This window comes from Streptomyces sp. NPDC060000, from assembly GCF_042737375.1.
Classification (GTDB): domain Bacteria; phylum Actinomycetota; class Actinomycetes; order Streptomycetales; family Streptomycetaceae; genus Streptomyces.
Genome location: NZ_JBHWUU010000040.1, coordinates 1 through 57671, shown reverse-complemented (window position 1 = coordinate 57671; position 57671 = coordinate 1). Strand labels below are relative to the sequence as shown.

The following is a 57671-nucleotide window of genomic DNA, read 5'->3' as shown; positions in this document are numbered from 1 at the left end:
CCGGACACTCCGACGGCCCGGGCGCCGAGCGCGAGGGCGCGGGCGACGTCGAGCGGATCGCGGACACCGCCGGAGGCGAGCACGGGCAGGCCGACGTCCTGCGCGTCCAGCAGACAGGCGGCGGTGGACTGCCCCCAGCCGTGCAGGAACGCGTAGTCGGCGAGTTCACGCCGGCCGTTCTCGATGCGGGCGAAGTCCGTGCCGCCGCGGCCGCTGAGATCGGCCACCCGCACCCCCAGCTCCCGCAGCGCCAGGACGGTCTGCCGGCTCAGCCCGTTGCCGACCTCCTTGACGATGACGGGGACGCAGACGGCCGCCGCGATCCGCTCGATCTGCGGGCCCCAGGAGCCGAACGAGCGGTCGCCCTCCGGCATGGGCGTCTCCTGCGCCGTGTTGAGGTGGATCTGCAGGGCGTCGGCCCGCAGCAGATCGATGGCGCGCCGGGCGTTGTCGACCGACGCCGTCGCGTTGACGTTCGCCATCACGAACCCGTCGGGGTTCTCCCGGCGCAGGACGGCGAACGTGCCCGCGCACGAGGGGTCCTTGAAGTAGGCGTGCATGGAGCCCGACGCGATGGCCACCCCGGTCTCGCGGGCCGCGACCGCCAGGTCCCGGTTGATGACACCGGTTTTGGCGCTGCCTCCGGTCATCGCGTTGATGTAGAGCGGCGCCCGCCAGGTGAGGCCGGCGAAGGACGTGGCCAGGGACACCTGCGGCCGGTCGATGCCGGCCAGGGCGTGGTGGACGAACGACACCTCGTCGAACTGGTTGTGTCCGCTGCGCGCCTGCTGCTGCTCCATGGCGAGCCGGACGTGGTCGTCCTTGCGCTGAGCGCTCATCGCCCGATCCCTTCCACGGCTTCCACGGCTTCCACGGCTTCCACGGAGGCACGGACCGGCAGGGGCAGCACCCCGGCCGCGGCCCACCGCCGCCGTACGTATGCGATGTCCTGCGGTGCCGCGGCGTCCAGCAGGGCGATGCCGCAGTCGCCGCCCCCCGCCCCCGACGGCTTGGCCGCGCCGCCGACGCACTCGGCGGCCTCGCACAGCGCCGTCAGCTCGGCGGTGAACACGCCGAGGCCGATCTCGTCGTCAAGACGGGCCAGCTCCTGGCGCGCCCGCCGGATCTGGTGCATCAGGTCCGGGCCGTGGCCGGCCTCGAGCGCGCCGGCCGCGGCGCGCACGATGTCGGTGGTGGTCTGAACGAACTTCTGGTGCGAGGCGGTGCCCCGCCAGTCACGCCGGTGCAGGCCGGAGACGAGGGAGCCGGTGGAGGCCGGCTTCCCGGTCCAGCCGACCTCCAGACTCAGGCCGTCGGGCGGCGGCAGCCGGCGGACCGCGAAGCCCGGCCAGGGGGCGCGCAGCGCCTCCCGGATCCCCCGGCGGCGGGCCAGACCGAGCACGAAGGCCCGGTCTGGCGCCTGGTAGGCGATCCAGCCGCCCCAGACGCCGGCCGCGAGATCACCCCCGGAAGCCAGGGGGTCGATCCGGGCGGTGGCCAGCAGCGCCAGCCGGAACCGCTCCCGGGCCGGCAGCTCCAGGCCGCACAGCGCCGCCACGGCCGCCACACCCGCCACGGTCACCGCGCCGCTGGAACCCAGGCCGAACTTCCGCCCGCCCTCGTGCAGCTCGCTGCGGATCGACACGTCCAGCCCCGGGACGGGCAGGCCGTGTTCGGCCAGCAGCTCCGCCACGGTCTCGATCGCCGACACCACGTGCACCGGCCGGCCGGACGGCTGCCCCGCGCCGTGCGTGCCGTCCCCGGTGAGCCGGCCCGCGCACCAGCGCAGGCGCACCGGCCGCGGGCCGAGGTCGGAGGAGATCACGACGCCGGGCGCGCCGGAAGCGGACACGGTGACGCTGACATGGCGGTCGACCGCCACCAGGATCGCCGGGTTGCCGGGCTCCACCACCGCGTACTCGCCCGCCACGAACAGCTTGCCCGGCGCGCGCCGGACCACGGCCGGCCCGGACGGCTGACGGCTCATCGCCCGTCCTCGCCCTCGCCCAGCAGACGGGCGCCCGGCCCCGGACGGGCGATGTGCACGGCGCCCTGCGCGGCGGCGGCCCGCACCGCATCGGCCACCCGGTGCGCGTCCGCGCGACGGCAGAGCACCTTCACGTTCGGCCCGGCGTCCATGGTCGCGTAGGCCGCCACCCCGTCCCGCCTGAGCTGCAGCACGCCGTCCAGGACGCTCAGCGTGGCCGGCGACAGATAGCGCACCGCGGGGCGCGCCGCCAGCATCGTGGCGTGCATACCCAGCGCGTTGCGCTCCGCGATCTCGCCCACCGCCTCCAGGTCGCCGCGCAGCAGCGCGGCCCGCATCTGCGCCAGGTCGTCCCCGCTGGAGTCGGCCCACGGCCGGTACAGCGGGGAGGTGGCGACGGTGCGGCGCATCGCCTCGCGGCTGGAGACGGCCTTGGGCCCCGCGTCGACCACCGCGATGACCAGCGCCGGGTCGAGCCCGCCCGCGGGCACCGGCTCGGCGAAGGAGGCCAGGTCCGCCTCCCGGTCCGGGCCCGCGGACGGGCCCGCGTACCAGGCGGCGAAGCCGCCGAAGACGGACCGCGACGCCGAACCCGATCCGCGCCGCGCCAGCCGGGACAGCCCGGTGGCGTCGAGACCGAGCCCGTACGCGGCGGCCGCGGCGACCGCGAGGGCGGCGAACCCGCTGGCGGAGGATGCCAGACCCGCCCCGGTGGGAACGGTGTTGACGCTGTCCACGACGGCCCGCCGCGACAGCCCGGCCCGCTCGCGCACCAGGTCGAGGAAGGCCACGACGCGCCGCCGCGCCTCGCCCCGCGCGGGCACACCGTCGAGCAGGACCTCGTCGCGCCCGGCCGAGGCCGCGAGCCGCACACGGGTGGTCGTGGGGAAGATGTCCAGGGTCATCGACAGGCTGTCGGTCCAGGGCAGCAGCAGCCGCTCGTCGCGCTTGCCCCAGTACTTGATCAGCGCGATGTTGGGGTGCGCCACGGCGCTCGCACCGCCCGCCGCGTCCCGCACGCGCGGCCGCGTCCCGGTGGCCGGGTGTTCACCGCTCATGGCTGCCGGCCCCCGTCAGCGGTACCACCCAGGTCTGCACGGCGCCCGCCTCGCGCAGCCGCCGGATGACCTGCCCGGCGCCCTCGGGCCGGGCCAGCGCCAGGACACAGCCGCCCAGGCCGCCACCGGTGATCTTGGCCCCCAGCGCGCCCGCCGCGAGCGCCGCCTCGACCAGCGCGTCGATCCGGGCGGTGCTCAGCCCCGCGGCCCGCAGCAGCTCGTGGTAGTCCGTCAGGTGCGAGCCGAGCTCCTCGGGCCTGCCGTCGGCGAGCGCCTGCCGGGCCTCCTCGACGAGCCGGGTCGCGCGGCGCACGAAACGCTCCTGCGCGCCGGCCTGCCGCTCGAAGCCCGCGCGCAGCAGCTCGACCGCTTCCTTGGTGCTGCCCGCGGTGCCGCTGTCGGCGACGATGAACAGCTCCTCGCAGCCGATGTCCAGGTGCCGGGCCCCGCCCGCACGGAACAGCAGCGGGGCCGACGCGCCGACGGTCATGGCGTCGACGCCGCTGGCCCGGCCGTGCGTCATGTTCTCGGCCGTCTGCACCAGCTCGAAGGCCGTGCTCTCGCTCAGTTCCCGCCCGAACAGGTCGGCCAGGGCCAGGACGGCGGCGCGCGAGTTCGCCGCGCTCGAGCCCAGTCCCCGGCCCGGCGGGATCGCACCGTCCAGGACCACGTCCAGGTGCCGGCCGCCGCTGATGCCCATGCGCGCCCGGAACGCAGCGGTGAGCCGGCGCAGACTGTGCGAGGCCTGGGCCACGACCGCCCTCGACGCGGAGCCCGGCATCGTCAAGGACAGGCCGCCCCCGCCGTCGGCGGCGGGCGAGGACCATCCGGCGCTCGCCGTCACCGTCAGCTGCGGCACCGGAAGAGCGAGCGCCGGAGCCCCGTAGACGACCGCGTGCTCGCCGAGCACGATGGCCTTGGCGTGGGCGCGACCGGTACCGACCGGGCCGGCCAGGTGTTCGTCCGGTACTCCCGGCACCCCCGGTACCTCCTCCACTGAGGCCGGCAGAGTCAAGGCACTCAGCTCCCCTTGTCGTTTATGCATCGAGATCGCAATCGTCATGACGGAGCACGGACTTTCGGACAGCACGCTCTTCGGCCGAGACCCGACGGCCAAGAACCCACGGCCAGGAACCCACGGGCCAAGACCCGACGGCCGGGACCCCTTCACCAAACGGCCCGGTACAGCCCAGAGCCGGCGCTGCTCAGAGCTGACGCTGCAGAGCGATTTCCGTGAGTTCCTCGATGTCGAACTCCGAGCGCCGTCCCGGCGCGCCGTAACGGGTTATCTTCCCGCGGCTCACCCATTTCCGGATGGTCGCCTCGGTCACTCCCACGGCGAGTGCCGCCACATTCGTGGGGACAAGCCTGTGGCGCGGTGGTCTGCTCATGCGCCGACACCCTTTCGCTGCCGCTCCATGAGCCGCCTCAGAGTGAGCAGCTCGTGCGATTCCCAGGAATGTCCGGCCGAGCAGCTGATGCCGCCGCCCACCGTGTTCTTCGCCGTCCGGTGCTGCGGGGCGGCACTGATCGTCCCGGTGCAGCCGTCCATGACGCACTTCCTGATGAGCGTCTGGAGCCGGCCCGGGTCGGGGTCGACTATGCGGCGCAGTTCAGCGGTGATGCTCTCGATCTCCTCCGCGAACTCGGCGGCCGGGGGCTGCGCGGTGAGCCACCTCAGATGCCGGACCAGGAACCGCGCCAAGTGCGCGGCGGTGCGGTCCGGCGCCGCGGTCCCGAGCTTCTCCAGGACGATCTCCGACCATGACTCCAGCACCGCGACAATGTGGTGCCTGCTGTCGAGCACGGATATGTCGAGGAAGTCATTGCGGCGACTCCCCGAAACCTTTGTCGGGTTCGTTCGCCTGGATGCCGGCGACACCTGGTTCAGGCATTCCTGGTAGAGATACGGAAGGGCGCGCAGATGACGCTCCACCTGCCGCAGACAGGCGGCACACAGGAGGGAATCGGCGGCGGTGCGGACACCCTCGGTGTGGCATCTGGGGCATGAGTGAACCTGCATCGAGTCTCCTTCATTTCAGATCCGTAGGGGAATTCCGCGGTCCGTTCCTGGTCTGCCGATGAGTTCCTCCCGAACAACGAGTCGGGGTGCGTTTGAGGAGAACGTACGGACGAGCGGTGGAGTCCCTCTCAAGCCCCGTTCGGGAATCACTCGGCGGCATTTCTCGAGCCGGCTTCCAGCTGGATCCGAGCTCGGGTTGAGCGCCTGCACCGACGGTTGCGGCGGAAGGAGGCGCTGTGGACACCACACACCGAGGCGAACGCTCAGCCGGCGTCGTACTCACCGCAGGGCCGCCCCTGGCGGCGGCCGTTCAGTTTCCCCCGGGCGACCCGGCCCCGCCGGGCCCGGACATCACGCACCCCGCCCCGCCCGCCGGAGGCGGCGCGGCGGCCAGCCTGGAGATGTGCCTCGTCGGCGCCGGACCCCGGGGCCTTTCCGTACTGGAACGGCTCTGCGCGCAGGAGCGCAAGTCGCCCCGCTGGGACGCCGTCACGGTGCACGTCGTCGACCCGGACCCGCCCGGCCCGGGACGGGTGTGGCGCCCCGCGCAGTCCAGGCACCTGCTGATGAACACCGTCGCCTCCCAGGTCACGCTCTACACCGACGCCAGCGTGCGCATCGAGGGCCCGCTGGCGGAGGGGCCGAGCCTGTACCAGTGGGCCAGGGCACTGGAGTCGGCCACTCTCGAGCCCGCCTCAACGGCCCACGACGCGCAGATCATCGCCGAGGCGCGCCGGCTGGGACCCGACAGCTACCCCACCCGCGCGCTCTACGGCTGCTATCTGACCTGGGTCTTCCAGCAGGTCGTCGCGGACGCACCCGCACATGTGAGGGTGCGCACGCACTCCGTACGGGCCGTCGCCCTGCACGACCACGGCGCCGGACACGCACGGTCGCAGACCGTCGTGCTCGAGGACGGTACCCGGCTGGCCGGCCTGTCCGCGGTCGTCCTCGCCCAGGGCCACGTACCGGCCCGAGCCACCGAGACGGAACGGGAACTGACCGCGTTCGCCGCCCGGCACGGGCTGACCTACCTGCCCCCCGCCAACCCGGCCGACGTGGACCTGTCGGGCATCGGCCCCGGCCGCAACGTGCTGGTGCGCGGACTCGGCCTCAACTTCTTCGACTACCTGGCACTGTTCACCCACGGCCGCGGCGGCCTCTTCACCCGCGTCGACGGCCGGCTGGTCTACCAACCCTCGGGCCGCGAACCGCGCCTGTACGCGGGATCCCGGCGCGGTGTGCCCTACCAGGCGCGCGGCGAGAACCAGAAGGGCCCCCACGGACGCCACACCCCCCGGCTGCTGACCGCCGGATACATCGCGGCGCTGCGCGCCCGGAACCCCCACCGCGGAGCCATCGACTTCGCCGCCGACCTGTGGCCGCTCGTCTCCAAGGAGGTGTGCGGCGTGTACTACGCCGCCCTGCTCACGGCACGCGGCGAAACCACCTCCACCGTCGAGGAGTTCATCGAGGACTACCTGCACGCCGAACCGGGACGGGCCGAGGACCGCCTCCTGGACGACACCGGGATCCAGCAGGCCGAACGCTGGGACTGGGAGCGCATCGCCCGCCCCTACGGCCCCCGCGTCCTGCGCGACCTGGCCGCCTTCCGCCGCTGGCTGCGCGGCCACCTCGACGACGATGTCCGCCTGGCCCGCCAGGGCAACGTCGACGGCCCCGTCAAGGCCGCCCTCGACGTCCTGCGCGACCTGCGCAACGAACTGCGGCTCGCCGTCGACCACGCCGGCCTGACGGCCGCCTCCCACCGCGACGACCTCGAGCGCTGGTACACCCCGCTCAACGCCTACCTGTCCATCGGACCCCCGGCGTCCCGCATCGAGGAGATGGCCGCACTCATCGAGGCGGGCGTCCTCGACGTGACCGGCCCCGGCCTGCACGTCCGTGCCGACGCCCACGACCCCCTCGGACCCTGCTTCACCGCCACGTCCAGCGAGATACCCGACGCACGGGTGCGGGCCACGGCACTCATCGAGGCCCGCCTGCCCGAAACCGACCTGCGGCGCACCGCGGACCCCCTGATGAACCAGCTGCTGCGCACCGGACAGTGCCGTACGTACCGCATCCCCGGCGAGGACGGCACGTCCTACGAGACCGGCGGCCTCGCCGTGACCGAGCGGCCCTTCCACCTCATCGACGCCCAGGGCGTACCCCACCCGCGGCGCTTCGCCTACGGGGTGCCCACCGAATCCGTGCACTGGGTGACCGCCGCCGGCATCAGACCCGGCGTCGGCTCGGTCACCCTCGAGGACTCCGACGCCATCGCCGCGGCCGTCCTGGCCCTGCCCCCGCCCGGGCCGGCCCGGCCGGACACCGGCCCCACCGGCCGCACGGCGCCCGCCGCGCTCCCGCCCCCGAACACGAAGGCCGGCGCATGAGCAACCCGCCCGAAGAAGCACCGGCCGGGGCGCTGCCCGCCCACCTGGACACCGGACTGCTCTCACCGGTCAGGGCGGGCACCCCCGCCGAGGCGGCCGTGGGCGACCGCGCATGGCTGCAGGCGATGCTCGATGCCGAGGCGGGCCTGGCCCGCGCCCAGGCCCGCTGCGGCACGGTGCCCGCCGACGCGGCCGCGGCCATCACGGCCGCCGCCCGCGCCGACCTGCTGGACGTACGCGAACTGGCGCTGGCCGCGCGCGAGACCGCCAACCCGGTCGTCGGCCTGGTCAACGCGCTGACCGCGCTGGTCGCCGAACGCGACCCGCAGGCCGCCGAGTACGTCCACCGCGGCTCGACCAGCCAGGACGTCTTCGACACCGGCGCCATGCTGGTGGCCGCGCGGACGCTGCGCCTGATCATCGCCGACCTGCGCGACGTGGCCGCCGCGCTGGGCGGCCTCGCCGCCGAACACCGCGACACGGTGATGGCGGGCCGCACCCTCACCCTGCACGCCGTGCCCACGACGTTCGGGCTCAAGGCCGCCGGATGGCGCGCGCTGGTCCTCGACGCCGCCGAACGCCTGGAGCGGACCGCCCGCGACGGGCTTCCGGTGGCGCTCGGCGGCGCCGCCGGAACACTGGCCGGCTATCTGCAGTACGCGGGCGAGGGCACCGATCCCGCCGCCCTGCTCGACGAGCTCGGCGCCGCCTTCGCCGCCGAGACGGGCCTGGCCGTACCGGTACTGCCCTGGCACGCCCTGCGCACCCCCGTCGCCGACCTGGCGGCCGGCCTCGCCCACACGGCCGGGGCCCTCGGCAAGATCGCCGCGGACGTGCTCGTGCTCACCCGCACCGAGGTGGCCGAGGCCGCCGAACCCGCGCTCGCCGGCCGGGGCGCCTCGTCGGCCATGCCGCACAAGCGCAACCCCGTCCTCGCGACCCTGATCCGCTCGGCCGCCCTCCAGGTGCCCGCCCTGACCGCCGTACTGCACCAGTGCATGATCGCCGAGGACGAACGCCCGGCCGGGGTGTGGCACGCCGAATGGCAGCCGCTGCGCGAATGCCTGCGGCTCACCGGCGGCGCCGCCCACACGGCCGTCGAACTCACCCGGGGGCTCGTCGTCCACGCCGACCGGATGCGCGCCAACCTCGAGGCGACCGGGGGAGCGCTCGTCTCCGAGCGGGTCTCGGCGGTCCTGGCACCACGCCTGGGCAAGACCGCCGCCAGAGAACTGCTCACCCGGGCGGCACAGCTCGCGGCCGCCTCCGGCCGGCCACTGGCCGACATCCTGGCCGAACTCCCCGCGCTCGCAGGCGTGCTGGACCGGAAGGAGGCGGCCGCGCTGCTCGACCCGGCCGGGTACACCGGCGCCGCCGGCCCACTGGTCGACCGGGCGCTCGCCGCACCGGCCCCCGCCCGGCCCCCGCAGCCGTGACCCACCTGTGCCGGACAGGCTTGCGCCGGGCCCGGGTTGACCGGGCCTGTGCCGTGCGGGCTTGCGCCGGGTCTGCGTCGAAGGGGCCTGTGCCGTGCGGGCTTGTGCCGGGCCTGGGTTGATGGGGTCTGCGTCGAACGAGTCTGTGCTGTGCCCTGGTTGGCTGATCCCGCGCCGGACAGGTCTGCGCCGGGACCGGGTTGACTGGGTCCGCGCCCGCCGGGTCCGCGCCGGGCCCGGGTTGACCGGGCCTGTGCCGTGCGGGCTTGCGCCGGGTCTGCGTCGAAGGGCTGCGCCGGGCGGGCTTGTGCCGGGCCCGGGTTGACCGGGCCTGTGCCGGGCGGGCCCGCGCCGGGCCCGGGTTGATGGGGCCTGCGCCGAACGAGTCTGTGCCGTGCCCTGGTTGGCTGATCCCGCGCCGGACAGGTCTGCGCCGGGCCCAGGTTGACTGGGTCCGCGCCCGCCGGGCCCGCGTCGGCCGGGCGCGTGGGTGTCGGTTGCCGTCGTCCTGTCGGGCGGCGGGAGCCGGACCGCGGACTGCCCGGCCCGGTGACACGAGGCGCCGGGGCCGGGCGGCACGGGGGAGCCGGGGCGGCCACCCGTGCCGCCGTCGTCGCCGCGTCGCCGCGTCAGCGCTCCGCGTTCTGCCCCGGCCGGTTTCGCCAGGGGCGGCACACGCCCGCGAAGCAGACGAGCGCGGTCAGCGCGCTGCCCAGCTGGACCGCGGCCATGGGCACCGCCGTGTCCTTCCCGGCGATCCCGACGAGCGACGAGGCGATCGCCCCCATGACGAAGCACGAGGTGCCCACCAGCGCGGAGGCCGAACCGGCGGCGTGCGGGGCGCGCATCAGGGCGAGCGCGTTGGTGTTGGGCAGGACCAGGCCCAGCGCGGAGATCATCACGAAGAGGCAGGCGGCGACCGGAACCGGGCCCGCGTCGCCGAAGACGCCGCCTGTCACCGCCAGCAGCACCACCCCGGCCAGGGCGATCACGGCGAGCCCCCAGCCGAGCGCCCGGTCCAGGCGGACCCGGCCCACGAGGATCTTGCCGTTGATCTGGCCGACGACCATCAGACCGAACGAGTTGAGGCCGAAGAGCAGGGAGAACATCTGCGGGGACGCCCCGTAGATGTCCTGGATGACGAACGGTGAGGCGGCGATGTACGAGAACAGCGCACCGTAGGCGAAGCCGTTCACCAGCGTGTACCCGGTGAAGACCCGGTCGGCCAGGAGCCCGCGCATGATCCACAGCGCCCCGCGCACCCCGCCGCTCTGCCGCCGCCGGGGGTCGAGGGTCTCGGGCAGCCGGCGCCAGACGAGCACGGTGAGCGCGATGCCGATCGCGGCGAGCAGGAGGAAGATGCCCCGCCAGTCGGTGAAGTGCAGCACCTGGCCGCCCAGGACGGGCGCGATGATCGGGGCGACGCTGGATATCAGCAGCAGCGTGGAGAAGAACCGGGCCATCTGCAGCCCGTCGTACAGGTCGCGTACGACAGCGCGTGCGATGACGATCCCCGCCGAGCCCGACAGGCCCTGCAGCAGCCGCAGCGCGATCAGCAGTCCGGCGCTGGGCGCGAAGGCGCACAGCGTGGCGGCGGCGACGTAGACGACCAGCCCGATCAGCAGCGGCCTGCGCCGGCCCCACCGGTCGCTCATCGGGCCGACCACGAGCTGTCCGAGCGCCATACCGGTCAGGCAGGCGCTGAGCGTCAACTGCACCGTCGAGGCGGACGAGTTCAGCGAGTGGGTCACCTCCGGCAGGGCCGGGAGGTACATGTCCATCGACAGCGGGGGCACCGCGGCGAGCCCGCCGAGGACGAGGGTGACCAGGAGCCCCGTGCGGCGCAGCCCCTTCGCCCGGTCGACCGCATCGTGTCCGGCCCGCGCCGGCGGCCGCGGCCCTGGTGACCGCTCGCTACTGGCGCCGGATTCCTCGATGCGCTGAGACATGCCGCCTCCGTGTCCAGTCGTACAGGTCCGCTGGGTCTGCCGACCGATGGTGGCAGCAGGGCCCTACAGAAACAGTGGGGAACCACTGGGCCGGACTTGCGCCCCCGCATCGCGACCCCAACGTGACCCACGTCACTTCGGGCCGCCCTTGGCGGGGCGGCGGCACCCGTGTCACTATCTCAACACGCCACCCCTGCCCGAAAGTTGATGCACGGCAGGCGTTCGGGCGCTTCATCGGAGTCAGCTGACGCTCCGTCGGATCAGACCCCTTCCGTGCCCGACGCGGCACGCGTCCCCCTCTTCGCGTTCCCTCCCCCGCATGGCGGGGTGCTTCCCGCTGCGGTGACGCTCCCGCACGGGTGGGTGACCGCCACCTGCGTCCGCCGTGCCGGCCAGGTCGGCTTCTGCAGTTGTGCGCGGATTCCTCACGTACGTACAGAAAGCAGACTCTAGAGAAAGTGGACCCCAGGTATGCCAAGGCTATGCAAGCCCGCGGTGAGTGTGCCGGAACACGTCATCACAATGGAAGAGACTCTGGAGTTCGCCAAGTCGGCCCACGCGGGAAAGCCGCAGCTTCCGCTGGCACTCCGGCTGATCCGGAACACGGGTGTCCTGAAGCGGCATATCGTCCAGCCCATCGAGAAGACGCTCCGCCACCCGGGCCTGACGGAACGCAACCGCATCTACGAGCTCGAATCCAGGAAGCGGTGCCCCGAGGTCGTCGAACAGGCCCTGAGGAACGCCGAAGTGGCGGTACGTGACATCGACGCGGTCATCTACGTGTCCTGCACGGGTTTCTCGATGCCGTCGCTGACCGCATGGCTCATCAACAAGCTCGGACTCAGGTCCGACACCCGGCAGATACCCATCGCGCAGCTGGGCTGCGCGGCGGGCGGTGCGGCCATCAACCGCGCCCAGGACTTCTGCGCCGCCCACCCGGGCAGCAACGTCCTGATCGTCTCCTGCGAGCTGTGCTCGCTGTGCTACCAGCCCGACGCGGACGACATCGGCTCACTGCTGTCCGACGGCCTGTTCGGCGACGCGGTCGCGGCCGCCGTGGTGCGCGGCGTCGGCGGCGTCGGCATCGAGCTGGAGCGCAACTCCTCCTACCTCATCCCCAACACCGAGGACTGGATCTCCTACGCCGTGCGCGACACCGGCTTCCACTTCCAGCTCGACCGCCGGGTGCCGGGGACGATGGAGCCGCTGGCCCCGGTGCTGCGCGAGTTCGCCAAGGACCACAGCTGGGACGCCGGCAACCTCGACTTCTACATCGTGCACGCCGGCGGCCCGCGGATCCTGGACGACCTCGCCAAGTTCCTCGAGGTCGACCGCAAGGTGTTCCGCCACAGCTGGGCGACGCTGACCGAGTACGGCAACATCGCCAGCGCCGTCGTGCTCGACGCCGCGCGCAGGCTCTTCGAAGAGGACACCCCGGCCCCCGACGCCACCGGTCTGATCGCGGGATTCGGTCCCGGCATCACCGCGGAGATGGCACTGGGCCGCTGGAGCGTCGACGCCCCCCTCGACGTCACCTGAAACCGCGGGCAAGCCGTCACCGCCCTCCCTTGAACGAGATGTCGCGCGGACAAAGGAGCCGAACCGTATGACTGGCCTCATCCTCCCGCCCGGCCAGGGGCGAAAACTGATCACCAAGGCGCAGGAAGTGACCTTCAAGGCCACCGAGGCGCACGGCTCCGCCATCTCGATCTTCGAGGTGGTCGTGCCGCCCGGGTTCGATGTCGGAGCCCATGTGCACGCCGATTCGCAGGAGTTCTTCTACGTCCTGGAGGGCGAACTGCAGCTCCTGGCCTTCGAGCCGGACCGGCGCACCGGCGACTCCTGGCACGAATGGCAGTCCCCGCAAGGCGACCGGCCGGTCCGGGCGACGGCGGGCGCCAGCATGTTCGTTCCGCCCGGGACGCCGCACGCGTTCAGGAACGCCTCGGACAAGCCCGCCCGCATGCTCTTCCAGTGCTACCCCTCGCCCCTGCACGAGCGCTACTTCGAGGAGATCGCGCAGATCTGGTCGGCCGGCACCTCGGTGGATGCCGACGCCGTGCAGGAGATGCGCCGGCGCTACGACGTCAGCCAGCTCACACCGCTGCGCTACGAACCCCCCGCTTCCCCCGCGGACTCCGAACCCCCCGCTTCCCCCGCGGACTCCGCACCCCCCGCAGCCCCGGCTTCCTCCGCGGCCCCTGCTTCCCCCCGTCCCCCCACTGCCCCGACTCTCCTTTCCTCCCCGTCGGCAACAGAGCGCGGAGCGTGACACAGATGAGCACGAAGGACACGATTCCCCTGGTGCACGCGAGTCTGGGGGAGCGGGAACTGGCCGCCGTGGCGCAGGTGTTCGCCTCGGGCTGGCCCGCCGGCCAGGGGCCCAGGGGCAAGGAGCTGGAAGCCCGGCTGGCCCAGCGCTACGACGCCGGGGGAGCGGTCGCGCTGAGCAACTGCGGCGCCGCCCTCCACCTGGCCATGCTCGCGTTCGGCGTCAAGCCGGGCGACGAGGTGATCGTCGCCGACCACACCTTCCCGGCACCCGCCCACGCGGTGCGCTACGTCGGCGCGACCCCGGTCTTCGCCGACGTGCGCGCCGACACCGCCACCGTCGACCCGCAGGCGGTCGCGGACCTGGTCGGCCCGCACACCGTGGGAATCATCGCCGTCGACACCGTCGGCCTGCCCGCGGACTACACGCAGCTGCAGGCGATCGCGGACCGCCACGGCCTGTTCCTGGTCGAGGACGCCGCCTGCGCGGTCGGCGCGACGTACCAGGGTCGCGAGGCGGGCACGCTGGCCGAGGTGGCCTGTCTGTCCTTCCACGGACGCAAGGGAGCCACCAGCGGCGAGGGCGGCGCCCTGATCGCCACCGACCCGGCGATAGCGGCCGACGCCAGACTGCGCTCGTCCTTCGGCATCGGAAGCATCTTCGACCAGGCCCAGGTGGTCGGCCTGCCCATCCCGCAGTTCACCGAGATCGGCTACAACTTCAAACTGTCCGACATCGCCGCCGCGATCCTGCACGTCCAACTGGACCGGATCGGCGAACTGCTGGAGCGCCGGCGCACCGTGGCCGCCCACTACGCCGAACTGTTCGCAGGCGAGGAACTCCTCACCCTGCCGCACGTGCCCTCGGACCGCACCCACGCCTGGCAGTCCTACGTGGTGACACTGGACGCGGACGTGGACCGCGCGGGGGTCGCCACCGACCTGCGCGCCCAGGGCATCGGCTGCGGGCACGGCACCTGGGCCACCCACCTGCAGCCCGTGTTCGACACCCGGCAGACGTGCCCGGTCTCGGCGGATCTCTTCCGGCGCAACCTCGCCATCCCCATGCACGCCGAACTCACCGCGAACCAGGCCGAGCGGGTCGTGGACGCGGTGCGTACCGCGCTGCGGGCCAACGCGGCCTCCACCCGGGTCCCAGAAAGGGCAGTATGAGCGACAACCAGCCGACGCCGGACAGGATCCTCCAGCTGATCAACGGCTACTGGGCCACCGGCATCCTCGGCGCGGCCGCCGGCCACGCCCTGTTCACCCATCTCGAGGCCGGCGCCGGCACCCCCGCCCTGCTCGCCGCCCGCGCCGAGATCTCCGAGCGGGGCGCCCAGACGCTCCTCGACGGGCTCGTCAGCCTCGGCCTGGTCGAGCTGCACGAGGCCCGCTACCGCAACACCGCGGAGACCTCCGCCTACCTGGTCGAGGGCAAGCCCGCCTGCCTGAGCAGCTTCGCCCGGCTCAAGCTGACCCATATGGGCAGCCTGGCCGCCCTGCCCGAAGTGGTGCGCACCGGCGGGCCGGTGACGGACCCGACGACGGAGGTGGCCGACAACCCGCACTGGGCGCTGGTCGTCCCGGCCATCGCCGCGCAGTCGGTCCCCGCCGCGACCCTCGCCGCCCAGGTGCTGAACCTGCCCGAGGCAGGCGAGGTGTCGATCCTCGACGTGGGCGGCGGCTCGGGCATCTACTCGGCCGTCTGGCTGGAGGCCAACGCGCAGGCCCGCTCGACCCAGCTCGACTGGGAGCCCATCAACGACATCGCCCGCCGGCTCCTTGACGAGCGGGGCCTGGCCGACCGGTTCACCTGCGTCGACGGTGACTTCCACACCACCGACTTCGGCGAGGCCCTGTACGACATCGCGCTGTACTCCCACATCGCCCACCAGGAGGGGCCGCAGGAGAACACCGAGGTCTTCACCCGGCTGCGCGGCGCCCTCAAGCCCGGCGGCACCCTGGTGGTCTGCGACTACGTCGTCGACGACGACCGCGGCGGCCCGCCGTTCCCGCTGCTGTTCGCCTCGGAGATGCTGCTCAAGAGCAACCAGGGCGGGACCTGGCGGCGCTCCGACTACCGCGACTGGCTCCTCAAGGCCGGCTTCGAGGACGTCTCCTTCCACTCCGCGCCGCCCGCCACCCTGGTCGTCGCCCGGTAGGGACGGCCTTTCACCGCCGCAGGCCCGAACCGACAGGCACCTGGAGGACCCGTGTCCCAAGCCACCGAGATCGAGGACGTGTACTCGGCCATCGAGGAATCGTCCCGGCTGGCGGGAGCGCCCTGCGCACGCGACAAGGTCGTGCCGATCCTGACCGCGTACGGAGACGCCCTCACCGACGCCGGGATCGTGCTGAGCGTGTCCACCGGCGAACACCCCCCGCACGAGCTCGACTACACCATCACCGTGCCCGCCCAGGGCCCCGACCCCTACGCCGTCGCCGTCGAGCACGGCTTCGTCGAGCGGACCGACCACCCCAGCGCCGGCCTGCTCTCCGACATCCGCCGGCACGTCCCCGTCAGCGAGCACTTCATCGACGGCGGGGTCGTCACCGGCTTCAGCAAGATCTACGCGCACTTCCCCTTCGACCCGCTCGGAGTGCCCCGGCTCGCGGCCCTGCCCTCCATGCCCGGTGCCGTGGCCCAGAACGCGGACCTCTTTGCACGCCACCACCTGAGCGAGGTGGCGATGATCGGGATCGACTACCGGCGCCGGACGGTCAACCTGTACTTCGCACAACTCCCCGACGCATTCCGCGAAACACGCAACATCCTCTCCCTGCAGAATGAGATCGGCCTGCCCGAACCCGAGGGAAAACTGCTGGAGTTCGCCCGGAAGTCGTTCCGGGTATATGTCACCCTCGGCTGGGACTCGCCGCGGATCGAGCGGATCTGCTACGCCCCCGCGCCGGTCCGCGGCTTCGACCCGACGGCACTTCCCGTCCCCGTCGATCCGGACATCGAGAAGTTCGTGCGCGGTTCCCGGCGCACCTACGCCGGCGAGCCCCTCGTCATCGCCGCCTGCAAATGGACACCCGACGGCGCATACCTGAACCTGGGCCCCTACACCCGGCTTTCGCCCCTCATGCGGAAACTGCTGCAGAACCTCACCGGACAGGAGGTGTGAGCACCGCCCGCCGAAGAACTGGACACCGCGAGGACGCAGTCGAACTCGAGCGGGCCTTTAGAGCAGTCGGGCGACTATGGCCGTCCCGGGACCCGTCGTTCAGAGAAGAACCCCTGCCGACCCTTGGAGCGGAACATGCCCGAAGCCACTGAGACCGCGGACCGCCCGACCGCCCTGACCACGCTCGGGGACGCACTCGCCCGGGCCGGCGCGGAGTCGATCACCGGGCAGCGCGAGCAGCTGGCCGCGGGCCTGCTCCGGGCGTCCCTGAAGCAGTGGGAGAACGCCGAGGCGCGGCCGCAGCTGCTCGCCGACCTCACGGCCGCGATCACCGACGAGGCCGGCGCGGAGCGGATGCGTGCCTTCATGTCCGCCCAGTCCTCCCAGATCTTCAGCCAGTTGGGGAAAGCACTCGGACTGTCACAGACCCTCGACATCAACGAGGTGGCGGAAATCCTCAACGTGCCGCCGCTGCACATCAACGCGGCCCAGGCACAGGTATGGGGCATGGTCATCCTGCGCTACATCCTCCGGCTGGAACCGATCGCATCGGCGTCCTCCGACGAACTCGTCGACCTTCTCGGCCCCACGATCCAGCGCTATCTGGTCGGTTGAGGAAAAAGTGGCCCGCGTCACTTCGAAGGGGCCTTGGCGGCGGCCGGCACGCGTGTCACTATTCCCGTATCTCACCCCTGCCTGAAAATCCACCGGCCAGTGGGTGCAATGCAGTGCCGTAACCCGCCGATCCGATACCGGCGCGAACCGAGGCCACGCCCGGTGCGGCATCCGCAATTCCGCATTCCCCGGCATTTCTCCGGTGATCCTCGGTCATCCCTCCGCATGCGCACACCCACGCTCGACTGCCGCGGGAAAACGCGCACCCGGCGTGCACCGTGGCGCCCTCCCTTTCCGAGTTCACCGCGCGCCGGGCACCTCGCCTGACCTCCCGCCGACCGCACCGCCCACCGAAAGGCAGTACGCCCATGGCAGACCGAACCGCCGCACCGACCGCCGGCGGTGTGCCGCAGCGCCCGGCCGCGCTGCCTTCGCTCACCGGTCTCAGGTGGGTGGCCGCCACGCTGGTGTTCCTCTCCCATGCCTCACTGCTCTCCGGTCCCAACCGGCCGACCGCGCCGATCAGTTTCTTCGCCGACCAGGACCTCGCCAGGAACCTGGCCGACTTCTTCGGGCCCGGATACGTCGCGGTGTCCTTCTTCTTCGTGCTCAGCGGCTTCGTCCTGACCTGGTCCTCGACACCGGGGGAGCGGGCCACGTCGTTCTGGCGGCGGCGCGCACTGAAGATCTACCCCAACCACATCGTCGTCTTCGCGCTGGCGATGTGGCTGTTCGCCTCCTCCACCCCGGCGCACGCCTGGCTGCCGAACCTGTTCCTGGTGCACACCTGGAGCAACCAGCCCGAGATCATCTCCAGCGTCAACCTCCCCGCCTGGTCGCTGTGCGTGGAGGTGTTCGCCTACGCCCTCTTCCCCCTGCTCCTGGTCCTGATACGGCGCATCGGGGAGAACAGGCTGTGGCTGTGGGCCGGCGTGATGACCGCAGGCGTGGTCGGCGTCCCGGCGGTGACCCAGGCGTTCGTCTCCGGCGGCATCCGGATACCGACGTACGACCTGTGGATGAACCAGCTGTGGTTCAGCTACGGCTTCCCGCCCATGCGCCTGTTCGAGTTCGGGCTCGGCATGGTCCTGGCCCGCATCGTCGCCGCGGGCCTGTGGCCGCGCATCGGCCTGGTGGCCTCCGCGGCCGCCTTCGCCGCGGGCTACTGGCTCACCTTCGCCCTGCCTTACCCGTACAGGTTCTACGCCGGCACCATCATCCCGTTCGGCATGCTCATCTGCGCCGCGGCCGCCAGGGACCTGCGGGGCGAGGGCGGCTGGCTCGCCAGCCGGCCCATGGTCTGGCTGGGCAACGTCTCCTTCGCCTTCTACGTCATCCAGGGCGTGGTCATGTTCTACGGCCGCCCCGAGGTGCTGGGCGCCCGCACCTTCGCCGTCCTGCCCGCCCTGGGGCTGCTGCTCGTGCTGTTCACGGCCAACCTGCTGGCCGGCTGGCTGCTGTACCGCCTGGTGGAGGTGCCGGTGATGCGCCGCTGGGGCCGCAGCAGGAAGCGCCCCGCACCGGCCGCACCAGCCGCGCCTGCCGGCCCCCGGTCCGTGCCGGTCGGCGAAACCGTCTGAACCGCCCGCTCCACACCTGACACGACCGGGCGACGGCACACCCCCGGCACACCCCCGGGCACCACCGGCACACCGTCGAAGCCGGCCCCCCGCATCCCATCGCCACAACGTGACCACGCGTCGGCGCGCGTGAGGAAAGGACTGTCATGGCCCCGAAGTTGGACACCGACGTCATCGTCGTCGGGGGCGGCCCCACCGGCCTGATGCTGGCCGGGGAACTGCGCCTGGGCGGGGCGGAGGTCATCGTCGCAGAGGCGCTGGAACAGCCGACCGGCCAGTCACGCGCCCTCGGCTTCACCACACGCGCCCTGGAGTCGTTCGAACAGCGCGGCCTCGTCCCGCGCTTCGGCACCGTCGAGACCATGCCGATGGGACACTTCGGCGGGATCCCCTTCGACTACACCGTCCTGGAGGACGCGAACTTCGGAGCCCGCGGCATCCCGCAGTCCCAGTCGGAGGCGGTCCTCGAGCAGTGGGCCGGCGAACTGGGCGCCGACATCCGCCGCGGCCGCGAACTGAGCGCCCTGGAGCAGGACGAGGACGGCGTCACCGTCATCGTGACAACCCCCGACGGCACGCGGGAGCAGCTGCGCGCCCGGTACGTGGTCGGCGCCGACGGCGCGCACAGCGCGGTCCGCAAGGCCGCGGGCATCGACTTCCCCGGCACGTCCGGAACCCAGGTCATGCACCTCGCCGACGTGGCCGGCTCCGGTGTGCGGGCGCGCCCCTTCGGCGAACGGCTCCCGGGCGGCCTCGTGCAGGTCTTCCCCGGCGGCGCCCTGGACCGCATCATCATGACCGAGTACGACGCCCCGGTGGACAACCACGACGAGACGCCCGAGTACGCCGAGGTCGCCGCCGCCTGGCTGCGGGTGACCGGCGAGGACATCTCGGCCGGCAGGCCCCTGTGGGTCAGCTCCTTCACCGACGCCACCCGCCAGGCCGCCGAGTACCGCCGGGGCCGGGTCCTGCTCGCCGGCGACTCCGCGCACATCCACCTGCCCGTGGGCGGCCAGGGCATGAGCGCCGGCATCCAGGACGCGGTCAACCTGGGCTGGAAACTCGCCGCCACCGTCCGCGGATGGGCACCTGAGGACCTGCTGGACACCTACCACGGCGAGCGCCACCCGGTCGGCGCGCGACTGCTGGCCAACACCCGCGCCCAGGGCATGGCCATCTTCGGCGGCGACGAGTCCCAGGGACTGCGCGACCTGTTCGCCGAACTGATCGCCCTCGACGAGGTCAAACGGCACCTGGCCGGCATGATCAGCCACGTCGACATCCGCTACGACCTCGACCCCGGCGGCCACCCGCTGACCGGCCGCCGGCTCCCGCCACGCACCCTCGACACCCGGGGCGGCCCGGTCACCACCCCCGAACTGCTGCACCCGGCCCTCGGCGTCCTGCTCGACCTGTCCGACTCGGCCGGGCTGCGGGCGGCCGCGGCCGGCTGGAAGGACCGGGTCACCACCGTCACCGGCACCCTGCCCTCCCCGGGCGCCTTCGACGGTGTCGCCGCGCTGCTGGTCCGCCCCGACGGATACATCGCCTGGGCGGGCGACGACCCGGCCGGCCTGTCCGCCGCCCTGAACCGCTGGTTCGGCACCCCGGACCTGCCGTAGGGGCCCTCAACGCCCGTCACAGCGGCGCCCATCAACCGAACGTGGGGGATGTATGTCGAACAACACGGAGCCGGCGGATCTCTACCCGGTCATCGAGGAATCCGCCCGGCTGGCGGACGTGACCTGCTCACGGGAGACGGTCTGGCCCATCCTGACCGCCTACCAGGACACACTCGCGCAGGCCGTGGTGGCCTTCCGGGTGGCCACGGGGGAGCGCAACACCGGCGACCTCGACTGCCGGTTCACCATGCTGCCCAAGGACCTGGACCCCTACGCGGTCGCCCTGGCCAACGGCCTGACCGCGAAGACCGGCCATCCCGTCGGCAGCCTGCTGGGGGAACTGCACAGCGCGTTCCCCGTCGAAAGCAGCGGTATCGACTTCGGAGTCGTCGGCGGCTTCAAGAAGACCTGGTCCTTCTTCCCGACCGACGCCCTGCAGTCGCTGTCCGATCTCATCGGGCTGAAGTCACTGCCGGCCGCCGTGGCCGGCAACCTCGACTTCTTCACCCGCCACCAACTGGCCGACAGGGTCAGCCTGGTGGGGATCGACTACCCGAACAGGTCGGTGAACCTGTACTTCGGCGCGGCCCCCGCCCAGACCTTCGAGGCCGAGGGCATCAGGACGATCCTGCACGATGCCGGACTGGCCGCGCCCAGCGAGCGCCTCCTGCGCCTCGGCGCGCAGGCGTTCGGCATCTACGCCACCCTGACCTGGGACTCCCCGAAGGTCGAGCGGATCACCATCGCGGCCATGACACCGGACCCGACGACGCTTCCCGTACGCATCGAACCGAAGATCGAGCACTTCGTGAAGAACGCCCCCTACAGCACCGACGACCGCCAGTTCGTCTACGCGATCACCTCCTCGCCCAAGGGCGAGTACCACAAGCTCCAGTCGTACTACAGGTGGCAGCCGCGCGTGGAGAACGTCCTGCTGGTCTCCGACAACGCCTGACGGCAGCGCCGGACAGCGCGCGAGAGAAGGAAGCCCCCTTGATGGAACCCGTCAACGTCGCCGTCATCTACTACAGCGCGACCGGCAGCGTGCACACCCTGGCGCAGGCCGCCGCCGAGGGCGCGCAGAAGGCCGGCGCCACCGTGCGGCTGCGCAAGGTCCGCGAACTGGCCCCACCGCAGGCCATCGAAGCCAACCCGGCCTGGGCGAAGCACCTGAAGGACAGCGCCGACATCACCGAGGCCGGCCTCGACGACCTCGGATGGGCCGACGCCGTACTGTTCGGCACCCCGACCCGCTTCGGCAACCCCGCCAGCCAGCTCAGGGCGTTCATCGAGACGACCGGCCCGCTGTGGGCCCAGGGCCGGCTCGCGGGCAAGGTGTGCTCGGCCTTCACCGCCTCCAACACCGCCCACGGCGGCCAGGAATCGACCATCCTGGCGCTGTCCAACACCTTCTACCACTGGGGCGGCGTCATCGTGCCCCCCGGCTACACCGACCCCGTCCAGTTCAAGACGGGCAATCCGTACGGGACGTCCCACACGGCCGGCCCGGGCGCGCCCGGCGAGGACACCCTGCACTCCGCCCGCCACCAGGCCAGGCGCGTCGTCGAGATCGCGGCGGCACTCAAGGCCGGCCGCGCGGCCGCCTGAACACCCGCACGCCGCACGCCGCACGCCGCCCGCCCGCCCGGACACGCCCGCCCGGACACGCCCGCCCGGACACGGCCGGCCGCGGGCGCGGGCGCGCCGAACGGCCCCGGGCACCGCACTCCCCGGGGCCGCCGCCGCACCCCCGGCAGCCGCCGCCCCTCCGGTGGCCCGCGCCGCCCGACCGGATCCGCCCGTCCCCGTGACGGGCGGATCCGCACCCCCGTCGACCCCGCAAGGGAGAACCATCGTGAACATCGCGCTGTGGATCGTCGCGGCAGTGCTGGGCGCAGCCTGCCTGGCCGGCGGCGCCATGAAAGTCGTACAGCCCACGCAGAAGCTGGCCGCCGGCGGCTACGGCTGGGTCGACGACTTCGGCTCCGGCCCCGTCAAGGCCATCGGAGCCCTCGAGGTGCTCGCCGGGGTGGGGCTGATCCTGCCCGGCGTGCTCGACGTCGCACCGGTGCTGGTACCGCTCGCCGCCGTGGGACTGGTGCTCCTGATGATCGGCGCGGCCATCACCCACCTGCGCCGCCAGGAGAGCCAGGCCGTCGTGGTGAACGTGGTCCTGCTCGCCGTCGCGGCCTTCGTGGTGTGGGGCCGCCTGGGCCCCTACGCCTTCTGAACCGCAAGGGAGACCCCGATGAAAGGCTCGACTGCCTACCGGTCGATACAAAAGCGCGGTCTGCACATCGGCCTGCTGCCGGCGATGGCCGCGGCGGTGAACCCCTCGACACCGATCACCCTCGACCACGACCTCGACGTCCTGCCCGAGGCGGGACGGCGTCTGACGATCTCCCAGTACGCCGAGCACGTCGACGACCTGGCCGCCCGCCTGTGGGCGGCGGGAGTGCGCCCCGACGAGCGCATCGTGCTCTACAAGAGCGCCAACGCCGACATCTGGATGCTCGCCGCCGCCGCGTCCCGCATCGGCGCGGTGGTCGTCATGCTGTCGCCCGCCCTGGACGCCGTGACCGTCGCCGCCCTGCTCGAGCGGGTGCAGCGGCCGTACCTGCTCACCGACGGCCCCAAGCTCGACCTCCTGGCCGAGGTGCCGCTGGCGGACCTCACCACCCGGGTGATCGCCGTGGGCGACGAACGGCCCGCAACGGTCGCGCTGGCCCGGCTCGCCGGCGCGCCGCGGGTCAGGCCGGTCGTCCGGCCGCTCGACGAGGCCGCCGTGATCACACACACCTCCGGCACCACCGGCATCCCCAAGCTCGTGGTGCACACCCCCCGCACCCAGGGCCGGCGCCTCGTCCCCCAGTGGCGGCTGCTGTCCCTGATGCGCAAGAAGGAGACCGTCGCGATCCACATCCCCTTCGTGCACTCGCGGATGGTCGCGGCGATGTCCCTGGCACTGCTCAAGGAGTTCCCGGTCCTGCTCATGCGGGAACCGGACCCCTCCCACGTGGCCGAGCAGTTCCTGCGCCACCGGCCGGGATTCGTCGAGGCGCTGCCCAACTCCCTGATGGAGTGGGAGGAGCTCACCGAGGACCCGCGCAGGCCCTTCGCCTCGGTGAAGACCTTCAGCAGCACCTTCGACGCCATCCACCCCAGGACGATGAGCCGGCTGCTCAGGGCGTCCGAGCGGCGAGGAGCCCGCTTCTTCCAGATCTACGGGCAGAGCGAGGTCGGCCCGGCCGTCGGCCGCGCCTACTTCCGCCGTTCCGCCCACCAGGCCAACGGCCGCTGCGTCGGCTGGGCCATGCCCGGGGGCGCCGCCAGGGTCCGTGTCGTCAGCCGGGACGGCAGCACGCCGTCGCACCACAACCCGGGCTTCATCGAGGTCGCCTGGGACGGCCTGGCCAAGACCTACTTCGCCGAGCAGGAGCGCTACGACACCAACCGGCACGGCCTGTGGTGGCGGACCGGGGACGTCGGCTACCGCACCAGGTCCGGCTGCCTGCACCTGCTCGACCGGGAGGTGGACATGATCCCCGGGGTGCACAGCTCCCTGGAGGTCGAGGACGTCGTACTGAGCCGCCTGGCCGAACTGAGCGAGCTGGTGGTGGTCCAGGGCCCCGGCTCCCGGCCCGTCCCGGTGATCTGCACCGTCGACGACCGGCCGCTGGACCGCGACCGCTGGCGCGCCGCCGCCGCCGGCTTCCCCCAGCTCGCCGACCCGGTCCAGATCCCGCAGGCCGAACTGCCCCGGACCGCCACCTTGAAGGTGCAGCGCAACGCCCTGGCCCAGCGCGTCAGCCAACAGCCGCACGAGGCGCCCTGAGGCCGTGCCCCGGCCGGACCCGGCGGGCTCCTCCCGCGGCCCCGCGCCACCCACCGCGGTCACGGCACCGGATGCCGGCCGCCGGCGACTCACTCGAAGGGGAACACTGCAATGACGTCACACGCCACACTCGCGCGGTTCCGCGAATACATGGTGGGACCCTCGCGGTTCATGAGCCTGCTGGCCGTTTTCGAGCTGGGCATCGTCGACCGGCTCCGGCAGCACCCCGGCCTGACCGCGGCCGGCCTCGGCGACGCCGTCGGCGCCAAGCCCGACGCGGTCGAACAGCTCCTCTTCCTGCTGGTCAAAGAGGGCTTCGTCGCCTTCGACGAGGACTGCGGCGGCTACCGCCTCGACCAGCTCGCCGACGTCGCCGAGAGCGACCTGAAGCGGGCACTGGCCTATATGAACCTGATCAAGGTCACGGCGCTCAGGCAGCTGTTCCACCTGACCGAGAGCGTACGCACCGGCACGGTCGTCGGCCTGAAGGAGCTGTACGGCGCCGAGGGCACCCTGTACGACGCCGTGGCCGACCACCAGGACCTCAACGACGCCTGGCTGACGCTGATGAACACCGTCACGGCCAACATCGACCCCTGGTTCTTCGCCAACATCGACGTCCCGCCCGGCGCCCGGGTCCTCGACGTCGCCGGGAACACCGGGCTCGGGGCGATCCACACCTACCAGCACAAGGCGTCCCCGGGCCTTCACGTCACCACCTTCGACCTGCCCGAGAAGGAAGGCGAGGCCCTGGCGAACTTCACCGCCCACGGCCTGGCCGAACACCTCTCCTTCATCGGCGGCAACGTCTTCGACGAGATCCCCAAGGGCTTCGACGTCGTGCTGATCAAGCACTTCCTGGACATGTTCGACAAGGCCGACGTGCTGAAGATCCTCGCGGGCGTCCACACCTCGCTCGAGCCCGGGGGACAGGTCAACATCCTGGTGCCGGTCTACCCCGAGGACATCAAGGACGCCGACAACTACAACGTCGACTTCTTCCCGGCCTTCTTCATCGGCGCCGCCATGGGACAGGGCGGCCCGCAGAAGCTGTCGACCTACCAGAGCTGGCTCGAGCAGAGCGGCTTCAAGGTGACCAAGGCGCTGACCAAGGACTCGAGCGAGATTCCGCCGGACGTCATCCCCGTACAGGCCATCCTGTGCGCGACGAAGATTGCGTGATCGGCCGAGCCCGGGCTCCACCCGTCCGTCCGCCCACCACCGCCCTGGAGAGCCATGTCCCGCCGCCTGTGCACCTCGGAGTCCGTGACCGAAGGACATCCCGACAAGATCGCCGGCCAGATCAGCGACACGATCCTCGACGCGCTGCTGCGCCAGGACCCCACCTCGCGCGTCGCCGTCGAGACCCTCATCACCACCGGCCAGGTGCACATCGCCGGCGAGGTGACCACCGGCGCCTACGCCGATGTGGCCACGCTGGTGCGGGAGAAGGCCGTCGGCATCGGCTACGGCTCCTCGGCCAGGAGCTTCGACGGCGCCTCCTGCGGTGTCCCGGTGTCCATCGGCGCACAGTCCTGGGAGCGCACCGACCGCGCCGAAGCCCCGCGCAAGGCGGTGGAGGCGGCCTGACCCGGCGCCGCCGGGAGCCCCCGCAGCCCGGGCCGCGGGGAGCGGCGGTCCCCTCTCCCCTCCTCCCGCCGCTCCCCGCCGTCCGTCCGCCGTACCGGCCGCTGCCCGCCCGCACCGGCAAGAACGTCTCGCCCCGAGGTTCCCCGAGATCCAAGGAGTGCTCCCGTGCGTCTCGCCGTGACCGGATCGATCGCGACCGACCACCTGATGGTGTTCCCCGGGCGTTTCGCCGAGCAGCTGATCGAGGAACAGCTGGAGCGGGTCTCCCTGTCCTTCCTCGCCGACCGGCTCGAGGTGCGCCGCGGCGGGGTCGCCGCCAACATCACCTTCGGCCTGGGCCTGCTGGGCCTTCACCCGCTCCTGATCGGCGCGGCGGGCCTGGACTTCGCCGAGTACGACGACTGGCTGCGCACCAACGGCGTCGACACCGCAGGCGTCCACGTCAGCGAGACCCTGCACACCGCGCGCTTCGTGTGCACCACCGACACCGACCACAACCAGATCGCCACCTTCTACGCCGGCGCCATGGCCGAGGCACCCCGCATCGACCTCGCCGCGATCGCCGCCCGCGCCGGCACCCCCGGGCTCGTCCTGGTCGGCGCCGACGAGCCCCGGGCCATGCTGCGCCACACCGCCACCGCCCACCGTCTGCGCATCCCCGTCGCAGCCGACCCCTCCCAGCAGCTCGCCCGCCTCGACCGCCCGCAGGCCCGCCAACTGGTCGAAGGGGCACGCTGGCTGTTCACCAACGAGTACGAGGCCGCCCTCCTGCAGGAACGCACCGGCTGGAGCGAGCACGACCTCCTCGACCGGGTCGGCACCTGGATCACCACCCGGGGCGCCGACGGCGTCTCACTGGCCCGCCGCGGCGAACCCCGGCTGACCGTACCGGCCGTGTCCACCGACAAGATCGCCGACCCCACGGGTGCCGGCGACGCGTTCCGGGCCGGGTTCCTCGCCGGCCAGGCCTGGCAGTGGCCGCACGAACAGGCCGCCCGCCTCGGCTGCGCCCTGGCCGCCACCGCCCTGGAGTCGGTCGGCACCCAGGAGTACAAGCTCCTCGCATCCGACCTGGTCACCCGCATCGGCCAGACGTACGGCCACCAGGCGGCCCGCGCCATCGAGCCGCGGCTGGCAGGTGCGGCATGAGCGCGCCCCGGCGCCGCGCCGCCGCCCTGCGCCAAACACCGGCCACCCGCGTCGTGGTCACCGACGGCGCGATGACCGCCGGGCCGCTGCGGCCCGAGCGGATCGGCGTCCACCTGCCGGAGGAGTTCCAGCTCCACCCCGAGCAGTCCACCGACGCCCTCGTCCTGCACCACCCCCGGACGACGCACTTCAACGCGGGAGGCCGCTCGTGACGACGTTCTCCTTCGAGTTCTTCCCGCCGAAGACGGCCAGGGGCGAGCACACACTGTGGAAGGCGATCCGCCGCATCGAACCGCTGCGGCCCGACTTCGTGTCCGTCACCTACGGCGCGGGCGGCTCGTCGCGGGACCGGACGGTGGCGGTCACCCGCCGCATCGCCGCCGAGACGACGCTGCGCCCCGTCGCCCATCTGACCGCGGTCGGCCACTCGGTGGCCGAACTGCGCCACATCATCGGCCAGTACGCGGACGCGGGCATCCGCGACGTCCTGGTGCTGCGCGGAGACCCGCCGGGCGATCCGAAGGGACCATGGACACCGCACCCGCAGGGCCTGCGCTACGCCTGCGAACTCGTCGAACTGGTCCGCTCGCTGGGCGACTTCAGGATCGGGGTGGCCGCCTTCCCCGAAATGCATCCGCGCTCGGCGGACTGGGACGCGGACATCGCGCACTTCGTCGCCAAGTGCAGGGCCGGCGCCGACTACGCGATCACGCAGATGTTCTTCCGGGTGGGGGACTACCTGCGGCTGCGCGACCGGGTCACGGCCGCCGGCTGCGACATCCCGATCATCCCCGAGGTCATGCCCGCCACCGACCACCGCCAGATCGCCCGCTTCGCCGAACTGTCCGACGCCGCCTTCCCCGCCGGCCTCGCGGCCCGCCTGTACGCGGCCCGCGACAACGCGGCCGACGGCCACCGCATCGGTGTCGAGTACGCCACCGCCATGGCAGACAGCCTCCTCGCCGAGGGCGCCCCCGGACTGCACTACATCACCCTCAACAAGTCCACCGCGGCCCTGGACATCCACCGCCACGTACTGGCTTCCCGACCCGCGAGGATCCTCAATGCCTGCTGAGTCCGCAGATTTCAAGGTCGCCGATCTCTCCCTGGCCGTCTTCGGCCGTAAGGAGATCACCCTTGCCGAGCACGAGATGCCCGGCCTGATGGCGATCCGCAAGGAGTACGCCGAGGCCCGGCCGCTGGCCGGGGCCCGGGTCACCGGTTCCCTGCACATGACGGTGCAGACGGCCGTGCTGATCGAGACGCTGGTCGCCCTGGGCGCCGAGGTCCGCTGGGCGTCGTGCAACATCTTCTCGACCCAGGACCACGCGGCCGCCGCCGTCGCGGTCGGTCCGGACGGCACGCCCGACGACCCCCGCGGTGTTCCGGTCTTCGCCTGGAAGGGCGAGACGCTGGAGGAGTACTGGTGGTGCACGGAGCAGGCGCTGACCTGGCCGGACAGTCCGACCGGCGGCCCGAACATGATCCTCGACGACGGCGGTGACGCCACGCTGCTGGTCCACAAGGGCGTTGAGTACGAGAAGGACGGCAAGGTCCCCCCGGTCGACACGGCCGACAACGACGAGCACCGCGTCGTCCTGGAGCTCCTCAACCGCACCATCACCGACGGCTCGCGGAAGTGGACGCGGCTGGCCTCGGAGATCCGCGGTGTGACCGAGGAGACCACGACGGGCGTGCACCGCCTGTACGAGATGCAGCGTGACGGTGTGCTGCTGTTCCCGGCGATCAACGTCAACGACGCGGTGACGAAGTCGAAGTTCGACAACAAGTACGGCTGCCGGCACTCCCTGATCGACGGCATCAACCGCGCCACCGACGTCCTCATCGGCGGCAAGACCGCGGTCGTCTTCGGCTACGGCGATGTCGGCAAGGGCTGCGCGGAGTCGCTGCGCGGCCAGGGCGCCCGGGTCATCGTCACCGAGATCGACCCGATCTGCGCGCTCCAGGCGGCGATGGACGGCTACCAGGTCACCACCTTGGACGAGGTCGTCGAGACGGCCGACATCTTCGTCACCACGACCGGCAACAAGGACATCATCCTGGCCGCCGACATGGCGCGGATGAAGCACCAGGCCATCGTCGGCAACATCGGCCACTTCGACAACGAGATCGACATGGCCGGCCTCGCGCAGATCCCCGGCATCGTCAAGGACGAGGTCAAGCCGCAGGTCCACACCTGGACGTTCCCCGACGGCAAGGTCCTCATCGTGCTCTCCGAAGGCCGCCTGCTGAACCTGGGCAACGCCACCGGCCACCCCTCGTTCGTGATGTCCAACTCCTTCGCGGACCAGACACTGGCCCAGATCGAACTGTTCACCAAGCCCTCGGAGTACCCCACCGACGTCTACGTGCTGCCCAAGCACCTCGACGAGAAGGTCGCCCGCCTCCACCTCGACGCACTCGGCGTCAAACTCACGACGCTGCGCCCCGAGCAGGCCGCATACCTCGGCATCGCGGCCGAGGGCCCCTACAAGCCGGACCACTACCGCTACTGAGCACCACGCGGGCCCGTACCACCGGCCCCTGTCCACCCGGACGCCGAGAACGACGCGTGGAGGAACCATGTCGGCAACTGCGCAACTGGCGGATCTGTACGCCCGCGTCGAGGCATCAGCGGGGCTGCTGGGCGTGACGTGCTCGCGGGCGAAGGTCTGGCCCATCCTGGCCGCCTACGAGGACGCCCTCCCGCAGGCCGTGATCGCCTTCAGGGTGGCGACCGACGCCCGCCACGAAGGGGAGTTCGACTGCCGCTTCACGCTCCCCGGCGACATCGACCCCTACGCCCGCGCCCGCTCCCACGGCCTCCTGACAGCGACCGGGCATCCCGTGGACGCCCTGCTCCCGGACATCCGCCGGCGCTGTGCCGTCGACAGCCACGGCGTCGACTTCGGAGTCGTCGGCGGCTTCAGGAAGATCTGGGTGTACTTCCCCGGCGACGACTTCCAGAGCCTGGCCCAACTCACCGGCATCGCCTCGATGCCCCGCAGCCTGGCGGCGAATCTCCCCTTCTTCGCCGACCGGGGCCTGGAGGACCGGGTGGACGTCATCGGGATCGACTACCCCAGCAGGACGGTCAACCTGTACTTCACCGCCATCCCGGACGCCCTGCGTGCACCGGACGCCGTCCTGACGATGCACCGCGACATCGGCATACCGCGGCCCAGCGAGCAGATGCTGAAGTTCTGCGCGAAGGCGTTCGGGATCTACGTCACCCTGAACTGGGAGTCGGCGAGGATCGAGCGGATCGCCTTCGGGGTGAAGACCCGCGACCCGCTGTCGCTGCCCGCCCGGCTCGGCCCGAGGATCGAACAGTTCGTCAGAAGCCTCCCCTACGGCGCCGACGATCCCAAGATGGTCTACGCGGCCATGACCTCGAGGGGCGAGGAGTACTACAAACTCCAGTCCTACCTCCGGTTCCGGCCCCGCAGCCGGCTGGACCTGATGCCGTCGGCCGACACCGCCGCCCCGCCGCCGTCGCCGTCCCGCGCGTAGCGACGGCGCCCCCATGACATCGACACCCGCCCGTCCGGGCGCCCACAGCCGTCCCGACGCTCCCCCCTTCCGCTTCAGCCGCATGGAGAGCCTCCTGCGCGGGCCCGCGGTCCGCGGCGTGAGCGTGGACGGCGTCGGCGCGCACTTCGTCACCGACCCCGTCCTGGTCCGCGACATCCTGGTCAAGGACAGCAAGAACTACGCGAAGGGCGAACTCTTCCAGAAGGCCAGGAACCTCAGCAGGGCCGGGATCCTCGCCGAGGACGAGTCCGTGCACCGCTACTACCGCCGGCTGGCACATCCCCACCTGCGGTCGGCGACCGTCGACGACTACGCCCCGCTCATGCGGGAGATCGCCCGAGACGCGGTGCTCTCCTGGCGCGCGGAACAGCGCGTGGACGTCCAGGCCGAGATGTGCCGGATCGCCGGCGCGGTGGCCCTGAACACGCTTTTCAACGGTCTGCCGCCCCAGACGTCGGCCCTGCTCACCGAACGCCTCGCCCTCCTGTCCTGGGAAATGATCAGAAAGCCGCTCTACGGGAAAGCGGCCGCCCGCGCGCAGCGCCGGCAGTGCGCCGGCCGGCTCCTGCGGGCCCGCGAGGACTTCCGCCGCACGCTCGCCGCCTGCCTGACCGGCCGGCCGGGAACCCCGGCACCCGCGGCCGGCTATCTCTCGGCGCTCCGACCGCAACTGCACCGGGACGGGCCCGCCCTGACGCCGGAGCAGATGTGCGACGAGGCGGTCATGATGCTGACCGCCGGCACGGTCACCACGGCCTCCGTGCTGTCCTGGGCCCTGTACGTGATCTCCCAGGAGCCCCTGATCGAGGAGAAGGTCCTCAAGGACACGGCAGGCGACGCGGACGCGGACGCCCTGCACGGCACCGCGCACGGGCACTGCCCGGCCGGCTACACCGTCCGGTTCCTGACGGAGGTCCTGCGGCTCTACCCGCCCGTGTGGATCACCTGCCGCAAGACCCTTTCGGCCGTCACCCTGGGCGCTCACCCACTGCCCGCCGGCACGCACGTGCTGTTCAGTTCGTACCTCCTGCACCGCGACCCCGACCGCTACCGCGACCCCCACCGGTTCGATCCGGACCGCTGGCTGTCGACGCGCCCGGCCATGGGCGACTCCTCCTTCATCCCCTTCGGGGTGGGGGCCAAGGGATGCATCGGGGAGTCCTTCGCCTGGAAGGAACTCGAGATCGTCCTCGGCGCGGTGATCCAGGAATGGCAGCTGAGCGTCGAGCCGGGCAGCCGCATCCGCAAAGCGCCGCACACCACCCTGCATCCGCGCCGGCTGCTCATGATCCCCCGGCCGCGATAGACCCCGCCCCGCCCCGTACCGACACCGATACCGATACCGACACCGATACCGACACCGACACCGATACCGACAGGAGTGCCGTCATGCCGACCCCGACCCCGGCCCCGACGCCGTACGCGCACACGGCCGACCTCGTCACCCGGGCCTGGCGCGAAGCCTCCTGCATGGCGGGCGCCGGCCCGGACGCCGCCGCCCACCGTCCGCCCGGCGATCTGACGGCCGCCGCCCTGCGCGCGCACCGCACACTGTCGGCCGGACTCGGGCACACCGTCGCGTTCACCGCGCTCGGGCCGCGCGGCGACGGAGTGCGGGGCCTGGCGGCCTTCCTCGCGGTGTACGCCGCCCAGCAGCAGAGCGCGCAGCGTCCGGCCGCGGCTGCCTGAGACACACCCGAACCATCCGGCCTCCCCGGCCGTGCCCGAACCATCCGGCCTCCCCGGCCGTGCCCGAACCATCCGGCCTCCCCGGCCGTGCCCGAACCATCCGGCCTCCCCGGCCGTGCCCGAACCATCCCGCCTCCCCGGCGCGGCCCACGACGGCCGCCCGGAACCCGCGGGCAGCCGCCCCCCGCTCGACCGGCCCGACCACCGGCCGTCCAAGCGGATCGAAGGACGCATTCCCGCGTCCGTGGTGACACGGACCGGATCCGACAAGAGGAGAGTCATGCCTGGTGCAAGCACATCCTGGGCGCGGGCCGTCGTGGTCGCCGCGGCCGCGGCCGGCCTCACGGCGACCGCGGTCCCCGGCCAGGCCGCGCCCGGGGCCGTGCCGGCCGCGCACCCGCCGGCCGTGGTCGTGGCGAGCGGCCTGCACAACCCGCGTGACGTCCAGCTCCAGTCCGACGGCTCGCTCCTGGTCGCGGAGGCCGGCAGCGGTCCCGCCACCGCCTGCACGACGCCGGGTACCCGGTGCTTCGGCTTCAGCGGCTCCCTGTACCGCGTCACAAGCCGTACCCGGGGCCGTGTCGTCACCGGCCTGCCCTCCGAGATGGGCGTGCGCGCCGACGGCACCACCGCGGTCAACGGAGCGATCCAGGCCGAAGCCGCCGGGGCAGGCACCTACCGGGTGGTCTACGGCCTGAACGGCACCCCCCAGATCCGCGCGGCACTCGGCGCGGGCGGCGAGGCGTTCGGCACGCTGAGCACGGCCGACGGCACGATCCTGGGCGACCTGGCCGCGCACGAGGGCCGCTACGACCCCGACTCCGTCCTCGGCAACAACGAGGTCTTCTCCAACCCGCACCACTTCGTCAGGGACGGCCACGACTTCCTGGTCACCGACGCCGCCGCCAACGACCTGATCCGGATCCGCCCCGACGGCACCACCGAGACCGAGTTCGTCTTCCCCGACAACACCGCGCCGGCCGCCCCTTCGGACACCGGGACGACGACGCCGGCCGGCCGGCTCCAGGCGGTCCCGACCGGCATCGTGCGCGGCCGGGACGGCGCCTTCTACCTCGCCGACATGAGCGCCATGCACGAAGGACTCAGCCGTATCTGGCGCTACGTACCGGGCCGCACGCCGACCGTCCTGGCCACCGGCCTGACCGACGTCACCGACCTCGCCCTGGACCCGCGCGGCAACCTGATCGCCCTGTCCTACGGCACCAGGACCGGAACCCCGCCGGCCGACTCCGGGCCCGGAGCCCTCACCCGCATCGACACCAGGACGGGCGCCACCACCACCCTCGACACCGGCAACCGCCTCAAGGAGCCCGCCGGCCTGGCCGTCGCCCCCGACGGCGCCGTCTACGTCACCAACCACACACTGGGCACCGACGGCGAGCTCCTGAAGTTCCCCGCCCGCCGGTAGCCCCGTCATGGAAGACGTCATACGGCAGATCCGCATCCGCGGCGCCCTCCAGCAGCCCCCATGGAGCGACCGCCGGCAACTGGCCGGCGTGGGCGAGGAACTCGCCGCCCGCCCCGCCCTCGTACAGGCCCACGACGCGGCCGCGCTGCGCTCCCTGCTGGCACAGGTGGCGCTCGGCGAGGCCCTGGTGGTGCAGGGCGGCGACTGCGCCGAGGACCCGCGCGAATGCACCCGCGAACACGTCACCCGCAAGGCGGCCCTGCTCGACCTGCTCGCCGGCACCCTCGGCCTGATCACCGGCAAACCCGTCGTGCGCGCCGGACGCATCGCCGGGCAGTTCGCCAAGCCCCGCTCCCGGCCCACCGAAACCATCGACGGCGTCGAACTGCCCGCCTTCCGGGGCCACATGGTCAACAGCCCCGCACCGGATGCGGAGAGCCGCCGGCCCGACCCCTTGCGCATCCTCACCGGATACATGGCCGCCAGCGACATCGTCGGCCACCTGGGCTGGCGCGAGCGCGCCGCCGGACACGCCGTCGCCCAGCCCCCGGTGTGGACCAGCCACGAGGCACTGCTCCTCGACTACGAGATCCCCATGCTGCGCACCGACGAGGCGGGACGGCCGTTCCTGGGCTCGGCCCACTGGCCCTGGATCGGCGAGCGCACCCGCCAGGTCGACGGCGCCCACGTCACCCTGCTCGCCCAGGTGAGCAACCCGGTCGCATGCAAGATCGGCCCCACCACGCGCCCCGGCGACCTGCTCGCCCTGTGCGAACGGCTCGACCCGTGGCGCGAACCCGGACGGCTCACCCTCATCGCCCGCATGGGAGCCGACACCGTCACCGACCGGCTGCCACGCCTGGTCGAAGCCGTCCGCGGCGCCGGCCACCCCGTCGTCTGGCTCACCGACCCCCTGCACGGCAACACCGTCACCGCACCCGGCGGCCACAAGACACGGCTCGTCACCACCGTCTCGCTCGAGGTCTCCCGCTTCGTGGCAGCCGTGCGCACCGCGGGCGGCACCGCCGGCGGACTGCACCTGGAGACCACCCCCGACCCCGTCACCGAATGCGCCTCCACCGAGGCCGCACTCGACGCTGTCGGCGAGCACTACACCTCGACCTGCGACCCCCGCCTCAACCCCGGCCAGGCCGTGTCGGTGGTCTCGTCCTGGACCGCCCGAGCCAAGGAAGCCAAGCCATGACCGGCATACCCCCCATCGCCCCCTACCCGCTGCCCGGCGAAGACGACCTGCCCGCGGCCGCCGTGGACTGGACCGCCGAACCCGGCCGGTCGGTCCTCCTCCTGCACGACATGCAGCGCTACTTCCTCGAGCCGCTCCCCGGCAGCCTGCGCCAGGACCTGATCCGCACCACCGCGCAGCTGCGCGAGCGCTGCGCCGCGCTCGGCGTCCCGGTCGCCTACACCGCCCAGCCCGGCGGCATGAGCGACCAGCAGCGCGGCCTGCTCAAGGACTTCTGGGGCCCGGGCATGCGACCGGAACCGCAGGACCGCGAGATCACCGGCGCCCTCGCACCGGCCGACGGCGACTGGCTGCTCACCAAATGGCGCTACAGCGCGTTCTTCCGCACCGACCTGCTGCGGCGGATGCGCGCCGAGGGCCGCGACCAGCTCGTGCTGTGCGGCGTCTACGCCCACGTCGGCGTGCTGGCCACCGCGGTCGACGCCTTCACCCACGACATCCAGCCGTTCCTCGTCGCGGACGCCACCGCCGACTTCTCCCGGGACCACCACCGCCGCGCCCTCACCCACGCGGCCGAACTGTGCGCCCTCGTCACCACGGCCAAGGCGGTCTTCGCCTGATGGCCGGCGACCTGCTGGACACCGTGCTGAACGGACAGCCGCAGCCGTACGCCCTGCTGCACCGGCCCGCGACCGGACCCGGCGTCATCGAGGTCCTGACCGGCCCGGTGTCCCTGCCCGCCACCCTCGCCGACATCGCGCTGCCCCCGCCCCCGCCCCCCGGCACCGGCGCACACCACGAGGTCCTCGTCGTCGTCCCCTACCGCCAGCTCACCGAACGCGGCTTCACCTGCGCCGACGACGGCACCCCGCTGGTGGCGATGACCGTCACCGGCCATCAGCGGCTGCCGCTCACCGAGGCGCTCGCGCGCATCCCCCGCACCGCGACCCCGCTGGCGGGCGGCGCCTTCGACCTCGACGACACCGCCTACGAGGACGTGGTGCGCCGCGTCGTCAAGGAGATGATCGGCACGGGGGAGGGAGCGAACTTCGTCATCAAGCGCACCTTCGTCGCCGACATCACCGACCACGGCCCGCACAGCGCCCCGGCCCTCTTCGGCCGCCTCCTGCAACGCGAGTGCGGCGCCCACTGGACCTTCCTCATCCACACCGGCACCCGCACCCTGGTCGGCGCCTCGCCCGAGCGGCACATCAGCCTCGAAGGCGGCACGGCCGTCATGAACCCGATCAGCGGAACCTACCGCTACCCCTCGCGCGGCCCCACGCTCGAGGGCGTGCTGGCCTTCCTCGACGACGCCAAGGAGACCGACGAGCTGTACATGGTCCTCGACGAGGAACTCAAGATGATGACCCGGATCTGCGACAGCGGCGCCCGCGTCACGGGCCCCTACCTGAAGGAAATGGCCAGGGTCGCGCACACCGAGTACTTCATCGAGGGGCACACCGACCACGACGTGCGCGACATCCTGCGCGCGACGATGTTCGCGCCCACCGTCACCGGAAGCCCGCTGGAGAGCGCCTGCCGGACCATCCACCAGTACGAGCCGGGCGGCCGCGGCTACTACAGCGGTGCCGCGGCGCTCATCGGGCGCGACGCCGACGGCGGGCGCGTCATGGACTCCGCGATCCTCATCCGCACGGCGGACATCTCCGCCAAGGGCCGCGTCGGCATCGGCGTGGGCGCCACGATCGTGCGCCACTCCGACCCCGCAGGCGAAGCCGCCGAGACCCGCGCCAAGGCGGCGTCACTGGTCGCCGCCCTGGACGGCGAGCCGGAGCAGCGCTTCGCCGGCCACCCCCGCGTGCGCCGGGCACTGGAGCGGCGCAACGACACGCTCGCCGGCTTCTGGCTGGCCGGCCCCGCGGCCGGCGCGCACCAACCCTCCGCCGCGCACCAACCCTCTGCGCACCAACCCTCCGCGCCACCGGACCTGCTCGCCGGGCACAGCGTTCTGGTCGTGGACGCGGAGGACACCTTCACCTCCATGCTCGAACAGCAACTGCGCTTCCTGGGACTGCGGGTGACGGTCCGCCGGTTCGACGAACCGTACGCCTTCGAGGGCCACGACCTGGTCGTGATGGGCCCGGGACCGGGCGATCCGCAGCTGAGGGCCCACCCCAGGATGCGCCACCTGCACACGGCCGTGGACACGCTGCTGCGCGAACGCCGCCCGTTCCTCGCCGTGTGCCTGAGCCACCAGATCCTCGGACTGCGCCTCGGCCTGCCCCTGCGCCGCAGGGACGTACCCCACCAGGGCGTGCAGCAGCGGATCGACCTGTTCGGCGCCGCCGAACACGTCGGCTTCTACAACACCTTCGCGCTCGTCGGCGAGCACGACGCGTTCACCGCGCACGGCGTGGGCCCGGTCCGGCTGAGCCGGGACCCGGCCACCGGCGAGGTCCACGCGCTGCGCGGCCCGCACTTCGCCTCCCTGCAGTTCCATCCGGAGTCCGTGCTCACCGCGGGCGGCCCCCGCATCCTGGGCGCGGCCCTGGCCGGCCTGCTCGCCCCGGCAGTGACACCGGCCGCGGCCTGACCGGCGCGGCCTCCCTCCCAAGAGCCGCCGGACCGGCGCCCACCTCGAGCGCCGTGCCCGGCCGCGGCCGCCCGACGGGCACCCGACCGGTGTCCGCAACGGCACGCACCCCCCTGCCGCCGCACCAGGCACCCGACCGGTGCCTGGCCGGCGCGCAGGCCACCCCACTTTTTTTTCCGCGACGAACGAGAGAAGCCGATGCACACCTACGTCGTCGTCGACGCGTTCGCGCGACAACCCCTCACCGGCAACCCGGTCGCGGTGTTCCTCACCGGCGACGACCTGAGCGCCCACCAGATGCAGCGCATCGCACGGGAGATGAACCTCTCGGAGACCACGTTCGTCCTCGCGCCCCGCCACGACGGTGACGACGCACATGTGCGGATCTTCACCCCCGTCAACGAACTCCCCTTCGCAGGACACCCGTTGCTCGGCACCGCCATCGCCCTGGCCGCCCGCACCGGCGCGGGCCGGCTGCGGATCGGGACCGCCATGGGCACCGTCCCCTTCCAACTCCAGCACCTGGACAAGACGGTCGTCTCGGCCCGGATGCGCCAGCCGGTACCCGTGTGGGAGCCCTTCGACCGCACCGGCGAACTCCTCGACGCACTCGGCGTGGGCGCCTCGGTACTCCCCGTGGAGATCTACCGCAACGGTCCCCGGCACGTCCTCGTCGGCCTCGACAGCGTCGACGCCCTCTGCGGGCTGGACCCCGACCACCGCGCCCTGTCCCGCTTCCCCGACCTGGCCGCCAACTGCTTCGCCGGAGCGGGCTCCTCCTGGCGCAACCGCATGTTCTCGCCCGCGTACGGCGTCGTGGAGGACGCCGCCACCGGCTCCGCCGCCGGGCCCCTCGCCATCCACCTCGCCCGGCACGGCCTTGGCGCCTACGGGCGGCCCGTCGAGATCACCCAGGGCGTCGAGATCGGCCGCCCCTCGCTCATGGGCGCGCTCGTCCACGGCGAGGGCGAGCGGGTCGACTCCGTCGAGGTCTCGGGCTGCGGTGTCGTCGCCCTCGAAGGACTGCTTCATGTCTGACCCAACTCCCTCGCACCCCACCGGCCCGGCCACCACTGGTCCGGCCACCACCGGCGCCGCGTCCCGCGCGGGCTCGGCCCGTTCCGAGTCGCTCACCGCCACCACCGAGGTGGACTTCCCCGAGTTCCGCACACCGCCCGGCGAGCCGATGGAACTGCTCGCCTCCTGGCTGCGCGCCGGCGAGACCCTCGGGGTGCGCGAGCCGCGCGCGCTGGCCCTGGCCACCGCCGACACCCGAGGCCGCACCTCCTCCCGCATCGTGACCCTCACCGCGGTCACCGACGCCGGGCTGGTCTTCCTGACCCACGCCGACAGCCGCAAGGGCCGCGAACTGGCCGAGAACCCCTGGGCGTCCGGCGTCCTGTACTGGAGGGAGACCAGCCAGCAGATCACCGTGGCGGGTCCCGTGCGCCGGCTCTGCGACGCCGAGGCACAGGCCCGCTGGTTCGCACGGCCCGTGTTCACCCACGCCATGAGCACCGCGTCCCGGCAGAGCCGGCCGCTGGAGGACCTCGGCCACGTCGACCGGCTGCGGGCCGAGGCCCGCGCGCTCGGCGAGCCGCAGCGCCCGCTGCCGTGCCCCGCGCCCTTCGCGGCCTACCGGCTCGCCCCCGAGTCGGTGGAGTTCTGGGCCGACGGCACCGACCGGCTGCACGAACGGCTGCGCTACGACCGCACCGGCCCCGGCTGGCGGAGCAGCCGCCTCCAGCCCTGACCCTTCGCCCTGCCCGCGCCCAGTAGCGCGCCGGGTGCGTGCCGGGCGGCCACCGGGCCGTCAGCCGGCCACGACCGCCTCGACGACCGACGCGTGCGAGGAGGCGTCCAGGACACGGGTGACCGCGAAGCCCGCCGCCGTCAGCAGCGTCTCGTACTCCGCGCGGGTGCGGCCCCGGCCGTTGAGGACCGTCATCATCAGCACGTCGCCGGTCTTTCCGGCGTGCGGCTCGTTGCCCGCCGGGATCAGGGCATTGATCACCAGCAGCCGCCCGTGCGCGGGCATCGCCGCACGGCACGTGCGCAGGATCCGCACGCACGCCTCGTCCGGCCAGCTGGCCAGCACATGCTTGAGCAGGTAGAGATCGGCGCCCGGCGGCACCCGGACGAAGAAGTCCCCGGCCTCGGCGCTCCAGCGCCCGGCCAGCTCAGGGACGTCGAGGACGTGCCCGGCCACCACCGACTCCAGGTCGAACAGGGTGCCCGTCATGTGCGCGTTCTGCCGCAGGACCGCCCGCAGCAGACCGCCGCGCCCGCCGCCCACGTCGACGGCGCTGTGGAACGCCGAGAAGTCGAAGGCCTCCACGACGCCGTTGCTGAGCGCTTCGGAGAACGCGGCCATGCTGGAGTTGAAGGCCCGGCTCAGTTCCGCATCGGCGGCGACATGGTCGTAGAAGGGGACGCCGAAGACGTTCTCGAAGGCGGTGGTGCCGGTGCGTACCGCCTCGTGGAGCTGGGCCGCCGACTGCCAGAAGGCCGGCTCGCCGCGCACCATGACATAGTCGCGCAGCGACTGCTCGCTGTCCGTGCGCAGCGGCTGCGCCAGCGCGGTGAGATGGAAGCGGCCCTCGTCGTCCTCGCGGAAGACACCCTTGGTCGCCAGGAACCGCAGCAGCCGGTACAGGTGCGGGCCGTTGAGCCGCGCGGCCCCGGCGAGCTCGTCGGCCGTGCGCGGGCCGGCCGCCAGGTGGTCGGCGATGTTGAAGCGCGCGGCGCTGTGCAGGGCCGCCGAGTACAGGTATCCCAGGGACAGTTCGAGCAGCTCGTCGGTGACGTGCCCGGAGCCGGCCGGGGGAGTGGGGGGTTGCGGCCCCGGGTGCGTGCCGTGCGCGGTGCTGGACGTCTTCGAGACCTCCGCGGCCTCGTGCCGAACGCCTGCCATCGGTGAGGTGTCCCCTCTGTCGTCCCCTGCGGGGTACCGGAGCGCACCGCTCGTGCGCGGGCCCGGCCTGGGCGGCCCAGTCTGCGGGCGGCGCGTCGCATCCGGCTCGAGCCCCGCTCGGGTACCCGCGGGCCCGCCCGGGCGCGTATCCGGGCGCGTCCGGGGTCGAGCGTGCGTCGACCCGGCGCCGAGTGCCGCCCGCGATGATTCCCCTCGTCCGTCGATCGCGTCCGATCGCTTCTCGTCGCCTCCGATCAGGTCCGATCGCGTCCGCTACCGCGCCGCAAGGGGAACCCATGGCCGACACGGCACCGCACGGCTTCACCGACGCCGCCGAACGGCGCAGGAAGAACCGTGCCACCGTCGAGAAATACCTGGCGGACACGACGGGCCCGGCCCGTCTGCACCGGCACGAACTGTTCGCCGAGCACGGCAGCGGCGGCCTGTGGACCAACGACACCGGCCGGCCCCTGATCATCAAGGGCCGGGACCGGCTGCGCGAGCACGGCGCCTGGTCGCTCGCCTGCTTCCCCGACTGGGAGTGGTACAACATCCAGATCTTCGAGACGCAGGACCCGGACTTCTTCTGGGTCGAGTGCGACGGCCACGGAAAGATCCGCTTCCCGGGCTATCGGGAGGGCTACTACGAGAACCACTTCCTGCACTCCTTCGCGCTCGACGACGGAAAGATCGTGCAGAACCGCGAGTTCATGAACCCCTTCGAGCAACTGCGCGCGCTGGGCATCGCCGTGCCGCGGATCGAGCGCGAGGGGATCCCCACGTGAACGCGTCAGGCACACCCGAGGCAGGCACACCCGAGGCAGGCACACCCGAGGCAGGCACACCCGCAGCAGGCACACCCGCAGCAGGCACACCCGAGCCGGGACGCCCCGCGGCCGGCCGGCGCCATGTCCTGGGCGCCGCCATGGCACTCACCGCCGCGGGCCTGACCGGGGTCTCGCTGATGCCCCTGATCGCCGCCCGCCGCGCCGAGGCCGCCGACACCCCCGCCCCGACCGGCACCGCCGCGCCGGCCGTCGAGCTGTTCCAGGTGCCCCTGCCCCTGATACCGGTGGCCCGGCCGGTCTCCACCGACGGCGGCACCGACACCTACGAGATCACCACCCGCACGATCACCAAGGAGATACTGCCCGGCCTCCCGACCGAACTGCTCACCTACGACGGCCAGTTCCCCGGCGCGACGATCAGGGCACGCAGCAACCGCCCCGTCGTCATCGTCCAGCACAACGGCCTGGACGTGCCCATCTCCCGCCACCTGCACGGCGCTTCGGTGCCCCCGGACAGCGACGGCGGCCCGATGGACACCATCGCCCCCGGCGACACCCGCGTCTACCGCTACCCCAACAGGCAGCCGCACGCCTCGCTCTGGTACCACGACCACGCCCACCACACGGAGTCGGAGAACGTCTACCGGGGCCTGCACGGCAGCTACCTCCTGACCGACCGCACCGAGGCCGCCCTGCCACTGCCCAAGGGCCGCTACGACGTGCTGATCGCCCTGCGTGACGCGGACTTCGACGCGACGGGCCGGCTCGTCTACGCCATGAGCGACCGCAACCGCAACACCCTCCTGGTCAACGGCGCCCCCTACCCGTACTTCGAGGTCGCCGCCCGCAAGTACCGGCTGCGCTTCGCCAACACCTCCAACATGCGCTTCTTCGAACTGCGCCTCGCCGACGGCGGCGACCTGATCCAGATCGGCTCCGACGGCGGACTGCTGCCGGGCCCGGCCACCGTCAAGTCGCTCTACCTGTCCTCGGGCGAACGCGCCGACGTCGTCATCGACTTCTCGCGCTACCCGGTCGGCAGCCGGATCGTCCTGCAGAACACCGCGGGCCGCGGCCCCGCCGAGCAGGTCGGGCAGGTGATGCGCTTCGACGTCACCCGCACCGCCGACGACCCCTCCCGCGTCCCGGCCAAGCTGCGCACCCTGCCACCGCTGCCCGAACCCACGGCCGGCCGCACCGTCGTGCTGCGCATGGACGAGGACGGCCGCGCCGACCCGCAGGCCTACATCGACGACAGGGTGTACGACCCCGGGCGCGTCGACGCCGTGATCCGCCACGGTGCCAGCGAGGTGTGGACGGTCACCAACACCAACACCAAGGCCGCGCACAACTTCCATATGCACCTGGTGCAGTTCCGGGTGCTGGAGCGTGGCGGGGCAGCCCCCGGGCCCGCGGAATCGGGCCTGAAGGACACGGTCGTGCTCCAGCCGGGGGAGACGGTCAGGCTGCAGGCGACCTTCGACACCTACGCCGGGCAGTTCGTGTACCACTGCCACATGCTCGACCACTCGGCGATGGGCATGATGGCGACCATGAAGATCGGCTGAACACCGGCCGGGCGGCTACTTGGACGCGGTCAGCAGATACTCGTGCGAGCGGTTCGTCGCCAGGGGGTCGGTGCCGCCGACCGGGCGGTCGTAGAGGTGGACGCGTTCGTCGCCGAGGGTGAGATGGCGGCCCAGCACCCGGGCCGCGTCCCACGCCAGGGGGACGAACACGCCGTCGACGCGGCGGTTCTGCACGGCGATCACCGCCCTCGCGCCCGGCCGCATCACCTTGGCGATCGCCCCGAACGCCTCGTCGAGCGCGCCGAGATACACGTCGTACCCGCGCAGGGCGTACATCTGGCCGGGGTCGGCGGAGTCCGTGTCCAGGCCGGTTCCGAAGTACGGCAGATCGCACAGGACCAGGTCCACCGAGTCCGCCTCGAGCGGGAGGCTGCGCGCGTCGCCGCACAGCATCTCCTGGCCCGGGTACGCCTTCAGGCGCTGTCGGGCCTGCCGGGCGCGCTCGGGGTTGACCTCGATGCCGATGCCGCGCCGGCCCTCCACCGAGCAGGCCACGAGCGTCGTGCCCCAGCCGGCGAACGGGTCCAGCACCAGATCGCCCGGGGCGCTCAGTTCACGCACCAGCGGCCGCAACTGGCTGACCAGGCCGCACTGTCCGGCCCCCTCGGGCAGGGCGTGCTCGGCTTCCTCTTCCGGCACTATCCACCAGCTCTTGACTCCCACGCTCAACCTCTCCCGTCCGTCGCCGAGTTGTACGCCGTCATCGCACGAGACCTTCGTCGCGCTGTTCCCGGCGCGGCCCGCCACGCCGCTTCGCCTCCGCCCGCTTGGCCGCCGCCTGCCTGGCCGCGGCCCGTTCCTGTTCGGGCAGCGGGTGCACGGCCGCCTGCGGCAGCCGGTCCTCCAGGGCGAGGACACCCAGCGCCGAGGCCGTCACGCCGGCGGCCAGCAGCAGCCACATGCCGGTCGCCGACACCGACAGCAGGGCGGTCAGGACCGCCGGCGCCAGCGCGATGGGGACCGCCCAGGACAGCTGGTAGACCGCCATGTGCCGGCCGCGGGTCTCCTCGGGGGCCGCGTTGGCCACCAGCGCCGACGCCGTCGCGCCGTGCAGCAGTTCCCCGGCGGTGAACAGGGCGGTCGCCCCGAACACCCCGATGAGCAGCACCGTGTCGTTCGACAGGGCGCTCAGGACGGCGTACACGAGGAAGGACAGGGCGAACACCGCGGCCCCCGAGGACACCGCGCGGGTGCGCCGGCAGCGGACCAGGGCCCGGGTCACCGGGATCTGCAGCAGGGCGATGCCGGCGGTGTTCACCGCGTACAGCACACCCACCAGCGAGTCCGAGGCGTCCAGCTCCTGGGTGAGGTACACCGGCAGGCTCACCGACAGGATCATGTAGCCGAAGGCAGTGGGGATGTTGAGCAGGCTCAGCGCCAGGAACGCGCGGTTGCGCATCACCAGGCGGTAGCCGCCCGCGCGGGAGGCCCGGGGCCCGCCCGGCGCGCCGGTGCGGCCGGTGGGGATGGAGCCGATGCACAGCGCGGCCGCGAGACAGCCGGCGGCGGCACCGAGCACGATCACGTGGTAGGCCGAGTCGCTGTCCAGTGCGAGGACCGCGCCCGCCAGCAGACCGCCGGCCCCCAGGCCGGCGTTGCGCAGGCTGCGCTGGGCGGCCAGCAGCGTGTCGCGTTCGCGCCCCTGCACGATCTCCGCGACGAAGGACTGGATGGACGGCGGGTAGGCCATGTCGCCGAACGCGACCAGCAGGACCACCGCGAACATGACGGTGCCGTCGGTGACCAGCGGGTAGAGGCAGAACCCGGCCGCGCGCAGCAGGTATCCGCCGACGACGACGGTGCGGGCGCCGAACCGGTCGATGAGCACGCCCGCGACCGGGTTGCTGACCAGACTGATCACCGCGGCGGTCGTCATGACGGCGCCGACCCGGGTCAGCGGCAGCCCGGTGACGTGATGGAAGTACAGCAGCGACAGGGGCAGGTACATGCCGCTGCCGACGGCGTCGACCACCATGCCCAGCATGTACTTCGCCCGGGAAGAGGGTTTCCTCACGCTGTCGCCTCCGCGTCGTCGTGCACGGCCACGATCTCGGTGCCCGCCATGATGCGGGCGCCGAGCTCACGCAGTCTGCGCTCGCACTCGGCCCGGGTGGGCGCCGAACCCACCGCGGCCGTCAGGAAGTCCGCCGATCCGGCGGCCGGGGCGATGACCTGGCCCTCCTGGGCGAACAGCCAGAAACCCCGCACCCAGTCGTCGGCCGGGGCCTTCGGCAGGCGGCGCACCAGGCCGGGCCGTTTCATCGTCAGGACCTGCCCGGACATACAGCGCGGGCGGGGCGCGGCGCCGTCCGGCCCGGCCTGCGCCCCGTCGGCCGGCAGGCCCGCCTCCACGCGGGTCACGTACTGCCCGAGATGGACGCCGAACAGGGTGAGGAAAACCTCGCGGATCTTCGCGCCGCCCGACCGGCAGGCCGCCTCGCACAGGACGAGCCGGTCGTCCGGGGTGTGGAAGACCTCCATGTGGAAGGCGTACTCACGCAGCCGCGAACCGCCGGGGGACAGCGCCCTGAGGACCTTTCGGGCCAGCGCGAGGAGCCGGGGTGTGAGCGGGTCGTCCACGTCCAGGGTCAGGTCCACCCGGGGGCCCGGGTCGGAGCCGAAGGAGGCGAGGTCGTACTGGTACTGCGAGGGCCAGGCCGCCGCGACCTCGCCGCCGGCCACATAGCCGTCGACATGGCACATGCGGCCCGGCACGAACTTCTCCACGAGCACGTCGTCGCGCCCGCCGGCCGCGTACGCCGACGCCAGGGCCTCCTCGAAGTCCCCCCGGTGGTGCAGGACGCGCAGCCCGATCGAGTTGTAGCCGCTGCGTTCCTTCAGCACCAGCGGGAAGCCGTGCATGGCGGCGAAGGCGTCCGCCTCGCCGGCGGTGTGCGCCACCGTGTGCGCGGCGACCTCGATGCCGGCCGCCCGGGCCCGGGCCTTCATCAGCGCCTTGTCGCGGTAGGGCGCCACGTCCGCCGTCCACGCGCCGGCCAGGCCGAGGCGTTCGCGCAGCGCCGCCGCGCGCAGCACGTCGGCCTCGTGCAGCGCCACGACGTGCGTCACGGCGAACGCGCCGGCCAGTTCGAGAGCGCGGGCGTCGACCGCCGCGCCGTCGAAGTCGTCGAACACCTCCAGCCGGGTGAACCCCGACTCCGCACCGGGCAGCGCCTCACCGGCCCCCTCGAGCCGGTCGCGCGCGGCCAGGACCACGACGTCGCCGGTGTGCCCCGCCAGCCAGTCGAGGTAGGGGAAGGGCCGCAGCGGGTTGCGGTGCAGGATCAGCACGCTCACAGGGAGACCTCCGCGCTCTCGGTGCCGGCGGCGGTGGCCGCGCGGGCCAGCGCCGGGGTGCCGTCGGGCAGCGTCAGACGGACATGGACCACGTCCCGTACCAGCTGCGCGCCCCGTGCCACGGCGGCCGTGGTGTCGGCGCCCCGCACGGCGACCAGGCCGAGCCGGTCCCAGTTGTCGCGCACCGGCCGCACCGCGGTGCCGGGCCGGGCGCTGATGCGTACGTCGATGACGTCGTCCAGTTCTCTGGCCGCGGCGACGCCTTCCACGGCCCGGACCGTGCCCGCCTCGCCCACCACGGCGCGCACGCTCGCGCCCGCGTGCGCGCGGGGCCGGTCGGGCAGTTCGCCGGCCAGACGGAAAGGCCAGGCCAGCGCGAGGGTGGTCAGATCGATGCCGTAGGCGGCCTCGACGAGTTCGGGGATGGCGTCACCGGCGATGCGGTTGTGGCTCTCGATGATCCGCGGGCCGTGCGGGCCGATGCGTATCTCGGTGTGGCAGACGCCGTCGCGCAGGCCGACCACGTCGAGGAAGCGGCTCACCGACGCGCGGATGAGGTCCTGCGCGGGTGCGTCCAGGCGGGCGGGCAGCGCGTGACCGAGCTCGGCGAAGTGCGCGGGGTCCGTGAACTTCTCGGTGATCGCCACGATCACATGGCGGCCCGCGAAGCTGAACGACTCCACGCTGAACTCCGGCCCGTCCACGTACTCCTCCATCAGGAAGTCCCGCAGGACGAACAGGGTGGAGACGCGGTCGGTCCTGGTGCCCACCAGACACTGCACCGCCTCCCACACCCGCCCGGTGTCCCCGGGGGAGGCGACGCGCTGCACGCCGATGCTCGCCGTCGCGTCGGTCGGCTTGACGACGAACGGGTAGCCGGCGCGGGCGCCGAACGCGGCCAGGTCCCCGCGGCCGCGCAGCGGCGCCGCCCGCACGGCGGCGGCCCCGTCGTGCACGGCGAGGTGGCGGCGCATCACCTGCTTGTCGCGGAAGCGCCGGACGACCGCGTGGGGGGTGCCGCCGAGGCCGAACAGGTCGTTGACGCGGGCCGCGTTCTCCAGGCCCGGCTCGGTCAGCGAGAGCGCCACGGTGAAGCCGTGCCGCTCGCGCAGCCTGTGCACGAGGGGCTCCAGGAGATCCCACCGGGTGTAGTCGGTGACCTCGACCGTCTCGGCCAGGCGCCGCTGCTCGTCACTGACCTTGGTGGGGTGCTGCACCAGCACCACCCGCAGGCCCAGCCGTGCGGCCTTGGCGACGGTCTCGTCGGTGGCGCCGACCAGCAGCACCGTGCGTGCGGTGGCCATCGCCGTCACCTCTGCCCGGCCTGCGGCCACCAGGTCAGGTACCGCTCGCCGCTGTCGGGGAAGACCGTCGCCACGGTCCGGCCGGACAGATCGAAGCGGCGGGCGAGTTCGACGCAGCCGTAGGCCGCCGCTCCCGAGGAGATTCCGACCAGCAGGCCGGTCGCGGCGGCGACGGCGCGGGTCGTGGCGGCGGCGTCCTCGTCGTCGACGACGATCACCTCGTCGATGAGGGTGATGTCGGTGACCGGGCTGGTGAACCCGCCGTTCAGGCCCGGGATGCGGTGCGGTCCGGGCGCGCCCCCGGACAGCAGCGCCGAACCGGCCGGCTCGACCGCGACGACCTTCAGCTCCGGGTTGTGCTCACGCAGCCGGCGGGCACAGCCGGTGAGGGTGCCGCCGGTGCCGACGCCGCACACCAGGTAGTCGACCGCACCGCCCGCGGCCCGCCAGATCTCCGGGCCCGTGGAGTCGTAGTGGGCGCGGACGTTGGCGGGGTTCTCGTGCTGGCGGGCGTACCAGGAGCGGGGGATCTCGGCGTGCAGCTTCTCGGCTCGTTCGACGCAGCCGGCGAAGCCCAGGCCGCTGTCGGTGAACTCGACGGCCGCGCCCAGCATGCGCAGCGTCAGCACCCGTTCCCGGGAGGCGTTGTCGGGCAGCACGATGACACAGCGGTAGCCGCGCGCGGCGGCCAGCGAGGCGAGAGCGATACCCGTGTTGCCCGAGGTGGACTCGATCACCGTGGTCCCCGGCGCGAGCTCGCCGGCCTCCTCGGCCGCGCGCAGCATGTACAGGGCGGCCCGGTCCTTGATGCTGGACAACGGGTTGGCGAACTCCAGCTTGGCCAGGACCCGCGCGTCGGCGGGCAGCCCCGCCAGGCGCAGCCGCAGCATCGGCGTGTCGCCGACCAGGTCTTCGAAGGACTCGGCGACGGCGCCGTCAGGGGCGTGGGGCATGGCGATGGGTTCTCCGCTCTTTGCTGCCGGTCTGGGCACGGGCCTGCCGGGAAGCGGTGGTTGAGGACCCGGCCGGGCAGGGCGACGATCCAGCCGCGCGACGGCCCTCGCGCGGCTGCCCACCGCACACGTCACTGCCGCCCGCCTCGGCGGCACACCGGCCCTGTGCAGAACGTACGAGCGTAACTGGCATACAGGCAAGGCCAGTTGTCGGCGCCACCAGCCGCTCTCGAGCGAGCCTCAAGGCTCCGCCCATCCTCCACCGGGCCTTGAACACCACCCAAGCCGTTCAGGACAGCCTCTGGTTTCCAGCCACCTGGGCCTTAAGTGACGACAGGGATTCGAGCCAGGGAGGTTCCATGGCTGCGGCCATAGACCCGGACACCGACAGCACATGCCTGACCGACCTGCTGGCGCAGCAGGCCCGGGCCCGCCCGCACGAGACCGCGGTCGTCAGCGGCCACCGCACCCTGACCTACCGCGAACTCGCGCACGCCGGCCGGGACACCGCCGACTGCCTGCGCCGCCTCGGGGTGCGCGCCGGCAGCTGCGTGGGCCTCTTCGTCGACGCCTCGCTGGAGCTGATGGCCGGTGTGTGGGGCATCCTCGGCGCGGGCGGCGCGTATCTTCCGCTCTCCCCGGACTACCCCGACGCACGCCTGCGCCACATGATCGAGGACTCGGGGATCCGCGTCGTCTACACCCAGCTCGGACTGGCCCACCGCCTGGCGGCACTCCTGCCCGCGCACGTCACCGTCGTCACCCCCCGCGACGTCGGGGAACACATCCGGCGCCACAGCGCGCCGGCCCCCCGCGAAAGCGCCGAAGGACCGCGCCCCGACTCCCTGGCCTACGTGATCTACACCTCCGGAAGCTCCGGAAAACCCAAGGGCGTCATGATCGAACACCGCGCCGTCGTCCACCAGCTGCGGTGGCTCTCGGCCCGCCACCACCTGGGCGCCGGCACGGCCGTGCTGCACAAGACACCGATCAGCTTCGACGCGGCCCAGTGGGAGATCCTGGCCGTCGCGTGCGGCACCAAGGTGGTGATCGGGGAACCCGGCATCCACCGCGACACCGCCCGGCTCATCGAAACCGTCACCGCCCACCAGGTGACCGCACTGCAGTGCGTGCCCACCCTGCTCAAGGCACTCCTCGACAGCGACGACCTGCCCCGGTGCACCTCCCTGACCCAGATCTTCAGCGGGGGAGAGGCCCTCTCGCGCACCCTGGCCCGGCAGTGCCTGCAGACCCTGCCGCACTGCGCCCTGATCAACCTCTACGGACCCACCGAATGCACCATCAACGCCTCCTCCTTCACCGTCCCCCGGGACCTGGCCGACAAGGCGCCACCCCGCGACGGCGACGGCCCGCAGTCCGTCCCCATCGGCACACCGGTCGGCGGTCTGCGCCTGCACATCCTGGACGCCGGCCTGCGCCCCGTGGGCCCCGGCCGCACCGGCGAGCTCTGTATCAGCGGCATCCAGCTGGCCCGCGGCTACCTGCACCGCCCCGACCTGACCGCACAGCGCTTCGTCACCAGCCCCTTCGGCGATCCGCCACCCCACGACCGCCTGTACCGCACCGGCGACCTCGCCTCCCGCAACGCCGACGGCACCCTGCAGTTCGCCGGCCGGGCCGACAACCAGGTCAAACTGCGCGGCTTCCGCATCGAACTGGAGGAGATACGCCTGGCCATCGAGGCCCACGACTGGGTGCAGAACGCCGCCGTCCTGGTCCGCGAGGACCCGCGCACCCGGCACCAGAACCTGGTCGCCTGCATCGAACTCAGCCCCCGCGAGGCCGCGCTGATGGACCAGGGACGCCACGGCTCGCACCACCTGTCCAAGAAGTCCCGCCTCCAGGTCCGCGCCCAGCTGTCCCAGGCGGGCGTCCGCGAGGACGCCGCCCTGCGGGGCCGCCCGGCCGTGGACCTGCCCGGGGCGACACCCTCGGCCCACCAGCGGGCCCGCGCCTTCACCCGCAAGACCTACCGCTCCTACGACGGCGGCGCCCCCACGCCCCGCGACCTCCTCAACGCACTCGCCCGGCGCGCCGGCGCCACCGCCCCGCGCGAGCCCAAGGAGCTCACCCTCACCGAACTGGGCACCCTGCTGCGCGAGTTCGGCCCCTACCGCAGCGACGAGCGGCTCCTGCCGAAGTACGCCTACGCCTCTCCGGGCTCGCTGTACGCGACACAGCTCTACGTGGAGAGCACCGGCGACACCGCCGGCCTCGCACCCGGCGTGTACTACCACCACCCCCTGCGCCACCGGCTGATCCGCGTCGCCGGCCCGGAAAGAGACGTCGCGCCCCCCGGCATCCGGCTGCACTTCCTGGGCCGCAACCAGGCCGTCGAACCGGTCTACAGGAACAACATCCGCGAGGTCCTCGAGATCGAGACGGGCCACATGCTCGGCCTCTTCGACGAGATCCTGCCCGCCCACGGACTCGGCCTGCGCGCCGCCGCCTTCGACCCCGCCAACCGCCGCCTGCTGGACTGCCCGCCCGAGGACCACTACCTCGGCTCCTACACCCTGGCCCCGTACGCCCCGCCCGACTACTTCGCCGACGTCGACGTCTACGTCCAGATCCACCCCGGCAGCGGCATGGGCCTGCCCGGCGGGCTCTACCACTGCGCCGACGGAGAGCTGCGGCACGTCAGCGACGAGATCGTGCTCAAACGGCACGTCATCGCCATCAACCAGCATGCCTACCAGCAGGCGGGTTTCGCCGTCACGGCCGTCAGCCGCACCGGCCCCGACTGGCGCCGCTACATCGACCTCGGCCGGTTCCTGCACCACCTGCAGGCCAACACCGGCCACCTCGGATTCATGTCCGCCGGCTACAGCTCCCGCACCGGGCACGACCTGCCCGCCGCCCGGCAGATCGACGCGATCCTCACCCGCCACCGCCGGCCCACCGGCCCCTCCTACTTCTTCGTGGGCGGCAGGATCAGCCGGGAACAGCTCACCCACGAGGGCATGAACGAGGACACCGCCCACATGAAGGGACCCGCCGAGCTGATCAAGGACGACCTGCTCGGCTTCCTCCCCGAGTTCATGGTGCCCCACCAGATCCTGGTCATGGACCGCCTGCCCCACACCGCCAACGGCAAGATCGACACCCACGCCCTCACCGCCCGCGCCGACGCCGCCCTGGCCGCCGACGACCGGCCGCCGGTACCGCCGCGCACCCGCACCCAGAGACGGCTGTGCGATCTGTGGAAGGCGGCCTTGAGGTGCGACGTCCTCTCCGTCCAGGACGACTTCTTCGCCCGCGGCGGCAACTCACTGATCGCCGTGGCCCTGGTCAGCCGGATCAACCGCGAGTTCGCCGTCCGGCTGCCCGTCCAGGTCTTCTTCGAGGCGGCCACCGTGGAGAAACTCGCCCTGCGCATCGACGGCGCCCGCGGCACCCGGACCTCCCCGCGCCTGGTGCCCCTGCACAGCGAAGGCACCCTGCCGCCCGTCTTCTGCTGGCCCGGACTGGGCGGCTCGCCCATGAACCTGCGCCTGCTGGCCGAGCGCTGCGGCGCGGCCGGCGGCCCGCCACGCCCCGTCCACGGCGTCCAGGCGCACGGCCTCAACGCCGGCGAAACACCCTTGGCCTCCCTGCGGGAGATGGCCGCCGCCGACGTGGCCGCCCTGCGCCGGCACCGGCCGGCCGGCCCGTACACACTGTGGGGCTACTCCTTCGGGGCGCGCGTCGCCTACGAGGCGGCCTGGCAACTGGAACAGGCCGGCCAGCGGGTGGAGCACCTGCTGCTGCTCGCACCCGGGTCACCGCGGATACCGGGGCCGCCGTCGTGGACCGCCCCGCGCGCCGACTTCACCGACGACACCTTCCGCACGATCCTGCTCTCCGTCTTCGCCGGCACCGTCTCGGGCCCCCTGCAGGCCGCGTGCCTGCGCGAGACAGACGACGAGGAGAGCTTCGCGAGGTTCGTCACCTCGTGCCTGCCCGCCCTGGACGCGGCGACGGTACGGCGCGTCATCGACGTGGCGTGCACGACGTACGGCTGGCAGCCCGAGCCCCGCCGGCTGGCCGCCCCCGTCACCGTGGTCACGGCGCGCGGCGACGAGGAGTCGTTCCTCGAACGCGGACCGGGCCCCGCGGGCGCCCCGGCCCCCTCCTTCGTCGCCCTGGACGCCGACCACTACGCGATGCTCCGCGATCCGGGCGTGGACGAACTCGCCAAGGTCATCGCCCGCACGACACCACCGCGACTGCCCTGACGCCCCGCGCACCGCCCGGGCCCGCGGTGCGGGCCGCTCACGCCGCGGCGCGCCTCGCCTCGCTCACTTCGGCGAGGCGCCCGAGCAGTTCCCTGATCCCGGCGAGGGTGGCCTCGTCCACGACCCGCCCGTCACGCACCTTGCGCGTCGCCTGAGGGATCTTCAAGCCGTCCTCGAGGACGTCGGCCCCCATGACGGTCAGCGTCTCGCTCAGCCAGGCCTGCGCGCGGTCGCCTCCGGTGACGGCCGGCGACGCGCTCATCAGGGCGACGGGCAGACCGGCGGTCTCGCCTCCGCCGACCAGCCACTCCAACGCGTTCTTCAGCACTCCCGAAGTGCCGTGCGCGTACTCGGGAGTCGAGATCAGCAGGCCGTCGGCGGCGCCGACGCGGGCCCGCAGCTCCGCCACGACCTGCGGCAGGGCGTACTGCTCCACATCCGCGTTGAAGAACGGCAGCCGCCCCGGATCCGGTTCCACGGTCAGCTTCCACGACGGCTCGCACAGACCGACGGCCGAACGCAGGACGGACGCGTTCAACGAGCCGGAGCGCAGACTTCCGCACAGCGCCAGGATTTTCATCCCTTGATCTTCGCAGGGAATCCCGGCCTTCAGGCCGGGCGGAATGCGATCCTCGGGCCCGGAGGCGCGCAGCGCCGGAGTTCTTCGCCTGCCCGCCGTACACCGATCACCACGCCCAGAGCCGTCAGCCCACGGGCCACCGGAGACGGCGACCGGGCCGCACATAAGGAGCTCTAGGACGGGACGGCGGCGCCGGCGTCCGACTCGTCGGTCCCCGGAAGCGACGGTTCTCGGAGCTGCTCGCGCACATAGTTCCAGACCACCGCGATCAGCGCGGCGATCGGTACTGCGAGCAGACTGCCCACGATGCCGGCCAGACTGCCGCCCAACGTCACCGCCAGCAGGACCACTGCCGCATGGAGGCCGAGCCCACGACTTTGGATCATGGGCTGGAAGACGTTGCCCTCGAGCTGCTGCACCACGACGATGATGGCCAGCACGATCAGGGCGTCCGTCAGGCCGTTGGAGACCAGCGCGATAAGAACCGCGACGAGACCGGCGAACATGGCACCGATGATCGGCACGAACGCGGTGACGAAGGTCAGCACCGCGAGCGGGAGCACCAGCGGGACCCCCAGAACCCACAGGCCCAGACCGATCAGGACGGCGTCGAGCAGGCCGACAGCCGCCTGGGAACGCACGAACGCTCCCAGGGTGTCCCAGCCACGCGCGGCCACGGCCGGGACGTCGATGGCGAGCCGACCGGGCAGCTGATGGGCAAGCCACGGCAGGAACCGCGGGCCGTCCTTGAGGAAGAAGAACATCAGGAAGAGGGCCAGGACGGCAGTGACCAAGCCGTTCACCACGGTGCTCACTCCCATGACGACAGCGCCGACCATGCTGCCGAGGCCGTCCTGCGCGCGGGAGACCGCGGTGTCGAAGGCCTTGTTGATCTGAGCGTCACCGATGTTCAACGGCGGCCCGGCGGCCCACTCGCGCAACTTCTGGATGCCTTCGACGACGCCGTCGGTCAGTTCTCCGGACTGGGATGCCACCGGTACCGCGATCAGCGCCACGACACCTAGGGCGACCAGGAGGAACAGCACCGTCACGACCGATGCGGCGAGGGCGGGTTTCCACCCGCGACGACGCAGGAAACGGGTCGGTGGCCAGGTCAGTGTGGTCAGAAGCAGACCGACCACGAGCGGCCAGACGACCGACCACATCCGGCCCAGGATCCACAGAGTCACCGCGAGCATCAGGCATATGAGCAGCAACTCCGCGGAGGCACGCGCCGACGTGCGAAGCGCGGCGCGGGCTCTTGTGGAACTCAAGGTGGCAGTCACGGATGCACCCTATGGGTACTCAAGTCACACCGGTATCACCGCTCACAGGGTGTACACCGTTCCTGGAGAGCGGGAATCGCCGCCCTCATGCTCGCGGAAGCAGAAACGCCGCATCTCCTCGACGCGGACACCATCGCCGTGTTCGAGAACCGCTGAACCGCTGTCCGCTGTCCGGTGCCGGTCGGCACAGGGCGCGGGTACGGGACGCCCCACGCCTTCCTCCGCACACGCCCGCAGAGTCATTGCCCGGGAGTGGTGCGTCCTGTCCTGGAGGGTCGTGAGGCGTCGGTGAGGTCGGCTCCGGTGGCGGCGTCCCGCTGGGAGTGGTTGGTGCCGTGCCAGTCCAGGCACATGACGGTCGCGTCGTCCTGCAGGTGGCCGTCGTTGGCGTCGACGATCGCCGCGATGAGGGTGCGGGCGGCCTCGCGGGGGTGCAGTGCGCGGGTGCGCACGATCAGGTCGGACAGATCGACGTTGCCTGCGTTGTGCTCCAGCATGCCGTCGGTCAGCATCACCAGCCGGTCGCCCGGACGCAGGTCCAGCGACTGGACCCGGTAGGTATGAGGGGCGTCGAAGCCGAACGGCATATCGACCGTGGGAGTGATCTCCCGCACCTGGCCGTCCCGCATCCGCAGCGGCCAGGGGTGCCCGGCGTTGATGAACTCGGTCCTGCCGTCAAGCAGGCTGATACGCAGGAGCTGGCCGGTGACGTAGCCCTTGTGGCCGTGCTCGCGCATGGCCTGGTCTGCCTGGCGGGCCTGCTCGGCGAGATCGGCACCGGCCCGCCGGGCCCGGCGCAGGGCGCCCACCGCAAGGGTGGCCAGCAGCGCGGCCTCGACATCGTGCCCCATGGCATCGGTGACGGAGAGCTGGACGGTGTCCCTGCCGATCGCGTAGTCGAAGGTGTCGCCCCCGACATGGTCGGCCGGCTCCAGCGCCCCGGCCACCGCGAACTGCGCCGCCTCGCACGCCAGCGACGCCGGGAGCAGCCGGTGCTGGATCTCCGCGGCCAGACTCAGCGGCTTGGTCCGGCGTCCCCACTGGTACACGTCGGTGAAGGACCGGTTCGCGATGACGAGGTACGCCAGCGCGTGCGCGGTGTCGCCGATCTCTCGCATCACCTCCGCGTCCGGCGTCGCGGGCAGGAACAGTTCGAGGAGCCCGATGGCGTCCCCGCGGTTGGTCACCGGGGCGACGATCCGCACCAGCGCACCCTCGCCCTTGTCCTCCACGCCCGGCCGCTGGGTGCGGATCACGTCGTCGTACAGGGTGCCCCGCAGCGGGATGCGCCGGGCGGGTTCAATGGTGTCGACACTGCCCGCCGCCCCCAGCCGTACGACAGAACTGCCGGTGAAGTCGGTGATCAGGAACGACACCGACACCGCCCCGAGGCGTTCCTTGAGCATGCGCGCGACCACGTCGAGCGACTCCACGGGCGCCGCGGCCTCCGCCGCCTCCAGCGTCCCCGCCAGAGTCATCGCCCTGCCCCGGCCGTTTTCGTCCCCGGCAGGACGAGAGGCCCGTCCGCCGTCCGGCCCTCTTGCGGTCACAACGACTCCTTCATTGCTCGATGACGCTCAGGACTACGCCCCGAAAGGCGCGCAAGACCTGTACCGAGCCCGGCACCGGACAGGCCACATTGCACCACGGGACCCGGGGCCCGCCGCGCCAGCCTCTCCCGAGCCTTGCGCTTCGGCATGCTGCGCACGCGGTTATGCGGCTGAGAGGAGGATGGCGGTGTAGTGGGCGCTGAAGGCGGCGATGGTCAGGGTGTGGAAGACCTCGTGGAAGCCGAACCAGGCCGGTGAGGGGTCGGGGCGTTTGAGTCCGTAGACGACGGCGCCCGCGGTGTAGAGCAGGCCGCCGGCGATGACGAGTACGACGACCGCGGTGCCGCCGGTGCGCGCGAAGTCGGGCAGGTTGAAGACGGCCACCCAGCCGAGCGCGATGTAGCACGGGGTGTACAGCCAGCGGGGGGCCCCGATCCACAGGATGCGGAAGGCGATGCCGGCCAGTGCGCCTGCCCACACCACGGCCAGCAGCACCCGCTGCCGGCCTTCGGGCAGCAGCAGGACCGCCAGCGGGGTGTAGGTGCCGGCGATGATCAGGAAGATGTTCGCGTGGTCCAGCCGCCGCAGGACCGCCTCCCCGCGCGGACCCCACGTCCCGCGGTGGTAGACCGCGCTGGTACCGAACAGCAGACAGGCCGAGACGGCGTACACCGAGCACGCCGCCACGGCCGCGGCCGTGCGGGAAACGGCGATCAGGACGATCCCGCCGACGAGCGCCAGGGGGAACACGCCGGCGTGCAGCCAGCCGCGCAACCTCGGCTTCAGCGCGGCCGCCGCGCGCTCCACCCCGCCTTCCAGGGCGTCGGCCGCCTGCCCGGCAGCCGACCGGCCGGTGGTGCCGGCAGGCGCATCAACCGCCGGAGTGCGCAGGGCGTCGGGGGTGGTGCCGGGGCGGGGCGGGGACTGCCGTCCGTGGGCCGGCGGCTGGATATTTTCGGCGATCATGCGCTCGTATTCTCAAATCGGCGGAAGAGTGCGGCCCGGCCCGGTCCGGCGCGGCGTCATGACTGTGGGTCAGACGCCGGCTGTGTGCGGGGTTGTGGTGCGGTGGTGTTCGGCGTTGAGGCGCTGGGCTTCTTCGAGTTGGTCTTCGAGGATGATGATGCGGCAGGCGGCCTCGATGGGGGTGCCCTGGTCGACGAGTTCGCGGGCGCGGGCGGCGATGCGCAGCTGGTAGCGGGAGTAGCGGCGGTGTCCGCCTGCGGAGCGCAGCGGGGTGATGAGGCGGGCGTCGCCGATGGCGCGCAGGAAGCCCTGGGTGGTGCCGAGTATCTCGGCGGCCCGGCCCATGGTGTAGGCGGGGTAGTCATCGTCGTCGAGCCGGCCGAAGGAGTCGTCTGCTGTCATCTGACCTCTCTGTATACGGGTGGAGGGGAACGCGTGGAGGGCCCTGGCGCCGTGCGGCGCCAGGGCCCGAAGGAACTGCTACACCATCTGCCGGCCCTACTGCTGCGCCGGCCTTCTGTCACCGCACACCCGGCCCGAAGGCTGCCGGGAATGCTGGGATCGCGGTTGCTCGACCGGAGACCACCTCACTATCGATGTCCTGCGGTACCCGGACTCAAGACTTCCGCCCGGGCGATCCTGATGGCGTCCACTTCCTCCGTTCATTCCCTCATTGCCGGTACTGCTCTACTGCGTACTGCTGGTGATGCGAACTACTGGTGGCCTGTCACAGCGCCACTCTTCGGCAGCCAGCCCCGTTCGCCCGTCCTGCGTCTGCTCTGGCTTGGAACCCCACTGCCGAACCTCCCGGTGCGCGCGCCCGCAGCCGACGCCTTCACCGAGGTACTGCTCACTGCTGGGTACTGCTGGTACTGCCACTGCGGTACTGCTCACGGCGGCCCCTGATCACTGCGGGCCACCCGGTCCGGTCGTCAGTCCCGTCGCCGTCCTGCAACAACCCTGGCTTCGAAACTCCACCACCGCACCGTCCTGCGACTGCAACTGCGGTACTGCTTCCCGGCAGTTCGTGTCTGCCGGGCCCTGCGTCTCTCTGGGCTACGAGAGAAACCATAACCACGACACCGCCCAATGTCTACTCCAGCCAACATAGATTTCCGCGTGTCCGGTGGAGAGGTAATCGGCATCGA

Annotated in this window: 48 protein-coding genes and 2 pseudogenes (1 of these 50 running past the window's edge); 32 read left to right on the top strand and 18 right to left on the bottom strand. The window is 72.3% G+C overall.

What is annotated here, in order from left to right; all coding sequences use genetic code 11:
* From fni to ACFWBB_RS21665, 6 genes are all read right to left on the bottom strand, one after another.
* A protein-coding gene (gene fni / locus ACFWBB_RS21690) for a type 2 isopentenyl-diphosphate Delta-isomerase (RefSeq protein ID WP_385274769.1) crosses the window boundary here: on the bottom strand, nucleotides 1-839 show its 5' portion. It extends 253 nt beyond the left edge of the window; only the first 839 of its 1092 coding nucleotides appear in the window; the start codon lies at nucleotides 837-839; the stop codon falls past the left edge of the window.
* The gene (locus ACFWBB_RS21685; RefSeq protein ID WP_385274766.1) at nucleotides 836-1987 is read right to left on the bottom strand and encodes a phosphomevalonate kinase; all 1152 of its coding nucleotides are present in this window, start codon (nucleotides 1985-1987) and stop codon (nucleotides 836-838) included. The genes fni and ACFWBB_RS21685 overlap by 4 nt, the downstream gene beginning before the upstream one ends.
* Entirely contained in the window at nucleotides 1984-3045 is a 1062-nt protein-coding gene (mvaD, locus tag ACFWBB_RS21680; protein WP_385274763.1) for a diphosphomevalonate decarboxylase, read from the bottom strand. Before mvaD ends, ACFWBB_RS21685 begins: the two co-directional genes overlap by 4 nt.
* Nucleotides 3035-4024 (bottom strand): mevalonate kinase, encoded by a 990-nt coding sequence (gene mvk, locus ACFWBB_RS21675; protein ID WP_385274760.1) that lies wholly within the window; start codon nucleotides 4022-4024, stop codon nucleotides 3035-3037. Before mvk ends, mvaD begins: the two co-directional genes overlap by 11 nt.
* Before the next feature lie 226 nt (nucleotides 4025-4250).
* Nucleotides 4251-4436: a hypothetical protein gene (locus ACFWBB_RS21670; protein WP_385274757.1), complete on the bottom strand. Its 186-nt coding sequence runs from the start codon at nucleotides 4434-4436 to the stop codon at nucleotides 4251-4253.
* Complete coding sequence (locus ACFWBB_RS21665; RefSeq protein ID WP_385274754.1) at nucleotides 4433-4822, bottom strand: hypothetical protein; 390 nt, start codon at nucleotides 4820-4822, stop codon at nucleotides 4433-4435. The genes ACFWBB_RS21670 and ACFWBB_RS21665 overlap by 4 nt, the downstream gene beginning before the upstream one ends.
* Nucleotides 4823-5469: 647 nt before the next feature.
* On the opposite strand from ACFWBB_RS21665, the gene ACFWBB_RS21660 reads away from it, so the two are divergent.
* Nucleotides 5470-7467 (top strand): FAD/NAD(P)-binding protein, encoded by a 1998-nt coding sequence (locus ACFWBB_RS21660; RefSeq protein WP_385274828.1) that lies wholly within the window; start codon nucleotides 5470-5472, stop codon nucleotides 7465-7467.
* A complete protein-coding gene (pcaB, locus tag ACFWBB_RS21655; protein ID WP_385274752.1) occupies nucleotides 7464-8903 on the top strand; it encodes a 3-carboxy-cis,cis-muconate cycloisomerase in 1440 nt (479 codons plus the stop codon). The genes ACFWBB_RS21660 and pcaB overlap by 4 nt, the downstream gene beginning before the upstream one ends.
* A 629-nt stretch (nucleotides 8904-9532) precedes the next feature.
* Here the strand turns inward: pcaB and ACFWBB_RS21650 are convergent.
* A complete protein-coding gene (locus ACFWBB_RS21650; protein WP_385274749.1) occupies nucleotides 9533-10852 on the bottom strand; it encodes a multidrug effflux MFS transporter in 1320 nt (439 codons plus the stop codon).
* A 522-nt stretch (nucleotides 10853-11374) separates the two neighbouring features.
* On the opposite strand from ACFWBB_RS21650, the gene ACFWBB_RS21645 reads away from it, so the two are divergent.
* The 27 genes and pseudogenes from ACFWBB_RS21645 to phzG all read left to right on the top strand — a co-directional run bounded on the left by ACFWBB_RS21645 (nucleotide 11375) and on the right by phzG (nucleotide 38811).
* Nucleotides 11375-12391, top strand: a complete 1017-nt coding sequence (locus tag ACFWBB_RS21645) for a type III polyketide synthase (protein ID WP_385274747.1) — start codon at nucleotides 11375-11377, stop codon at nucleotides 12389-12391.
* Nucleotides 12392-12458: 67 nt separating this feature from the next.
* Nucleotides 12459-12977, top strand: a pseudogene (locus ACFWBB_RS21640) (cupin domain-containing protein); the annotation flags it as partial.
* A gap of 152 nt (nucleotides 12978-13129) precedes the next feature.
* The gene (locus ACFWBB_RS21635; protein ID WP_385274744.1) at nucleotides 13130-14296 is read left to right on the top strand and encodes a DegT/DnrJ/EryC1/StrS family aminotransferase; all 1167 of its coding nucleotides are present in this window, start codon (nucleotides 13130-13132) and stop codon (nucleotides 14294-14296) included.
* Complete coding sequence (locus tag ACFWBB_RS21630) at nucleotides 14293-15288, top strand: class I SAM-dependent methyltransferase (protein WP_385274741.1); 996 nt, start codon at nucleotides 14293-14295, stop codon at nucleotides 15286-15288. The genes ACFWBB_RS21635 and ACFWBB_RS21630 overlap by 4 nt, the downstream gene beginning before the upstream one ends.
* Nucleotides 15289-15339: 51 nt before the next feature.
* Entirely contained in the window at nucleotides 15340-16254 is a 915-nt protein-coding gene (locus ACFWBB_RS21625; RefSeq protein WP_385274738.1) for an aromatic prenyltransferase, read from the top strand.
* Between the two features lie 135 nt (nucleotides 16255-16389).
* Complete coding sequence (locus ACFWBB_RS21620; RefSeq protein ID WP_385274735.1) at nucleotides 16390-16869, top strand: hypothetical protein; 480 nt, start codon at nucleotides 16390-16392, stop codon at nucleotides 16867-16869.
* Between the two features lie 368 nt (nucleotides 16870-17237).
* Complete coding sequence (locus ACFWBB_RS21615; RefSeq protein ID WP_385274732.1) at nucleotides 17238-18449, top strand: acyltransferase family protein; 1212 nt, start codon at nucleotides 17238-17240, stop codon at nucleotides 18447-18449.
* A gap of 146 nt (nucleotides 18450-18595) precedes the next feature.
* Entirely contained in the window at nucleotides 18596-20071 is a 1476-nt protein-coding gene (locus tag ACFWBB_RS21610; protein ID WP_385274729.1) for an FAD-dependent monooxygenase, read from the top strand.
* Nucleotides 20072-20123: 52 nt separating this feature from the next.
* Nucleotides 20124-21026 (top strand): aromatic prenyltransferase, encoded by a 903-nt coding sequence (locus ACFWBB_RS21605; RefSeq protein WP_385274727.1) that lies wholly within the window; start codon nucleotides 20124-20126, stop codon nucleotides 21024-21026.
* A gap of 38 nt (nucleotides 21027-21064) precedes the next feature.
* The gene (gene wrbA, locus ACFWBB_RS21600; RefSeq protein WP_385274724.1) at nucleotides 21065-21679 is read left to right on the top strand and encodes an NAD(P)H:quinone oxidoreductase; all 615 of its coding nucleotides are present in this window, start codon (nucleotides 21065-21067) and stop codon (nucleotides 21677-21679) included.
* A gap of 247 nt (nucleotides 21680-21926) precedes the next feature.
* Nucleotides 21927-22301 (top strand): DoxX family protein, encoded by a 375-nt coding sequence (locus ACFWBB_RS21595; protein WP_385274722.1) that lies wholly within the window; start codon nucleotides 21927-21929, stop codon nucleotides 22299-22301.
* Between the two features lie 18 nt (nucleotides 22302-22319).
* Nucleotides 22320-23906: a class I adenylate-forming enzyme family protein gene (locus ACFWBB_RS21590; protein ID WP_385274720.1), complete on the top strand. Its 1587-nt coding sequence runs from the start codon at nucleotides 22320-22322 to the stop codon at nucleotides 23904-23906.
* Nucleotides 23907-24017: 111 nt separating this feature from the next.
* A complete protein-coding gene (locus ACFWBB_RS21585) occupies nucleotides 24018-25088 on the top strand; it encodes a methyltransferase (protein ID WP_385274718.1) in 1071 nt (356 codons plus the stop codon).
* Nucleotides 25089-25142: 54 nt separating this feature from the next.
* A pseudogene (locus ACFWBB_RS21580) lies at nucleotides 25143-25442 on the top strand (S-adenosylmethionine synthetase N-terminal domain-containing protein); the annotation flags it as partial.
* Nucleotides 25443-25661: 219 nt separating this feature from the next.
* Nucleotides 25662-26645 (top strand): carbohydrate kinase family protein, encoded by a 984-nt coding sequence (locus tag ACFWBB_RS21575; RefSeq protein WP_385274716.1) that lies wholly within the window; start codon nucleotides 25662-25664, stop codon nucleotides 26643-26645.
* The gene (locus tag ACFWBB_RS21570) at nucleotides 26642-26857 is read left to right on the top strand and encodes a hypothetical protein (protein ID WP_385274714.1); all 216 of its coding nucleotides are present in this window, start codon (nucleotides 26642-26644) and stop codon (nucleotides 26855-26857) included. The genes ACFWBB_RS21575 and ACFWBB_RS21570 overlap by 4 nt, the downstream gene beginning before the upstream one ends.
* Nucleotides 26854-27720: a methylenetetrahydrofolate reductase [NAD(P)H] gene (metF, locus tag ACFWBB_RS21565; RefSeq protein ID WP_385274711.1), complete on the top strand. Its 867-nt coding sequence runs from the start codon at nucleotides 26854-26856 to the stop codon at nucleotides 27718-27720. The genes ACFWBB_RS21570 and metF overlap by 4 nt, the downstream gene beginning before the upstream one ends.
* The gene (ahcY, locus tag ACFWBB_RS21560) at nucleotides 27710-29161 is read left to right on the top strand and encodes an adenosylhomocysteinase (protein WP_385274708.1); all 1452 of its coding nucleotides are present in this window, start codon (nucleotides 27710-27712) and stop codon (nucleotides 29159-29161) included. Before metF ends, ahcY begins: the two co-directional genes overlap by 11 nt.
* A 67-nt stretch (nucleotides 29162-29228) precedes the next feature.
* Nucleotides 29229-30158, top strand: a complete 930-nt coding sequence (locus ACFWBB_RS21555) for an aromatic prenyltransferase (RefSeq protein ID WP_385274705.1) — start codon at nucleotides 29229-29231, stop codon at nucleotides 30156-30158.
* A gap of 13 nt (nucleotides 30159-30171) precedes the next feature.
* Nucleotides 30172-31485 carry a cytochrome P450 gene (locus tag ACFWBB_RS21550; protein WP_385274702.1) on the top strand — a complete coding sequence of 438 codons (1314 nt, stop codon included), beginning with the start codon at nucleotides 30172-30174 and terminating at the stop codon, nucleotides 31483-31485.
* An 83-nt stretch (nucleotides 31486-31568) separates the two neighbouring features.
* A complete protein-coding gene (locus ACFWBB_RS21545) occupies nucleotides 31569-31868 on the top strand; it encodes a hypothetical protein (RefSeq protein ID WP_385274699.1) in 300 nt (99 codons plus the stop codon).
* 280 nt (nucleotides 31869-32148) lie between these two features.
* On the top strand, nucleotides 32149-33297 hold the full coding sequence (locus tag ACFWBB_RS21540; protein ID WP_385274697.1) for a ScyD/ScyE family protein: 1149 nt from the start codon (nucleotides 32149-32151) through the stop codon (nucleotides 33295-33297).
* Nucleotides 33298-33304: 7 nt separating this feature from the next.
* Nucleotides 33305-34501, top strand: coding sequence for a 3-deoxy-7-phosphoheptulonate synthase (locus ACFWBB_RS21535; protein WP_385274695.1), 1197 nt, complete (start codon nucleotides 33305-33307; stop codon nucleotides 34499-34501).
* Nucleotides 34498-35121 carry an isochorismatase family protein gene (locus ACFWBB_RS21530; RefSeq protein ID WP_385274693.1) on the top strand — a complete coding sequence of 208 codons (624 nt, stop codon included), beginning with the start codon at nucleotides 34498-34500 and terminating at the stop codon, nucleotides 35119-35121. The genes ACFWBB_RS21535 and ACFWBB_RS21530 overlap by 4 nt, the downstream gene beginning before the upstream one ends.
* Entirely contained in the window at nucleotides 35121-37058 is a 1938-nt protein-coding gene (locus ACFWBB_RS21525) for an anthranilate synthase family protein (protein ID WP_385274690.1), read from the top strand. Before ACFWBB_RS21530 ends, ACFWBB_RS21525 begins: the two co-directional genes overlap by 1 nt.
* 198 nt (nucleotides 37059-37256) lie before the next feature.
* Nucleotides 37257-38096, top strand: coding sequence for a PhzF family phenazine biosynthesis isomerase (locus ACFWBB_RS21520; protein WP_385274687.1), 840 nt, complete (start codon nucleotides 37257-37259; stop codon nucleotides 38094-38096).
* Nucleotides 38089-38811: a phenazine biosynthesis FMN-dependent oxidase PhzG gene (gene phzG, locus ACFWBB_RS21515; RefSeq protein WP_385274684.1), complete on the top strand. Its 723-nt coding sequence runs from the start codon at nucleotides 38089-38091 to the stop codon at nucleotides 38809-38811. The genes ACFWBB_RS21520 and phzG overlap by 8 nt, the downstream gene beginning before the upstream one ends.
* A 60-nt stretch (nucleotides 38812-38871) precedes the next feature.
* Here the strand turns inward: phzG and ACFWBB_RS21510 are convergent, their stop codons facing one another.
* Nucleotides 38872-39972: a methyltransferase gene (locus ACFWBB_RS21510; protein ID WP_385274681.1), complete on the bottom strand. Its 1101-nt coding sequence runs from the start codon at nucleotides 39970-39972 to the stop codon at nucleotides 38872-38874.
* Nucleotides 39973-40268: 296 nt separating this feature from the next.
* On the opposite strand from ACFWBB_RS21510, the gene ACFWBB_RS21505 reads away from it, so the two are divergent.
* Complete coding sequence (locus ACFWBB_RS21505) at nucleotides 40269-40757, top strand: PhzA/PhzB family protein (RefSeq protein WP_385274678.1); 489 nt, start codon at nucleotides 40269-40271, stop codon at nucleotides 40755-40757.
* 140 nt (nucleotides 40758-40897) lie between these two features.
* Entirely contained in the window at nucleotides 40898-42328 is a 1431-nt protein-coding gene (locus ACFWBB_RS21500; RefSeq protein ID WP_385274675.1) for a multicopper oxidase family protein, read from the top strand.
* Between the two features lie 15 nt (nucleotides 42329-42343).
* On the opposite strand, the gene ACFWBB_RS21495 is transcribed toward ACFWBB_RS21500, so the two are convergent.
* From ACFWBB_RS21495 to ACFWBB_RS21475, 5 genes are read right to left on the bottom strand one after another with little or no spacing between them, the layout of a single operon-like run.
* Nucleotides 42344-43012 carry a TRM11 family SAM-dependent methyltransferase gene (locus ACFWBB_RS21495; protein ID WP_385274672.1) on the bottom strand — a complete coding sequence of 223 codons (669 nt, stop codon included), beginning with the start codon at nucleotides 43010-43012 and terminating at the stop codon, nucleotides 42344-42346.
* Nucleotides 43013-43049: 37 nt separating this feature from the next.
* Entirely contained in the window at nucleotides 43050-44363 is a 1314-nt protein-coding gene (locus ACFWBB_RS21490; protein WP_385274669.1) for an MFS transporter, read from the bottom strand.
* Nucleotides 44360-45646 (bottom strand): acetyl-CoA carboxylase biotin carboxylase subunit family protein, encoded by a 1287-nt coding sequence (locus ACFWBB_RS21485; protein ID WP_385274666.1) that lies wholly within the window; start codon nucleotides 45644-45646, stop codon nucleotides 44360-44362. The genes ACFWBB_RS21490 and ACFWBB_RS21485 overlap by 4 nt, the downstream gene beginning before the upstream one ends.
* On the bottom strand, nucleotides 45643-46950 hold the full coding sequence (locus ACFWBB_RS21480; protein WP_385274663.1) for an ATP-grasp domain-containing protein: 1308 nt from the start codon (nucleotides 46948-46950) through the stop codon (nucleotides 45643-45645). The genes ACFWBB_RS21485 and ACFWBB_RS21480 overlap by 4 nt, the downstream gene beginning before the upstream one ends.
* Nucleotides 46951-46955: 5 nt before the next feature.
* On the bottom strand, nucleotides 46956-47903 hold the full coding sequence (locus ACFWBB_RS21475) for a PLP-dependent cysteine synthase family protein (RefSeq protein WP_385274659.1): 948 nt from the start codon (nucleotides 47901-47903) through the stop codon (nucleotides 46956-46958).
* A gap of 359 nt (nucleotides 47904-48262) precedes the next feature.
* Between ACFWBB_RS21475 and ACFWBB_RS21470 the strand changes: the two genes are divergently transcribed.
* A complete protein-coding gene (locus ACFWBB_RS21470; protein WP_385274656.1) occupies nucleotides 48263-52141 on the top strand; it encodes an amino acid adenylation domain-containing protein in 3879 nt (1292 codons plus the stop codon).
* A 37-nt stretch (nucleotides 52142-52178) separates the two neighbouring features.
* On the opposite strand, the gene ACFWBB_RS21465 is transcribed toward ACFWBB_RS21470, so the two are convergent.
* From ACFWBB_RS21465 to ACFWBB_RS21445, 5 genes are all read right to left on the bottom strand, one after another.
* On the bottom strand, nucleotides 52179-52721 hold the full coding sequence (locus ACFWBB_RS21465; RefSeq protein WP_385274653.1) for an NADPH-dependent FMN reductase: 543 nt from the start codon (nucleotides 52719-52721) through the stop codon (nucleotides 52179-52181).
* A 173-nt stretch (nucleotides 52722-52894) separates the two neighbouring features.
* Nucleotides 52895-54007, bottom strand: coding sequence for an AI-2E family transporter (locus tag ACFWBB_RS21460; RefSeq protein ID WP_385274650.1), 1113 nt, complete (start codon nucleotides 54005-54007; stop codon nucleotides 52895-52897).
* Nucleotides 54008-54246: 239 nt separating this feature from the next.
* Nucleotides 54247-55485 (bottom strand): PP2C family protein-serine/threonine phosphatase, encoded by a 1239-nt coding sequence (locus tag ACFWBB_RS21455; RefSeq protein WP_385274647.1) that lies wholly within the window; start codon nucleotides 55483-55485, stop codon nucleotides 54247-54249.
* A 234-nt stretch (nucleotides 55486-55719) separates the two neighbouring features.
* On the bottom strand, nucleotides 55720-56523 hold the full coding sequence (locus ACFWBB_RS21450; protein ID WP_385274644.1) for a hemolysin III family protein: 804 nt from the start codon (nucleotides 56521-56523) through the stop codon (nucleotides 55720-55722).
* A gap of 69 nt (nucleotides 56524-56592) precedes the next feature.
* On the bottom strand, nucleotides 56593-56925 hold the full coding sequence (locus tag ACFWBB_RS21445) for a MerR family transcriptional regulator (RefSeq protein ID WP_385274641.1): 333 nt from the start codon (nucleotides 56923-56925) through the stop codon (nucleotides 56593-56595).
* Nucleotides 56926-57671: the final 746 nt, after the last annotated feature.

Bases quoted from the DNA above. Each gene is read 5' to 3' on its own strand.
- ACFWBB_RS21570 (WP_385274714.1), top strand. From the start codon at position 26,642: ATGAGCGCGCCCCGGCGCCGCGCCGCCGCCCTGCGCCAAACACCGGCC.
- ACFWBB_RS21630 (WP_385274741.1), top strand. From the start codon at position 14,293: ATGAGCGACAACCAGCCGACGCCGGACAGGATCCTCCAGCTGATCAAC.
- ACFWBB_RS21455 (WP_385274647.1), bottom strand. From the start codon at position 55,485: ATGACTCTGGCGGGGACGCTGGAGGCGGCGGAGGCCGCGGCGCCCGTG.
- mvaD (WP_385274763.1), bottom strand. From the start codon at position 3,045: ATGAGCGGTGAACACCCGGCCACCGGGACGCGGCCGCGCGTGCGGGAC.
- ACFWBB_RS21475 (WP_385274659.1), bottom strand. From the start codon at position 47,903: ATGCCCCACGCCCCTGACGGCGCCGTCGCCGAGTCCTTCGAAGACCTG.
- ACFWBB_RS21605 (WP_385274727.1), top strand. From the start codon at position 20,124: ATGTCGAACAACACGGAGCCGGCGGATCTCTACCCGGTCATCGAGGAA.
- ACFWBB_RS21540 (WP_385274697.1), top strand. From the start codon at position 32,149: ATGCCTGGTGCAAGCACATCCTGGGCGCGGGCCGTCGTGGTCGCCGCG.
- ACFWBB_RS21635 (WP_385274744.1), top strand. From the start codon at position 13,130: ATGAGCACGAAGGACACGATTCCCCTGGTGCACGCGAGTCTGGGGGAG.
- ACFWBB_RS21645 (WP_385274747.1), top strand. From the start codon at position 11,375: ATGGAAGAGACTCTGGAGTTCGCCAAGTCGGCCCACGCGGGAAAGCCG.
- ACFWBB_RS21670 (WP_385274757.1), bottom strand. From the start codon at position 4,436: ATGAGCAGACCACCGCGCCACAGGCTTGTCCCCACGAATGTGGCGGCA.
- ACFWBB_RS21685 (WP_385274766.1), bottom strand. From the start codon at position 1,987: ATGAGCCGTCAGCCGTCCGGGCCGGCCGTGGTCCGGCGCGCGCCGGGC.
- ACFWBB_RS21520 (WP_385274687.1), top strand. From the start codon at position 37,257: ATGCACACCTACGTCGTCGTCGACGCGTTCGCGCGACAACCCCTCACC.
- pcaB (WP_385274752.1), top strand. From the start codon at position 7,464: ATGAGCAACCCGCCCGAAGAAGCACCGGCCGGGGCGCTGCCCGCCCAC.
- ACFWBB_RS21505 (WP_385274678.1), top strand. From the start codon at position 40,269: ATGGCCGACACGGCACCGCACGGCTTCACCGACGCCGCCGAACGGCGC.
- ACFWBB_RS21550 (WP_385274702.1), top strand. From the start codon at position 30,172: ATGACATCGACACCCGCCCGTCCGGGCGCCCACAGCCGTCCCGACGCT.
- ACFWBB_RS21500 (WP_385274675.1), top strand. From the start codon at position 40,898: ATGGCACTCACCGCCGCGGGCCTGACCGGGGTCTCGCTGATGCCCCTG.
- ACFWBB_RS21610 (WP_385274729.1), top strand. From the start codon at position 18,596: ATGGCCCCGAAGTTGGACACCGACGTCATCGTCGTCGGGGGCGGCCCC.
- ahcY (WP_385274708.1), top strand. From the start codon at position 27,710: ATGCCTGCTGAGTCCGCAGATTTCAAGGTCGCCGATCTCTCCCTGGCC.
- ACFWBB_RS21470 (WP_385274656.1), top strand. From the start codon at position 48,263: ATGGCTGCGGCCATAGACCCGGACACCGACAGCACATGCCTGACCGAC.
- ACFWBB_RS21465 (WP_385274653.1), bottom strand. From the start codon at position 52,721: ATGAAAATCCTGGCGCTGTGCGGAAGTCTGCGCTCCGGCTCGTTGAAC.
- ACFWBB_RS21525 (WP_385274690.1), top strand. From the start codon at position 35,121: ATGGCCGGCGACCTGCTGGACACCGTGCTGAACGGACAGCCGCAGCCG.
- ACFWBB_RS21545 (WP_385274699.1), top strand. From the start codon at position 31,569: ATGCCGACCCCGACCCCGGCCCCGACGCCGTACGCGCACACGGCCGAC.
- phzG (WP_385274684.1), top strand. From the start codon at position 38,089: ATGTCTGACCCAACTCCCTCGCACCCCACCGGCCCGGCCACCACTGGT.
- ACFWBB_RS21660 (WP_385274828.1), top strand. From the start codon at position 5,470: ATGTGCCTCGTCGGCGCCGGACCCCGGGGCCTTTCCGTACTGGAACGG.
- ACFWBB_RS21555 (WP_385274705.1), top strand. From the start codon at position 29,229: ATGTCGGCAACTGCGCAACTGGCGGATCTGTACGCCCGCGTCGAGGCA.
- ACFWBB_RS21445 (WP_385274641.1), bottom strand. From the start codon at position 56,925: ATGACAGCAGACGACTCCTTCGGCCGGCTCGACGACGATGACTACCCC.
- ACFWBB_RS21590 (WP_385274720.1), top strand. From the start codon at position 22,320: ATGAAAGGCTCGACTGCCTACCGGTCGATACAAAAGCGCGGTCTGCAC.
- ACFWBB_RS21535 (WP_385274695.1), top strand. From the start codon at position 33,305: ATGGAAGACGTCATACGGCAGATCCGCATCCGCGGCGCCCTCCAGCAG.
- ACFWBB_RS21650 (WP_385274749.1), bottom strand. From the start codon at position 10,852: ATGTCTCAGCGCATCGAGGAATCCGGCGCCAGTAGCGAGCGGTCACCA.
- ACFWBB_RS21530 (WP_385274693.1), top strand. From the start codon at position 34,498: ATGACCGGCATACCCCCCATCGCCCCCTACCCGCTGCCCGGCGAAGAC.
- ACFWBB_RS21585 (WP_385274718.1), top strand. From the start codon at position 24,018: ATGACGTCACACGCCACACTCGCGCGGTTCCGCGAATACATGGTGGGA.
- ACFWBB_RS21620 (WP_385274735.1), top strand. From the start codon at position 16,390: ATGCCCGAAGCCACTGAGACCGCGGACCGCCCGACCGCCCTGACCACG.
- ACFWBB_RS21450 (WP_385274644.1), bottom strand. From the start codon at position 56,523: ATGATCGCCGAAAATATCCAGCCGCCGGCCCACGGACGGCAGTCCCCG.
- ACFWBB_RS21615 (WP_385274732.1), top strand. From the start codon at position 17,238: ATGGCAGACCGAACCGCCGCACCGACCGCCGGCGGTGTGCCGCAGCGC.
- ACFWBB_RS21480 (WP_385274663.1), bottom strand. From the start codon at position 46,950: ATGGCCACCGCACGCACGGTGCTGCTGGTCGGCGCCACCGACGAGACC.
- ACFWBB_RS21510 (WP_385274681.1), bottom strand. From the start codon at position 39,972: ATGGCAGGCGTTCGGCACGAGGCCGCGGAGGTCTCGAAGACGTCCAGC.